The organism is Streptomyces omiyaensis, assembly GCF_014650895.1.
Lineage (GTDB): Bacteria > Actinomycetota > Actinomycetes > Streptomycetales > Streptomycetaceae > Streptomyces > Streptomyces omiyaensis.
In genome coordinates this window covers 1-45,191 of the sequence record NZ_BMVV01000040.1, presented here as the reverse complement: position 1 = coordinate 45,191, position 45,191 = coordinate 1, and the positions used below count along the sequence as shown (strand labels likewise).

40 protein-coding genes and 4 pseudogenes are annotated in these 45,191 nt (G+C 73.3%); 19 read left to right on the top strand and 25 right to left on the bottom strand.

Annotation, left to right across the window (positions count from 1 at the left end; genetic code table 11):
- Positions 1 to 290 (bottom strand): sigma factor (locus IE287_RS35760; protein ID WP_268255016.1); only part of this gene is annotated, 290 nt, incomplete at its 3' end.
- Positions 291 to 957: 667 nt separating this feature from the next.
- Between IE287_RS35760 and IE287_RS35755 the strand changes: the two genes are divergently transcribed.
- Positions 958 to 1,173 (top strand): hypothetical protein, encoded by a 216-nt coding sequence (locus IE287_RS35755; RefSeq protein WP_189853576.1) that lies wholly within the window; start codon positions 958 to 960, stop codon positions 1,171 to 1,173.
- 304 nt (positions 1,174 to 1,477) lie between these two features.
- The gene (locus IE287_RS35750) at positions 1,478 to 2,500 is read left to right on the top strand and encodes a DUF389 domain-containing protein (protein ID WP_229883956.1); all 1,023 of its coding nucleotides are present in this window, start codon (positions 1,478 to 1,480) and stop codon (positions 2,498 to 2,500) included.
- A gap of 305 nt (positions 2,501 to 2,805) precedes the next feature.
- Here the strand turns inward: IE287_RS35750 and IE287_RS35745 are convergent, their stop codons facing one another.
- Positions 2,806 to 2,949, bottom strand: a complete 144-nt coding sequence (locus IE287_RS35745) for a hypothetical protein (protein WP_189853575.1) — start codon at positions 2,947 to 2,949, stop codon at positions 2,806 to 2,808.
- Positions 2,950 to 3,435: 486 nt separating this feature from the next.
- On the opposite strand from IE287_RS35745, the gene IE287_RS35740 reads away from it, so the two are divergent.
- From IE287_RS35740 to IE287_RS35720, 5 genes are all read left to right on the top strand, one after another.
- Positions 3,436 to 4,302, top strand: coding sequence for a GNAT family N-acetyltransferase (locus IE287_RS35740; RefSeq protein ID WP_189853574.1), 867 nt, complete (start codon positions 3,436 to 3,438; stop codon positions 4,300 to 4,302).
- Positions 4,303 to 4,505: 203 nt separating this feature from the next.
- Complete coding sequence (locus IE287_RS35735; protein ID WP_189853573.1) at positions 4,506 to 5,654, top strand: AI-2E family transporter; 1,149 nt, start codon at positions 4,506 to 4,508, stop codon at positions 5,652 to 5,654.
- A 356-nt stretch (positions 5,655 to 6,010) separates the two neighbouring features.
- Positions 6,011 to 6,280 carry a hypothetical protein gene (locus IE287_RS35730; protein WP_189853572.1) on the top strand — a complete coding sequence of 90 codons (270 nt, stop codon included), beginning with the start codon at positions 6,011 to 6,013 and terminating at the stop codon, positions 6,278 to 6,280.
- A gap of 356 nt (positions 6,281 to 6,636) precedes the next feature.
- Positions 6,637 to 7,626 carry a DMT family transporter gene (locus IE287_RS35725; protein WP_229883955.1) on the top strand — a complete coding sequence of 330 codons (990 nt, stop codon included), beginning with the start codon at positions 6,637 to 6,639 and terminating at the stop codon, positions 7,624 to 7,626.
- Between the two features lie 58 nt (positions 7,627 to 7,684).
- The gene (locus tag IE287_RS35720; protein WP_189853571.1) at positions 7,685 to 7,954 is read left to right on the top strand and encodes a barstar family protein; all 270 of its coding nucleotides are present in this window, start codon (positions 7,685 to 7,687) and stop codon (positions 7,952 to 7,954) included.
- Between the two features lie 106 nt (positions 7,955 to 8,060).
- On the opposite strand, the pseudogene IE287_RS35715 reads toward IE287_RS35720, so the two are convergent.
- Positions 8,061 to 9,110 (bottom strand): annotated as a pseudogene (locus tag IE287_RS35715) (IS701 family transposase); the annotation flags it as partial.
- Between the two features lie 181 nt (positions 9,111 to 9,291).
- Between IE287_RS35715 and IE287_RS35710 the strand changes: the two are divergent.
- Both IE287_RS35710 and IE287_RS35705 read left to right on the top strand, forming a co-directional pair.
- Positions 9,292 to 9,885: a hypothetical protein gene (locus IE287_RS35710; protein WP_189853569.1), complete on the top strand. Its 594-nt coding sequence runs from the start codon at positions 9,292 to 9,294 to the stop codon at positions 9,883 to 9,885.
- A 190-nt stretch (positions 9,886 to 10,075) separates the two neighbouring features.
- Positions 10,076 to 11,098 carry a DNA topoisomerase IB gene (locus IE287_RS35705; RefSeq protein ID WP_189853568.1) on the top strand — a complete coding sequence of 341 codons (1,023 nt, stop codon included), beginning with the start codon at positions 10,076 to 10,078 and terminating at the stop codon, positions 11,096 to 11,098.
- Positions 11,099 to 11,384: 286 nt separating this feature from the next.
- Here IE287_RS35705 and IE287_RS35700 read toward each other — a convergent pair whose 3' ends face one another.
- From IE287_RS35700 to IE287_RS35670, 7 genes are all read right to left on the bottom strand, one after another.
- The gene (locus tag IE287_RS35700) at positions 11,385 to 11,798 is read right to left on the bottom strand and encodes a CBS domain-containing protein (RefSeq protein WP_189853567.1); all 414 of its coding nucleotides are present in this window, start codon (positions 11,796 to 11,798) and stop codon (positions 11,385 to 11,387) included.
- 342 nt (positions 11,799 to 12,140) lie between these two features.
- Entirely contained in the window at positions 12,141 to 13,001 is an 861-nt protein-coding gene (locus IE287_RS35695) for an ABC transporter permease (RefSeq protein WP_229883954.1), read from the bottom strand.
- An 11-nt stretch (positions 13,002 to 13,012) separates the two neighbouring features.
- Positions 13,013 to 13,966: an ABC transporter ATP-binding protein gene (locus IE287_RS35690; protein ID WP_189853565.1), complete on the bottom strand. Its 954-nt coding sequence runs from the start codon at positions 13,964 to 13,966 to the stop codon at positions 13,013 to 13,015.
- Positions 13,963 to 14,307, bottom strand: a complete 345-nt coding sequence (locus IE287_RS35685) for a transcriptional regulator (protein WP_189853564.1) — start codon at positions 14,305 to 14,307, stop codon at positions 13,963 to 13,965. The genes IE287_RS35690 and IE287_RS35685 overlap by 4 nt, the downstream gene beginning before the upstream one ends.
- On the bottom strand, positions 14,304 to 14,810 hold the full coding sequence (locus tag IE287_RS35680; protein WP_189853563.1) for a hypothetical protein: 507 nt from the start codon (positions 14,808 to 14,810) through the stop codon (positions 14,304 to 14,306). Before IE287_RS35680 ends, IE287_RS35685 begins: the two co-directional genes overlap by 4 nt.
- A gap of 296 nt (positions 14,811 to 15,106) precedes the next feature.
- The gene (locus tag IE287_RS35675; protein WP_189853562.1) at positions 15,107 to 16,000 is read right to left on the bottom strand and encodes an SDR family oxidoreductase; all 894 of its coding nucleotides are present in this window, start codon (positions 15,998 to 16,000) and stop codon (positions 15,107 to 15,109) included.
- Between the two features lie 37 nt (positions 16,001 to 16,037).
- Complete coding sequence (locus IE287_RS35670) at positions 16,038 to 16,661, bottom strand: flavodoxin family protein (RefSeq protein ID WP_189853561.1); 624 nt, start codon at positions 16,659 to 16,661, stop codon at positions 16,038 to 16,040.
- A gap of 314 nt (positions 16,662 to 16,975) precedes the next feature.
- On the opposite strand from IE287_RS35670, the gene IE287_RS35665 reads away from it, so the two are divergent.
- Together IE287_RS35665 and IE287_RS35660 are read left to right on the top strand one after the other, a co-directional pair.
- Entirely contained in the window at positions 16,976 to 17,410 is a 435-nt protein-coding gene (locus IE287_RS35665) for a hypothetical protein (RefSeq protein WP_189853560.1), read from the top strand.
- Between the two features lie 319 nt (positions 17,411 to 17,729).
- A complete protein-coding gene (locus IE287_RS35660) occupies positions 17,730 to 19,568 on the top strand; it encodes an SMI1/KNR4 family protein (RefSeq protein WP_189853559.1) in 1,839 nt (612 codons plus the stop codon).
- Positions 19,569 to 19,702: 134 nt separating this feature from the next.
- Here IE287_RS35660 and IE287_RS35655 read toward each other — a convergent pair.
- Both IE287_RS35655 and IE287_RS35650 read right to left on the bottom strand, forming a co-directional pair.
- Positions 19,703 to 20,214: pseudogene (locus IE287_RS35655) on the bottom strand (IS5 family transposase); the annotation flags it as partial.
- A gap of 24 nt (positions 20,215 to 20,238) precedes the next feature.
- Positions 20,239 to 20,823, bottom strand: coding sequence for a S1 RNA-binding domain-containing protein (locus tag IE287_RS35650; RefSeq protein ID WP_189853558.1), 585 nt, complete (start codon positions 20,821 to 20,823; stop codon positions 20,239 to 20,241).
- Between the two features lie 161 nt (positions 20,824 to 20,984).
- Between IE287_RS35650 and IE287_RS35645 the strand changes: the two are divergent.
- The 3 genes and pseudogenes from IE287_RS35645 to IE287_RS35635 form a co-directional block, all read left to right on the top strand.
- Positions 20,985 to 21,107 (top strand): annotated as a pseudogene (locus tag IE287_RS35645) (IS5/IS1182 family transposase); the annotation flags it as partial.
- 778 nt (positions 21,108 to 21,885) lie between these two features.
- Positions 21,886 to 22,596 carry a TetR/AcrR family transcriptional regulator gene (locus tag IE287_RS35640; RefSeq protein WP_373307973.1) on the top strand — a complete coding sequence of 237 codons (711 nt, stop codon included), beginning with the start codon at positions 21,886 to 21,888 and terminating at the stop codon, positions 22,594 to 22,596.
- 259 nt (positions 22,597 to 22,855) lie between these two features.
- Positions 22,856 to 24,439, top strand: a complete 1,584-nt coding sequence (locus tag IE287_RS35635) for an MDR family MFS transporter (protein WP_189853580.1) — start codon at positions 22,856 to 22,858, stop codon at positions 24,437 to 24,439.
- A 393-nt stretch (positions 24,440 to 24,832) separates the two neighbouring features.
- Here the strand turns inward: IE287_RS35635 and IE287_RS39570 are convergent.
- Together IE287_RS39570 and IE287_RS35625 are read right to left on the bottom strand one after the other, a co-directional pair.
- A pseudogene (locus IE287_RS39570) lies at positions 24,833 to 25,000 on the bottom strand (transposase); the annotation flags it as partial.
- A 38-nt stretch (positions 25,001 to 25,038) separates the two neighbouring features.
- Positions 25,039 to 26,439, bottom strand: coding sequence for an STM4012 family radical SAM protein (locus tag IE287_RS35625; RefSeq protein ID WP_189853556.1), 1,401 nt, complete (start codon positions 26,437 to 26,439; stop codon positions 25,039 to 25,041).
- A gap of 265 nt (positions 26,440 to 26,704) precedes the next feature.
- On the opposite strand from IE287_RS35625, the gene IE287_RS35620 reads away from it, so the two are divergent.
- A complete protein-coding gene (locus tag IE287_RS35620; RefSeq protein ID WP_189853555.1) occupies positions 26,705 to 27,817 on the top strand; it encodes a DUF1152 domain-containing protein in 1,113 nt (370 codons plus the stop codon).
- Positions 27,818 to 28,201: 384 nt separating this feature from the next.
- Here IE287_RS35620 and IE287_RS35615 read toward each other — a convergent pair whose 3' ends face one another.
- Together IE287_RS35615 and IE287_RS35610 are read right to left on the bottom strand one after the other, a co-directional pair.
- Positions 28,202 to 28,798 carry a phosphatase PAP2 family protein gene (locus IE287_RS35615; protein WP_308436915.1) on the bottom strand — a complete coding sequence of 199 codons (597 nt, stop codon included), beginning with the start codon at positions 28,796 to 28,798 and terminating at the stop codon, positions 28,202 to 28,204.
- 7 nt (positions 28,799 to 28,805) lie between these two features.
- Positions 28,806 to 29,861, bottom strand: coding sequence for a YihY/virulence factor BrkB family protein (locus IE287_RS35610; RefSeq protein ID WP_189853554.1), 1,056 nt, complete (start codon positions 29,859 to 29,861; stop codon positions 28,806 to 28,808).
- A 403-nt stretch (positions 29,862 to 30,264) separates the two neighbouring features.
- Between IE287_RS35610 and IE287_RS35605 the strand changes: the two genes are divergently transcribed.
- Positions 30,265 to 30,588: a hypothetical protein gene (locus IE287_RS35605; protein ID WP_189853553.1), complete on the top strand. Its 324-nt coding sequence runs from the start codon at positions 30,265 to 30,267 to the stop codon at positions 30,586 to 30,588.
- Between the two features lie 120 nt (positions 30,589 to 30,708).
- Here the strand turns inward: IE287_RS35605 and IE287_RS35600 are convergent, their stop codons facing one another.
- The 3 genes from IE287_RS35600 to IE287_RS35590 all read right to left on the bottom strand — a co-directional run bounded on the left by IE287_RS35600 (position 30,709) and on the right by IE287_RS35590 (position 33,852).
- Complete coding sequence (locus IE287_RS35600; protein WP_189853552.1) at positions 30,709 to 31,149, bottom strand: hypothetical protein; 441 nt, start codon at positions 31,147 to 31,149, stop codon at positions 30,709 to 30,711.
- 377 nt (positions 31,150 to 31,526) lie between these two features.
- Complete coding sequence (locus tag IE287_RS35595; RefSeq protein ID WP_229883953.1) at positions 31,527 to 32,021, bottom strand: DUF3237 domain-containing protein; 495 nt, start codon at positions 32,019 to 32,021, stop codon at positions 31,527 to 31,529.
- Positions 32,022 to 32,298: 277 nt separating this feature from the next.
- On the bottom strand, positions 32,299 to 33,852 hold the full coding sequence (locus tag IE287_RS35590) for an alpha/beta hydrolase (protein ID WP_189853551.1): 1,554 nt from the start codon (positions 33,850 to 33,852) through the stop codon (positions 32,299 to 32,301).
- Between the two features lie 1,183 nt (positions 33,853 to 35,035).
- Here IE287_RS35590 and IE287_RS35585 point away from each other — a divergent pair.
- Positions 35,036 to 35,977, top strand: coding sequence for a SigB/SigF/SigG family RNA polymerase sigma factor (locus IE287_RS35585; RefSeq protein ID WP_189853550.1), 942 nt, complete (start codon positions 35,036 to 35,038; stop codon positions 35,975 to 35,977).
- Between the two features lie 115 nt (positions 35,978 to 36,092).
- Here the strand turns inward: IE287_RS35585 and IE287_RS35580 are convergent, their stop codons facing one another.
- The gene (locus IE287_RS35580) at positions 36,093 to 38,507 is read right to left on the bottom strand and encodes a molybdopterin oxidoreductase family protein (RefSeq protein WP_189853549.1); all 2,415 of its coding nucleotides are present in this window, start codon (positions 38,505 to 38,507) and stop codon (positions 36,093 to 36,095) included.
- Between the two features lie 158 nt (positions 38,508 to 38,665).
- Here IE287_RS35580 and IE287_RS35575 point away from each other — a divergent pair, with 158 nt between their 5' ends.
- Entirely contained in the window at positions 38,666 to 39,466 is an 801-nt protein-coding gene (locus IE287_RS35575) for an SDR family NAD(P)-dependent oxidoreductase (protein WP_189853548.1), read from the top strand.
- A gap of 88 nt (positions 39,467 to 39,554) precedes the next feature.
- Here IE287_RS35575 and IE287_RS35570 read toward each other — a convergent pair whose 3' ends face one another.
- Positions 39,555 to 40,835 (bottom strand): cytochrome P450, encoded by a 1,281-nt coding sequence (locus IE287_RS35570; protein WP_189853547.1) that lies wholly within the window; start codon positions 40,833 to 40,835, stop codon positions 39,555 to 39,557.
- A 136-nt stretch (positions 40,836 to 40,971) separates the two neighbouring features.
- Here IE287_RS35570 and IE287_RS35565 point away from each other — a divergent pair, with 136 nt between their 5' ends.
- The gene (locus IE287_RS35565; protein WP_189853546.1) at positions 40,972 to 42,516 is read left to right on the top strand and encodes an FAD-dependent oxidoreductase; all 1,545 of its coding nucleotides are present in this window, start codon (positions 40,972 to 40,974) and stop codon (positions 42,514 to 42,516) included.
- Between the two features lie 102 nt (positions 42,517 to 42,618).
- On the opposite strand, the gene IE287_RS35560 is transcribed toward IE287_RS35565, so the two are convergent.
- The 4 genes from IE287_RS35560 to IE287_RS35545 all read right to left on the bottom strand — a co-directional run.
- Positions 42,619 to 43,173, bottom strand: a complete 555-nt coding sequence (locus IE287_RS35560; RefSeq protein ID WP_189853545.1) for a cysteine hydrolase family protein — start codon at positions 43,171 to 43,173, stop codon at positions 42,619 to 42,621.
- A gap of 320 nt (positions 43,174 to 43,493) precedes the next feature.
- A complete protein-coding gene (locus IE287_RS35555) occupies positions 43,494 to 44,516 on the bottom strand; it encodes an iron-containing redox enzyme family protein (protein ID WP_189853544.1) in 1,023 nt (340 codons plus the stop codon).
- The gene (locus tag IE287_RS35550; RefSeq protein ID WP_229883952.1) at positions 44,516 to 44,761 is read right to left on the bottom strand and encodes a CDGSH iron-sulfur domain-containing protein; all 246 of its coding nucleotides are present in this window, start codon (positions 44,759 to 44,761) and stop codon (positions 44,516 to 44,518) included. The genes IE287_RS35555 and IE287_RS35550 overlap by 1 nt, the downstream gene beginning before the upstream one ends.
- The coding region (locus IE287_RS35545; protein ID WP_189853543.1) for a class I SAM-dependent methyltransferase at positions 44,745 to 45,191 on the bottom strand (447 nt) is incomplete at its 5' end. The genes IE287_RS35550 and IE287_RS35545, both read right to left, overlap by 17 nt.

The following is a 45,191-nucleotide window of genomic DNA, read 5'->3' as shown; positions in this document are numbered from 1 at the left end:
TCCACGGCCCGGCGGTGGGCGACGGTCGCCGCCCACGTCCTGACGGAACCGGCCTCGGGCCGGTAGCGGGCGGCCTGCCGCCACAGGTCGATCATGACCTCCTGGGTGACCTCCTCGGACTGCGCCCGGTCGCGCAGGACCCTGACGACGAGGCCGAAGACCATCGGCGCGAGGGCGTCGTAGAGGGTGGAGAACGCCTGCTGGTCCCCCTGGCCGACCTCGCGCATCACGTCGGCGAGGACGGGGCTCGGCGGCGGGCCGGGGCCGTCGACGGGAACGGGCCGGTTCACCGGGCGGGCTCCGCGGGTGCGGACCAGACGCGGCCGTCCGGGACGGCCGGCCGGGGGCGGGGTCTCCATCGCATGCGGGTCCTCGGTCGGAGAGCGGGGCCGCCGGCCCCGGTGGAGGCGAACTGCGGCCACAGGGCCGGGAGGTGCCCTGTGCAGAGTCTTCGTAACGGACAGGCGTACGGATGGGAGGGGTTTTCGCCGTCCGTTCCGACCTTCGTTCACCCGCAAGGGTGAAATGCGCCCGGGCCTCCCCACCGGGGGAAGAGACGCACCGAACACCAGCCGAGGGAGGCAGACGCCCCTGGCTCCCTCGGCGGCCCCGGGGGAGGGCTCACGGGGCCGCCCCCAGTCCCTCCGCGGCAGCGGTACGACATCCGGTGTCGTACCGCTCCGGCCGCGGAACCGGATCCGGTTCCCTCCTCGGGGACGAGAGGGGGCCGGTGGTCCGCCCGGGACCCGGGCGGCGCGCCAGGGCGGCGCTCGCCGCACGCAGAGCCGCGGTCCCGGGCGGACGGGGCGGGAGGCCCGGCCATCGGACCTCCCGCCCCGTCTCCTGCGGCCCGCACGCAGCCTCCCGGAGCTCGTCCGGACGGGTGTGGCAATCCACCGCCGTACCCGGTCCGCATACGCGACGAGAGCCACCTTCACGAGGGAAGGGGCGTTCGGCATGGTCACTCCGGCACCGATCGGACTGCCGGGCGGGCTGGTCACCGCGGTGTCGCCCTGCGTCCCGCCGGTCCTTCCCGTGGTCTTCCTCGCGGCCGGCCCCGGCGCGGACGCTCCCGCCACGCGTGAGCGTGCCGCCGTCGCCGTGGGCGGCCCGGCCGGCGGCGCACCACCAGCCCGAACCCCGCTCCCGCAGGCCCGCAACCTGCACCCCTGACGCCGTGGCCGCCGGGCCGGTCCTCGCCGCGATCACCGTCGCCGGAGCCCGCAGGGAGATCACCGCCGACGTCGTCGCCCCACCCGTGCCTTCGGCGTCCACGGCACACCGGCCCCGTACCGGCTCGCCGACCACGACGCCCCGCCCGCGAGGCCCGCCCCGAACTCCGTCCGGCACCCGGCCCGCAGGCCTTCGCCCTCACCTTCGGCCGAGCCGGAACCCATCCGCGCGGACAGACCCGCCGCGCCTTCCCCCGCCACCGCGCCCCAGACAGCAGAATCTGGGCAAATAGAGCGAAGGGTGCATGATGGCCGATGTGGACGAGGCGGCGGCCCGCCGGATGGCCGACGCGCTGTTCATCGAGCGGGCGTGGGGAAGTCGCGGTGCCTCGCGGTTCTGGGTGCTGCTGGTGCTGGCGGCGGTCATCGCGAGCGCGGGAGTGGTGGGGGACTCCACCGCCACCGTCATCGGGGCCATGATCGTGGCCCCGCTGATGACGCCGATCCTCGGGACCGCCCTGGCCCTGGTCCTGGCCGACCGGGCGCACGTCGTACGCAGCGCGCTGCTGGTGTTCGGCGGTGCGGTGGTGGTCGTGCTGATCGGCATGCTGCTGGGCTGGATCGCCGCGCCGCCCGACGCGTTCGCGAGCAACAGCCAGGTGTCCTCCCGGATCAGTCCGCGTCTGATCGACCTGCTCGCCGCCCTGGCCACGGGAACGGTCGGCGCTTTCGCCCTGGTCAGGACCGACATCTCCGACACCCTGCCCGGGGTGGCCATCGCCATCTCGCTCGTCCCGCCGCTGGCCGTGACCGGGCTGCTGATCACCGTGCACCGGTATCACGACGCGGGCGAGTCCGCGCTCCTGTTCGCCACCAACGTGGCCGCGATCGTCGCCACCGGCACCCTGGTCTTCCTCGGCTACCGCGTGCGCGACGCGGCCCGGGCGGCCGGGCTCGCCGTGGGCGCGTTCCACGGCCGGACCCTGGTCGCGGTCGCGGCCGTGGTGCTGCTGGTCGCCGTCCCGCTGACCACGGGCACCGTCTCCGTCGCCCGGGACCGCGCCCTGGCCGCCGACGCCCGGCCCGTCGCCGAGCGCTGGGCACGGGCCGGCGCCTGGCAGATCGCCTCCGTCGACGCCCGCAACGGCGTCGTCCTGGTCGGCGTCCTCGGCCTCCCTCCCCAGCCGGCCCCCACCGCCCTGCGCGCCGCGCTCGACCGCGCCGGGATGAGCGACGCCGACCTCCAGCTCCGCCTCGTCGGCGGCCGCACCCACTGGTGCCCCGCGGGCACCGTCACCTGCACCGTGGAACGCTCGCCCGTCGGCTGAACGCAGCGGCGGCAGGATGCGGGAGGTCCGTCGTGGGGGCGGTGCAGCAGGAGGGCCCTCGCCCCTCTCCCGCGCGAGAGGGGCGAGGGTCCCGAGGGCCGGCGCCCCTGGCCCACCCGGCGGGCGGGGGGCACCGCGGCCGCCCGGGCCGCGCGACTCGCCGAGATCGGCGCTGAACCGCCGCGCCTCCGGGCACCCCCGTGACCTCCGGGGCACGGCCGCCGGGAGAAGCGCCACCGCACCCGTCGCCGAAGGCGGGAAGCGGCCGGGGTTCCGTCGCTCCTGGCGGCGTCCCGCCCGGGATGCTAGAGGTCTTCCCTCTTCCAGACGTTCACGTTCGCCTTGGACGGGACGATGACGGTCTTGCCGGAGTAGGCGGTCTTCCGCTTGCACTGGCCGGTGTGGAACGTCTTCTTGGTGACGGAGGCGGACTTCGAGGCGTGGTACAACCGTGCGCGCTGGGTCTTCCCCTTGGGGACGTCCAGGCGGTAGGTCCAGGTGGTCTCCTTGGTCCACGCCTTCGCGTAGGAGCCTTCGCCCTTGACGTTGGTCTCGGCGACGATGATGCCGATGTCGCCCCCGATCCCGGTGGAGCCCGTCCAGGTCGACGTCGCCGACTTGGACTTCGAGTAGGAGATCGCGCCCCGTCACCTGAAGTCTTTCGCTCAACTGCGTTGAGGAACAAAGGAGTTGAGTGTTTCTTGAGGTGCCGGTCGACGGGATGGGACGGGAGCCGGCCGGACACCGCAGTCCCCTTCCGCACCGGCGGCCGACCGGAGGGCACCGAACCGTCCGGTGCCGCCGCCCGCCCGAACCGCCACGCCGCCGTCGCGTGTTCCCGCCCTCTTCCCCGCCCATCGACACGCCCCACGCCTGTGCCGGAACCCCTGAAAATCAGGTGCGTCCGGTCGCCGTGATCGTGTGGGATGCGGGGCATGGCGATCGTTCTGGACAACCCCGGGGTCGATGGGCTGACGGAGGTCGTGGATGCCCTCCGGGCGTGGCAGGACGACCGCACGCCGCTGCAACTCCATCCGGGAGACCTCGGCTGGGCCTGGGCGCTGGGCGCGGAGAGGCTGGCCGCGGCCGTCCGCACCTGGAGCGCGGACGGTCGGATCATCGCCGTGGGGTACCTGGACGACCCCGATCTGCTGCGCCTGACGACCGCGCCGGATCTGAGGCAGGACGGCGATCTGGCGCACCGGCTGCTGGCAGACCTCGGCGATCCGGAGCGCGGGGTCCTGCCGCCCGGAAGGGTCGGCCTCGAAATCCCCAGCGGTGCCCTGCTCTGCGAGGTCCTCCTGGAAGCGGGCTGGAGCCTGGACGAACCGTGGACGCCGCTGCGCCGCGACCTCGCGCAGCCGGTGGAGGACTCCGGCCTGCGGATCGAGGTGGCCGGGCCGGAGACGGCGGGGGTACGGACCGCGGTGCACCGCTCGGCGTTCGGCAGCCCGGCGTTCACCGAAGAGGTCTGGCACGTCCTCGCAGCCGGGCCGGTCCATGCCGACGCCCGCTGTCTGATCGGCTACGACGACCAGGACAACGCGGTGGCCGCGGCGACGGTCTGGTCGGCCGGGCCCGGAAAGCCCGGCCTGCTGGAGCCGGTCGGCGTGCACGCCGACCACCGCGGCCACGGCCACGGCACGGCGATCAGCCTGGCCGCTGCGGCGGCGCTGCGCGACATGGGTGCATCGAGCGCGCTCGTCAGCACCCCGTCCTCGAACGCCGCCGCCGTCGCCGCCTACAAGGCAGCCGGCTACGAGCCGTCGCCCGAACGGCCGGACGTCAGCCGAGCAGCCTGAAAAAGGGTCAGGCGGCGGCATCGGACGGGCTGTTCCACCGACCGACGCACACCGGCCCGAGCCGCGCCTCGGCTCCTCGGTGCGCCCCGTCCCGTCCTCGCGAGGGGCCGGGGCCGTGCCGATCCCCCGATGGCCGTCGCCCCGGTGCGCGGGATCGGGACGCGGGCATGGGGGGCCGTCCGGGCGGCTCTAGGGTGATCGGCATGTCTGCCTCTCTCAGTCCTGCGAGAACTCGTGCCGCGCTGCGCGCCTCGGCACGCATATCGACGGAGTTGCTGCTGGTCCTCTTCGGCACCGCGGTGATGATCTGGCTGCTCGGCCGGATGTGGCCGATCGTGTGGCCGGTCGTCATCGGCCTGCTGATCACTACGCTGACCTGGCCCTTCGCCCGCTTCCTGCGCAACCGCGGCTGGCCGCCCGCGCTCGCCGCCTCGGTGGTCACCGTCCTCTTCCTCGCCGTCACCGCCGGCGCCGTCGCGCTCATCGCCGTCCCGGTCGCCTCGCAGTCCGGCGCATTGACCGACGGGGTCGTCGAGGGCATCCAGCGCCTGCGCGAATGGACTGCCGGTCCCCCGCTCGCCATCGGCGACGACCAGATCACCAGCGCCCTGGACACCGCCACCGACCGCCTTCAGAACAGCGTCGGCTCCATGCTGACGACGCTCGCCACCGGCGTCGGCACGGTCGTCAACGGCGTCGTCACCGCCGTGCTCGCGCTCTTCCTGATGTTCTTCTTCCTCAAGGACGGGCCGCGCTTCCTGCCCTGGCTCGCCCGTCAGCTGCCCGGGCGCCTCGCCACCGACGCCACCACGATCGCCGAGCGCGGCTGGGAAACCCTCGGCGCCTTCGTCCGCTCCCAGGCGGCGGTCGGCCTCCTCGACGCCGTCCTCATCGGCATCGGCCTGTGGATCCTGGACGTCCCCCTCGTCCTGCCGCTCGCCGTGCTCACCTTCGTCAGCGCCTTCGTGCCGATCGTCGGCGCGCTGTTCGCCGGGTTCGTCGCCGTGCTCATCGCCCTGGTCTCCAACGGCCTGACCGACGCCCTGATCGTGCTCGCCATCATCGTGGTGGTGCAACAGCTGGAGGGAAACGTCTTCCAGCCCCTCATCCAGAGCCGTGGACTCGGTCTGCACGCCGCTGTCGTCCTGCTCGCCGTCACCCTCGGCGGCAGCCTGGCCGGCATCGTCGGCAGCCTCCTCGCCGTCCCCGTCGCCGCCCTCGTCGCGGTGGTGTGGGGGTACGTGCGCGAGCAGCTGTCCGAACCGTCGCCCCACGACCCCGACGGTGGTACGGAGCAGGGCCCCGGCGACGGGTCCGAGGCCGTCGCCCCGGCCGTGGCCCCGGCGTCCTGAGCGGACCCGCGCCCGCCGCGCACCGGGTGCCGAGCGGTACGGGTACGGGGCGGGCGGCCTCCGCTCCTCCGGGCGTCGCCCGGATCCCGCTGCTGCCCAGCGGTGAGGAGCAGCCGCCCCGGCAGACCTGGAGGCGGACCGTGGCGCGAGCCTCGTCGCACTCCACGCCGCGGGGGCGTCCGGTGCCGTGGCCGGTCGGCGCCCGAAGGGCCGCCGCCCCCGCTCAGGGAGGAGTGGTGGGCCCCCTCCCCCGCGGACCGTGCCGGACCGCGGTGGTGCCCCCGGGCGCAGGAGTGCGGGCCGCGGAAGAGGGCAGCCGCGAGGAGAGCCCGCGGGAATCGAACAAGGAGGATCCGATGGACAGCACTCCCGAGCCCGAGCTTCCCGACCCCGTCCCGACGACACCGGACGCCGTCACTCCCGACCTGCCCCCGCCGACCCCGGAGGCGCCCGACATCCGGGGCGCCGGAGGCGAAAGCCCGCCGTCCGAGAAGCCCGACGGAGCGGGGGCATCCGAGGACGGGGACGGCACCGGCGGCGAGCCGCACGAGGACGCCGACGCGGGGGACGAGGGCCGCCCGGCCGCCGGTCCGGGAACTCCGGTGCCCCAGGAACAGACCGACTGACCGGGTCGTACGGCGAAGGGGTCCCGGCCGGACACGGCACGCCTTCCGGCCGGCTGCCGACGCGCCCGGCTCGTACGTCGCACCACATCCGCCCCTCGGTGCGGCCGCGCCCCGTGCGGGGGCGCGGCCACCCCTCGGGCCGGGTCGCGTCCCCCGGCCGCCGCTCCAGGGGCGCGGCCTCCTTCGGTTCCCGGCGATCCCCCTGTCCACTCCTCCGCCGTCCCTGACCGGGTTGGTGCGAAGACACGGACGGATCGTCAGAAAACCTCTGCTTGTCGGTCTTTCGGCCACTAGGGCTGCCGGGTTCGCTGCCGATACGTTCGCCGTGTCCGGCAGGCGGCCGAAGGAGCATCTTCGTGGGAGCAGTGGCGTCCGTGCTGACGGCGGCCGTGCTGTGGGGAACGGTCGGTCCCGCACAGCTCTGGGCCGATGCCGGGGTGCATCCCGTGGCTCTGGGAGCCGCGCGCATGCTGCTGGGCGGGGTGGTCCTCAGCCTGGTGACGGTGCGGACGGCGGGACTGCGCTCGCTGCGGCGGCCGTCGGTGGGGCGGTGGCTCGGGTTGAGCGTGCTGGTCACGGCGGCGTTCCAGGTCTGCTTCCTCCAGGCGGTCGAGCGCAGCGGGGCGGCCCTGGCGACGGCCGTGGCGTTCGGGACCGTGCCCGTGGTCAGCGGGATCTGCGCCCGGGTCCTCTCCGGCGAGCGGACCGGCCGCTCCTGGACGGCGGGGACGGCCTGCGCCGTGACCGGCATCGGGTTGTTGCTCCTGCCCGGCAGCGGGGCCCGCGCGGATCTGCCGGGCGTGCTGTTCGGGGTGGCGGCCGGGGCGAGCTTCGGCGTCTACATCGCCGTGACGAAGGAGCTGGGTGCGCTCGGCGCCGATCTCGGTACGGCGGCCCCGGTGAGCGTCCTGCTCGCGGGGCTGCTGGTGTCTCCGTACCTGTGGGTGGCGCCGGAGGGTCTGACCGGGGGGCGCTCCCTCGCGCTCGTCGCCTGGCTCGGGCTGGCGACGACCGCCCTCGGCTATCTGCTGTTCACCCGCGGGGTCGGCAGGCTGAGCGCCGCGACGACGGGAACGCTGAGCCTGACCGAGCCGCTGGTCGCGACGGTGCTCGGCGTGGTGGTCATCGGCGAGCGGCCGGGGCCGCTCGCCGCGGCCGGCGCGGCGCTCCTGCTGCTCGGTCTGCTCGTCGTGTCCGTCCCCGGACGGCGTGGGGCCAAAACCGGCCGGACCCGATCGGGGCGGGCCTTTCCGGTCCGGACCGGAAAGGCCCGGGCCGGCACGGGGCCCGAGCTTCCGGCGCCCCCGGCCGGAGCGAAGGGCGAGCCGGCGCCCCGCGAGCCCTAGGAGTGCTTCGTCAGGTCTGCTGTCCGTGAGGTTGCGAAGGGCGCCTGGGATGCGGGCCATGGTGATCATCGACGTAGCTTCAGTCGCAAGTGAGGACGAGCTGCACCGACTGCTCCAGCGAGAGTTCGACTTTCCGGACTTCCACGGTCGGAACTGGCCTGCCTTCTGGGACGCCGTCAGTGGCCTTGTCCTCATCCCCGAGCATGTGCGTTTCGCGGGTTGGAAGCCGTTGGCGGAACGTGTCCCGGATGGGGCGGTGATGTTGGCCGATAGCCTTGATCGATACCGCGAGCTCCATCGGCCGGATCTTCGGGTGGAGTACCTGTAGCCATGACGAGTACCCGTCCGTACTGACAGATCTCGGCCGCACGTCGCACAGGTGCCGGTCCAGCACCTCAGCAGGTCCTGAAGGGCGTCGAGGACCTGGCAGAGGGTCAGGTCGGCGTGTGGGCTTTGGGGTCGAGCCGCCGCAGGGCGAGGAAGGCCTGGGCGGCGGTGACGAGGGTGGCGTGGTGGTGCCAGCCGCGCCGGGTCCGGCCCTCGAAGTGGTCCAGGCCCAGGCCGTGCTTGAGCTCGCGGTAGTCGTGCTCGATCCGCCACCGCATCTTCACCCAGCGAACCAGGTCGGCGACCGGGACGGTGGCGGGCAGGTTCGATATCCAGTGGCCCGTCGGGGCGTCCTGGCCGTGCGGCCACTCGGCCAGGAGGGTCCGGGCGGGCAGGATGCCGTCCCACCGGTTGCGGCCGCCGCCCGCGGTCTGGGCTGCGGCCAGGGACTGCTTGCCCGCCGGCCGGACCGTCAGGGCCGGCGGTCCGAGCCCGCCATAGGCGGGCCGGTGCGGCTCGGCCTGTCCGGCATGGGCGACTTCCTTGCCGTTCAGCGCCAGGACGTAGGACCGTCCGCGCTCCTCCAGGCCGGTCCGGAAGGGGGTGCTGACGCCGTAGCCCGCGTCGGCGACCACCACCGGCGCCTCCAGTTCCCAGCCGGCGAGCGTGCCCGGCATGCCGAGTGCCAGGCGCCGCTTCTCCCGACGGGCAACGGCTTCGTCCGGCACTCCGGCCCTGCGGCAGCGGTCCGGCTCGTCCGTCCACTCCCTCGGCAGATACAACTGCCAGTCCAACGGACGGGACGCAGCGTCGGTGGCGGCGTGGACACTGACCGCGACCTGGCAGTTCGCCCGTTTCCCGAGGGCTCCGCAGTACCGCCGGGCCACCCCGACCGAAGCGGTGCCGCACTGGGGGAACGACACGTCGTCGTTCACCCACACCTCCGGCGTGATCGCCTCGCTCAGCCGTTCGGCGATCCGCCGCCGCACCGGCAGCGGATCCCACGGCGACTGGTTCACGAACTGTTGCGGGGCCTGCGTGTTCCCGTCCGGCAGCCGCTCGGCCATCGGCCGGACCGACTTCCGCCGGGCGTCCGGCACCAGCCCCCGCAGATAACACCCGCCCCACCGCCGCTGATCCCGCCGCGGCAACGAGGCGGACGAACCCCCTCAGCCCTTCGGCCGTGTGTTCTGCCGTGCCCGGCGGGGGCAAGCGCCGGGCACAGCAGGTGGGCAGAGGTCTCAGCGCGTGCCGGCCTCAGGCGAATCGATCGGAGCCGACATGGAATCCCGGAGCCGTCCGGCGCCCTCTTCGCCCGACCCTCGACGCCTCCTGGCCGTGTACCTCAACGATCACCTCGCGGGCGCCGCCGGTGGTGCCGCACTGGCCCGCCGTGTGAGCCGCAGCCACCGCTCCCGGCCCTCCGGACCGCGCCTGGCAGAACTGGCCACCGAGATCGCGGAGGACCGTGAGAGCCTGCGCGAGGTGATGCGAGCCCTCGACGTGCCGGTGAGGCGGACCAAGACGCTGATCTTCAGGCTCGCCGAGAAGACCGCGCGCATCAAGCCCAACGGCCGGCTGCTGCGGCGCTCACCGCTGAGCGACCTGCTGGAACTGGAGGCACTCCGCCTGAGCGTGGAAGGCAAGCTCGCGTGGTGGCGCACCCTCCACTCCGTGGCACGGACGGACGACCGCGTCGACCAGGACGTCATGCGCCACCTGGTGGGACGCGCGGAACAGCAGATCCGCGTCCTGGAGGGCCTGTGCCACGGCGCGGCGACCACCGCGTTCGCGTCGGACGGAACCGGAGGTCGACACCAGCTGCGGGCAGCGGCGCATCGACCGAAAGGGTGGGGCGTGCGGTTTCGCGCGCATTCGTCGCTCGCCCCTTCCAGGTGTGCGGGCGGGTACGGGGGTAGAGGCCCGGTATGAAACAGACAGAAGAGTGGAAACCTGGTGAGGTCGTGCCGCAAAGCGGCATCTACGCGTGCGACTGCGGGAAGGAGCACCAGTGGAGCAAGAGCACCGACGTGCGCGGGCACCGGTTCCCGCCACTGCCCTACGACTGCCCGGGCCAGTCCTGGACCCTTCGTACCCGGGCTCACCCTGACGAGGACTGACGGTGCGGCTGCGGACCAGCGACCCCAGTCGGCCAGGGTGGCGTCGCGTGCGCCACGGACGGGGGTTCCGCTACCTGGGTACCGACGGACACGCCCTGTCCGCGGCGGACCGCGAGCGGGTCCGCGCCCTCGTGATCCCCCCGGCCTGGCAGGACGTCTGGATATGCCCCCGGCCGAACGGCCACATCCAGGCGGTCGGTACGGACGCCGCCGGGCGGCGCCAGTATCTCTACCACGCCGCCTTCCGGGCCCAGCAGGACGCCGCCAAACACGAGCACGTCCAGCGCGTGGCCCGTGCGCTTCCCCGCCTGCGCAAAGGCGTGGCGCGGGACCTCACCGGACACGGCCTGACCCGCACCCGCGTCCTGGCCTGCCTGATCCGTCTCCTGGATCTCGGTTTCCTGCGCGTCGGCGGCGAGCGCTACGCCCGCGACAACGGGAGCTTCGGGCTCACGACCCTCCTGCGCGAGCACGCCACCTGCCGCAGCGGCGAAATCCGCCTCTGCTTTCCCGCCAAATCAGGCAAAGAGGTAACCCGCTCCCTCGTCGACGAGCAGGCCTACGCGGTCGTCCGGGCACTCCTGCGGCGCAGCGACGACGGGCCGAGGCTGTTCGCGTACTGGGAGCACCGGGCGTGGCACGAGGTCCACGCCGAGGACCTCAACGCCTATCTGCGCGAGCGGTCGGGGCAGGACGTGACGGCCAAGGACTTCAGGACCTGGTACGCGACCGTCCTGGCCGCGGTCGCTCTGGCCGTCTCCGCTCGCACCAGCGACTCCTCCCGCCCCCAACGCGGCAAGGCCGTCGCACGCGCCGTGCGCGAGGTGAGCGAGTACCTGGGGAACACGCCCGCAGTGTGCCGGGCGTCCTACATCGATCCCCGGGTCATCGAGCTGTACGAACAGGGCGAGACCATCGCGGGCGCACTCGACGCGTTGGGCGAGGACGGCGTCCTCGGTCGGCCGGCCACGCACGGAGGTGTCGAACGTGCCGTCCGGCACCTCCTGCACTCGCGTCCCGAGTGACGGCAGTGCCCCTCACACGTGTCGTGGTCACCGGCGAGGAGGTGGCCGACGCACGGACAGCGGCCGCGACCACGCCCCGCAGCCGGGGGCGACAACGGGGCTCGACCGGCTGGGACCGTGCGCCGCGCACGCCCGACGGCCGGATCCCTCCGGGCATCCAGCCGGCCACAACCCCGCGGGTGCGGCCGGCTCGCGTGCACGGCGCTCCGCGCACGCGACGATCCCCGCCGGGCTGCAGCACGTGGCCCACGGGAGAGGTGCCGAGTCGGCGGGCGAGCCGGTGACCTTAGCGGGAAAGGGCTTCGAGGAGTTCGCCGACCTGCGGGTCGGGCAGGGCCCGGGCCACGTCAGCCTGGGCGACGACACCGACGAGGGTGTGGCCGTCGATCACGGGCAGGCGGCGGACCTTGTGCTCGGTCATGGTCCGAAGGATCTCGGCCGCGTCGTCGTCGGCCCCGATGGTGACCGTCTCCCCCTGGGCGAACTCGCCGGCCGTACAGGTGGCGGGGTCCTTCCCGGCGGCGAGGACCTTCACGACGATGTCGCGGTCGGTGAGCATGCCCTTGAGCAGCTGGTCACTCCCGCAGATCGGCAGGGCGCCCACGCCGAGGCTCGCCATCTTCTTCGCCGCGTCCAGGATGCTGTCGGCGGCCCCGATGCACGTGGCGTCCGGCGTCATGATCTCGCGTGCGGTAGTCACGTTGTGCCTCCCGAGCTTCGATCGACCGCGCGGCCGGTCCCGGCGGCCTGCTATCCGTGCGCCTGCCCTCTGCCGGAGACTCCAAGCAGGCCGCGCTCGGCTCCCGCCACGACTGCCCGGCCCCTCACGCCCGTGAGCGGCACCCGCGACCTCCGCCTCGTCCGCAAGAACGCCGAGAAGGCTGCGGACGGGTGTCCGTGACGGCGGACGAACCCCGACCGAACGCCGGACCGTGCCGGACACCGCGAGCACCCGGGGACGAACGGAAGGCGCACCCGGGCGGGACGGGAGCGGTCACTTCTGCGCCGGCGTTGCCCGGTCGGCGGGTGGTCGCGAGGCCGTCTACGCGACCGGTGCGCCGCTCTGTGCTGCCTTGCGTTGGCGGGCGGTCAGTCGTGAGCCGGACTCGCGGCGGGCGGCGCGCCGCAGGAGCGGTACCGCGAGGAGGAAGCCGAGGACCGCCCAGGTGGTGAGGACCAGGACGACCATGGGCAGTTCCCAGGAGCCGGCCGGCTCGGCGGTCTGCGCAGAGTCCGGGAGCAGGGCCGAACGCAGCCCCTGCGCCATCCACTTGAGCGGAAAGAACGACGCCACCTGCTGGACCGGCACGGGCAGCGCGGTGATCGGGAAGACCGCTCCGGAGGTGAGCAGCAGTCCCATCGTCGGCAGCATGATCAGGGCCAGGGCCTCGCGGGGGTTGGGCAGTACGGCGCCTATGGCCGCGCCGAGCGGTACGACGGCGAGCAGCCCGAGTGCGGTGACCCACAGCAGCGTCAGCCAGTCGCCCGGTCCGTGCGGCAGTGGTCCGTCGACCAGCAGTGCTCCGGCGGTCAGGAGCAGGGCCAGGGTGCCGACTGCGAGGACGACCACCAGCAGGCACTTGGCGATGAGGTAGGCGGTGATGCCGCCGGGTGTGGCCCGCAGCCGCAGCAGGGTGCCTTCCTCCCGCTCGGTGACGAGGATCTGCGGGAGGTTGATCAGCCCGACCTGGAACAGCAGGTAGGCGGCGAAGCCCGCCAGCACCAGATGGGTCATCGGGGTCTGGGTGCCGGGCACGTCGTCGCCGAGGTAGGCGGCGACGAGCAGTGCCACGGCGACGTTGGTCAGGTGGCCGGTCACCTCCTTGGCGTTGCCCAGGAGGTGCCGCAGCTCGATTCCGCCGCGTCGAAGCCCGGCTCGCCGGCTGTTCGTCGTGTGCGTCATGGGTGTCCCCCTCATGTGGCCGGTACCTGCTGACCCACGTCATGGCGCGCGTCCGTGTCCATGCCCTCCGCGCCGTCGCCGCCGCCCTCGCCGTCGGCCGGCCGGTGGACCATGTGCAGGTAGGTGTCCTCCAGGGTCGGGCGGCGGACCTCCAGGTCGGCGATCGGGCCGGCCGCGTGCCGGTGGAGTTCCCAGACCAGCTGCGAGGGGGCCGCGGTGCGTTCGCGGCGGGGCGTGCCGTCGTCGGACGTCCAGCGGACCTCGGCCTGGGCGGCGGCCCGCCGCGCCAGCTCCGCAGGCGTGCCGCAGGCCCGGATCCGGCCGCCGACCAGCATCGCGATACGGTCGGCGAGTCGTTCGGCCTCCGCCAGGTCGTGGGTGGTGAGCAGGACGGTGACGCCTTCGTCGCGGGCCAGCCGTTCGACCAGGACGTGGAACTCGTGCCGCGCCTGGGGGTCGAATCCGGTGGTCGGCTCGTCGAGGAAGAGGAGTTCGGGGCGGCCGATGATGCCGAGCGCGACGTCGAGGCGCCGGCGCTGGCCGCCGGACAGCCGGTCCACCTGGTGGCCGGCCTGCTCGGTGAGGCCGACCAGGGAGAGCAGTTCGGCGGGGTCGCGCGGATCCGGGTAGTAGTCCGCGAAATGGGTCAGCAGTTCGACGACCCGCCAACGGCGGTGGTCGCGCCAGGACTGCAGGACCAGGCCGATCCGGGCCCGCCACGCCTCGCCGGCCCGCTCGGGGTCCGTCCCGAGGACGCTCACCTCCCCGCCGGAGCGCTTGCGGAAGCCTTCCAGGATCTCGACGGTGGTGGTCTTCCCCGCACCGTTGGGTCCGAGCAGCGCGAAGACCTCACCGCGGTGGACGTCCAGCTCGACGCCGCGCAGGACGTCGACGTCGCCATACGCCATGGCCAGATCGCGCACCCGGATCACGGGCAGGACCTCGGTGCGGCCGGGCGCCGTCATCGGCCCGCCTCCGTCGGGGTCTGCCGGAGTACCGCCCCGGTCGCGGGTGCGGCGTTGTCGACGATGGCACGGAGCGCCGCCACGTGTCCTTCGAAGGCGGTGCGGCCGCGGTCCGTCAGCCGGACCTTCGTACGTCGATGGCGGCCGCCGCCCTCCTTGCGGATCTCCAGGTATCCGGCGCCCTCCAGGGTGTGGAGCTGTTTGGAAAGCGCGGAGTCGCTGAGCGAGAGGCTGTCGCGGACGAACGCGAAGTCCGCCCACTCGGTGACGGCGAGCAGCGCGACGACGGACAGCCGGGTGGCAGGGTGGATCAGCTCGTCGAAGCCGGCGGGAGTGCTCATCGGCCCGGCTCCTCGCCGGCCTCCGGGCCACCGCCGCTCCGTACCGAGTCGGCGGCCCACCGGTTGGCGGGGCCCAGGGAGAGCAGGTACACGGCTGCTCCGGCGGTGGCCTGGACGAGACCTGCGGAGATCGGTTCGAGCGCCTTGGTGAAATGGTCCGCGAGCACGATCGTGCCCGCGACCAGCCCCGCCATCGCGCCGAACGAGGCCCACATGCGCCCGGGGCAGCGGGTGTGGTGCAGTTGCATCCGCCTTCGGCGGCTGCCGGTCACGATCACCACGCCCAGCAGGCCGACATAACCAGCCGCGAGCAGTCCTACACCCCACCGGGGCAGACCGATGCCTACACCCGCGAGGAACACCCACATCAGTGCGGCGGTGCCGTAGGCCGTACCGCGTCCGCCGGACGCGGAGCGCTCGAACTCGTCGTACACCCGCTCCTGCGGCACCCGAATGCGCTGGAGATCCCTCCACGCCTGCTCGGCATCCACCGACGTGCTCATGCCCACCACGCTCCGTCCCCGATTGCTTTCCTACAGGGAAAGTAACTCGATACTTTCCTACCGGGCAAGTCGGCGGTCTGCCGCGGTCCCCCGGTTCCGTGGCAGCGAGGTGGGAGACGGCGAGGGTGTGCGCGTGGGTGCGGTCCCGCGTCGGCTCGGGGGCCGTGCCGTCACAGACGTGAGGGACCACGGCGATCTCCCTGCCCTGGAGCGGTATTCGCGCAGGTGGCGCACGGGCACGAAGCCGAGAGACCGCAGCCGGCCGTGGCCGCCTCCGGCCGTGCGCGGCTTCCGGGTCAGGGCAGGGGGGTTCCGCCGGTGGCGTTGACGATCTCGCCGGTGATGTAGGTGTTCTGGGGTGAGGCGAGGAAGACGTAGGCGGGAGCCATCTCGGCGGGCTGGGCGGGCCGGCCCAGCGGCGCCTTCTCGCCGAAGTGCGTGGTGTCGGGCATCGTGGCGGGGATCAGCGGCGTCCACACCGGGCCGGGGGCGACGGCGTTGACACGGATGCCGCGCTCGGCGACCATCTGCGCCAGCCCGTGGGTGAAGGAGATGATCGCCGACTTCGTCATCGCGTAGTCCAGCAGATGGGGGCTGGGCTGATACCCCTGGACGGACGCGGTGTTGATGACCGACCCACCCCGCGGGATGTGCGCCAGGGCCTTGCGTGTGAGCCAGAACATTCCGTACAGGTTGGTCTTCATCACCCGGTCGAACTGCTCCGTGGTGATCGCCTCGATCCCGTCGGGCTGGGACATCTGGTAGGCGGCGTTGTTGACGAGAATGTCGACGCGCCCCAGCTCCCCCACCGCCTGGTCGACCAGAGCCTCGCACTGCGCTTCGTCGCGGAGGTCGCAGGCGACGGCGACGGCTTTGCGTCCTGCCTCCCGGATCAGGCGCGTGGTCTCGTCCGCCTCGTCAGCCTCCTCGGGCAGATGGGTGAAGACGACGTCCGCGCCCTCCCGCGCGAAGGCCAGACATACGGCTCGGCCGATCCCGGAGTCACCGCCGGTGACCAGTGCCGCCCGGCCCGCGAGCACGTCGTGGCCCCGGTAGGAGTCCTCCCCGTGGTCGGGCCTCGGATGCATGGCCTCGGTCGCCCCGGGGTGTTCCTGCTCCTGGTCGGGAAGCGGCGGCCGCGGGTGGCGGGTGAGCGGGTCGGGGACGCCGGAAGAGTCGGGGGACGGCATGGTGATTCCTCCTGTCGGGGGATGGCGGACGGGCGCGTCAGCTCGCCGGGTACGGCGCGGCCTTGAGCCGGCGGGCGAGGTGGGCGGTGTTCGCGGCGAGCGTCCTGGTGGTGGCCGCGGTCTTCTCGGGGGTCTCGTCGAGGTCCTGGTAGTCGGTGCCCTGCATGGCCTCGCCGACCCAGTAGGTGACGGCGTTCGGCGCGAGGGAGAAGCCGACGTCGTTCAGGCCCTGGAAGAGGTCGGCGCCGACCTTGTGCGCGCCGTCCTCGTTGCCGACCACGCACACCGCGGCGGCTTTGCCGTAGGTGAGCATGCGGCCCTCGTCGTCGCTCTCACCGAGTTCGGCGTCGAGGCGTTCCAGGACCCGCTGGGCGATGCTGGAGGGATGGCCGAGCCAGATGGGCGTGGACAGGAGGAGGATGTCGCAGCCCAGGATGGCGGCGCGGATCTCCGGCCAGTCGTCCCCTTCGCCCATGTCGGTCTCCACGCCGGGTTTCACGTGGTGGTCGACGACCCGGATGACCTTGCCCGTCACGCCGTGCTCGGCGAGCGCGGCCATGGTCTGCTCGGCCAGCAGCTGCGAACTCGACCGAGCCGGCGACGGGGACAGCGTGCAGACGAGAGCGACCGCACGCAGCGGAGTGTGATTGCTGGGACTCATGTTGAGCGGCTACCCGCCCACCCCACGCCGCTATCACACCGGACGCGATTCCTCCCCGATGGCGCAGTCCGCATGCCGCTTCGGGCGGGCGTCCTCCGAGCACCGGTGCGGATGCGGGGTGATGCGGCCCTCCTCGGGACGGCGCTGCGGCACCGTCGACGAAAGGGTTTCGCCATGCGGCGACGGGGGAGCCGCGCCGCTCGACTCCACGGAGCCGTACCGGGGGCCGGTTGCGCACCGATTTTTTGAGCGTGTTCAAATGGGTTGTGGGGGTGGCGATCCCGCCGCCCGATCCCGGGGGGGGGGAGAAGCGTATGGACACGCGGGGCGACAGGAAGGCGGCACGCGGGACGGGGAGGAGCGGCTTCGCCGCTGCGCTGATCGCGCTGATGACCGTGGCCGTGTCGGGGTGTGGGGGTCTGGGCCCGGTCCACGTCGACCCGAGCGACCTGCCCGGGGTGTACCGCGATGACGACGCGGGTGCGGAGATCCGCTTGGACGCGGACGGCCGGTTCTCCGCCGTCGGCCTCTCCCAGGAAGACGTGGAGATCGATGGGGGCACCACTTCCCTCGGCGACTTCGACGGCACCTGGGATCCCACCCCCTCGAACTTCGTGTACCTGCAACCCGAACCCGACGGGATCAGCGACATCCAGCTCTGGACGGTGAGTTCGAAGAAGGTGTACCTGCAGCCGGACGTGGACGGCGGCCCGATCACCCTGACACTGGCCAAGGTCAAGGACTCCTGATCCCGAAGAACGACCGGCGGCGGAGTGCGGGCCGCACGGGGACGCGGCCGGCCGGACGTGAGGGGGACGGATGAGTGCGCATGGGGGACGGAGAGCCGAGCCGTCCGGCGGACCGCAGGGGCCCCGGGCCGGTCTCGGCTGCCGGCGGACACCGCCCAGACCTCCGAAAGAGCCCGCCCCACGACGAAGGTCACGGCTTACGACTGCCGTGACCGATCCGATGACCCACCGGACAGGGTCCAAGCGATGGGCGGAGCCGAGGGGATGACGGACAGCCCCGGCCGTCCGGGTGTCAGTGCCCGCCCCTAGGGTGCCGGGCATGATCACGTTCACCGTCGAAGAGTCCTGGGACCGCATCGAGAGCTGGCTCGGGCGGCACGCCCCCGTCACCCACGGGCTACTGCGACCGCCGGCCGTCCCGGCGGACATCACGGCGGCCGAACTCCGACTGGGGGTGACCTTTCCGCCCGACCTGAGGAAGTCGCTGCTGCGGCACGACGGTGTGGAGCTCCAGGAGGGAACGCTCCGGCTCGACTACTACGGACCGCCGTCCGGAGTCGGGGAGATCGTCCGAAGCACCGAGTTCCTGCGCGAGGTCGGGAAGGACGTCGCCGAGGAGGAGGACGAGCTCGACGAGGAGGAGCGCGACGCATACGCGTACTGGCCGCACGAACGCCTGCTGATCACCCTGGGCATCGGCTGGCAGTCCTCCGACGGACTGTTCCTGGTCACCCGCCCCGGCCCGCACCACGGGCGGATCGGCCGGTACTTCGACGAGACGGGCTCGTCCTTCACCCCCTGGTCGGGACTGCGGCACGTCCTCTCCGACTTCGCCACGGCCCTGGAGAACGGCCTGCCCTTCGACGGGCGGACACCCCTGGCCCACGAGGGCCGGCTGATCTGGGACGGCGGCGGGACGGTCGTCGCCGACCCGACCTCCGCCCTGGACCTCGCCGCCGGGACCCCCGAGCCACAGCTCCCCGCGGCGGAGCCGGCCCCGCCCGTCCCGCGGCCCGACGGGGCACACGCCGTCATCGCCTTCGGGAGTGGCGGATTCTTCGAACCCGGGCCCGAACCGCCCGTCCAGCCGGACGTCGTGTTCGTGGCGGGCATCGACCCCGGGGAGTTGCTGGAACGGCTGGGCTCGGTGCCCGCGACCGCCAGGCCGCGCAGCCGGGAACAGGCGCGGCTGTCCGCCGGCGCGCTCTGGGCCGCGCACCGCCCGATGGTCCGGGCCGGGTCCTGCGGCGATGGGTGGTCGTACGCCACGCAGGAGGGCGGTGACGCCCAGTTCGGCCGTCCCGAGGTGCTGGGACGGCTGTCCCGCGGAACCCGGGTGGTGCGGCTGGCGAAGCAGGGATGCGAGGTGCGCGTGACCGTCGTGGAGGACGGCGCGGAGCGGCCGGAGGCAGGCCACCGGGTCGAATCGCCGCGCGAGGACTACGTGACCGGACCCGACGGGCAGCCCGTGCTCGGACGCGGCGGACAGCAGTGGCAGCGGATCGGCGTCGATCCCTGGCCCGGCTCGACGGCCGCCTACACCCGGCTGCTGGCAGGCCTGACGGCGGAGCACGGCATCAGCTGGGACCCGGCGGACGACACAGCGGCGCCACTGGCCAGCGCACTGCTGCTGCCGGTCCTCGACGAGGTCCCCGAGGCGCGGCACCCGGTCACCGTCGTACGCGACGTCGACCTCGGTGCCCTCGTGGAGCGGACCCCGCCGGAGCGGTTGCACTCCGCGATGGCGGCGCAGCTCGCCCGGCTGGCGTCGGAGAGCGACATCGACGGCTACCCGGAGATCGCCCGGGCGCTGGAACAGGTCGGCCGGGGCGAGCCGGTGGACCTGACGGCCGACGGGGCCCTCGATCTGCGGATGAGGACCATCCAGGCGGAGGCCCGGGCCGTCCGTGGACTGCTCGACGAGGCCCGCCACCAGCCGGATCTGGCGCCCGTCACCGCGGCCGACCTCGCGGCGTGGCACGGACGGAACGCGGCGGCCGGGGCCCTGCGCCGGTTCCTGCTGCTCCCCCTGCCCGCTGCGGCGGAGACGGTCCTGAGCCTGCGCATGTCCCTGCACTGGCGCGACGAGCTGGCGGCGGACCTGGCCGACTGGGACTTGTCCGGCCGATCGTGTGCGGAGCCAGATCGCGACGGTTGACGCGGTGGCGGTGCCGAGGAAGACGTAACCGCGCTTGTCGTAGCGAGTGGCGACCGCTCGGGACTGTTTCAGGCGGTTGATCGCCCGTTAGACGGTGTTGCGCTTCTCGTAGCGGTCCTCATCGAAGCCGGGCGGCCGTCCGCGCTCAGGTGCAGCTTGCTGGTGAACCCACTGCGCGAGCGGCCCAGGCCCTCGCCTCCAGCACCACCTCCACCAGGCGGGCGTGCAGACTCCGCCACGGCGCTTCGTCCTGATGTTCCGGCTCCTCGGCCCCCTTTGAGCCGGGCGCCGGCGGTGGGTCGGTGCGAGCGCCGGCCGCGTGCTGATGCGCGCGGACGATGGTGGAGTCGACCGAGATGTCCCAGTCGATCTCGCCTGCGGCGTCGGCCGCCGCCTGGACCTGCTGGAGGAGACGTTCCCAGGTGCCGTCGGCCGACCACAGGCGGTGGCGTTCGTAGACGGTCTTCCATGGACCGAACCGTTCGGGCAGGTCACACCACTGCACTCCGGTCCGCACCCGGTGCAGGATCCCGTCGATCACCTGCCGGTGATCCCGCCAGCGGCCACAACGCCCGTTGCTGCTCGGTGGGAAGGGCCGCAGCCGTTCCCACTCGGCATCACTCAGATCACCCCGCCCACGCTCCATTCAACGGCTGGAGCACGCTGGCCGTCACGTGACCGGCACGACACCCTCGCGCTGGGCGTTCCTCGGCCTGGAGAGGCGAACCCGGCGGGTCGGCAGGTCGATTTCCGTGACGACGACGGTGACCTTCTCGCCGACCTCGAAGTCTTCCACCGGACTCACCGCGGGCCGACCGGGGGCTTCCCTGAAGGGGATCAGCCCGGCGATCCCGTCTCCGAGGTCGACGATGACGCCGAAGGGAAGCACCTTCTCCACCGTCCCACGGAGTTCCTGGCCCACCGGCGTGCGGTCGGCGAAAGCCCGCAGGGGGTCGGGCTCCAGTGCCCTCAAGGAGAGTCTGGCCTCCAGGTTGTAGGTGTCGAACTGGAGGAACTCGCACGAGACCCTCTGGCCTACGTGAACGACATCGGTGGGAGCGTAGATGTGCCGCCAGGACAGTTCGGGGATGGCGATGAACCCGACACCGGGGAAGAGCGGGTGGGCAGGCCCGTCGTCCAGGGCCACGAAGACCCCGAACCGCTCGATCGCCACAACGGTGCCGGACAAGATGTCGCCGCGGTGCAAGGTCTCCAAGAACGCCCAGAGTTCCGGGCTCTCCGACTGCCAATCCATGCCGCCACCCTGGCACACGACACCGCGGGCCGACCATGAGCTCGACAGCCCGAAGCCCCGCCGGGCCACAGCAACCGGAACCCTGATCGGCCGGACGAGTCCTAGCTGGAACGTGTCTCTTTGAGCGGTCGGTCAGCCGATCGGACACGCCTGTCCGGTGAGTGGTCACTGATGCGGCGGGGGACCGGATCGAGCCGCTGATACCGGCCGATCCGGTCCGCGGTCGGCGATGGGCCGACCGCCGCCGAACCCGGGAGGCCATCGCGTGGAAATACCGCACCTGCCCGATGAGGCCGTCGGGTACAGGGGTCCCTTCCCGCGCGAGCGGGGAGCAGCCACAGACGCGCCCCGAGATCCCCCGACGCGTCCAGGGGCGCAGACGGGGTCAGGTGCCGGCGGGTGGCTGCGAGGGTGAGTTGGAGGGCGGGGCGAGTGAGGTCGTCGCGGAACACTCCGGTGCTCGCCGTTCCGGCCGGCCTCGGCTCGTAGCAGGTCGGCGCGCACGGTCGGCAGGTCGGCGAGTGCGCGCTGCGGTTCGCTCAGGCTTCGCCGGCCGCGCCGCCGCCCTGGGGGGTAGTCCCCACGTGGACCGTAGGTGGTGTGCACGAGGTCGAGGCCCGGTCGTGAGGCGACATCACCGCCGGCGGAAGGGGGGTGCGCCCGCGGTGACCCGGATCGGTCCGGTACCCCTCACCGTCCTCTCCAGCGGGTCGCACTGCACCTCTGGCAAGTCAGGGGCGCGCGGGAGACGTCTGGCGGTCGTACGGGCCTCGGTGATCCGGTACGTGTACGTGGTGTCTCCTGCGGTGACGCGCACCAGGTCGTCGGTCCTGCCTTCGTAGGGGACGACGTGCAGGTCCGTCACTTCGACCGAAGGGATGTCGGTCCCGGCGGGGCGCGGCTGCGGGGTGGGCGCCGCGGCCACCGGTTCCGGCGGCTCGGTGGTACGGGATGCCGGGGGTGCGCTCGCGGAGGGCGGGTGGCTCGTCGCGTGGCCGGTCGGGCGGCCCGGTGGTCCGTGCAGGGGAATGCATTTTTGCAGGCTCTGCATTTTTGCGTACCATGCACTCCATGCTGGAGGGGACGCCTGCCGAGAGCGGGCTCAGGGAGCGCAAGAAGCGGGCCACGCGGGCCGCGCTCGTCGAGGCGGCCGTACGGCTGGCGGTGGAGCGCGGTGTCGAGAACGTCACCGTGGACGCCATCAGCGCGGCGGCGGGGGTCTCCACGCGTACGTTCTTCAACTACTTCGACTCCCGTGACGAGGTCTTCGTCATGGTCGGCGCCGACGCCGGCCACCGGGTGCGCCGGGCCGTCCTCGCCGCCCCGCCCGAACTCTCACCGCTGGAAGCGCTCCGCGACGCCCTGGCGGCGGAGCTGGAGGAGGTGGAGCAGCAGCAGGAGCTGTGGTGCCTGCACGCCGAAGTACTCCGCAAGGCGCCCCAGCTGCTCGCCCGCAGGATCGGCGCCCACATGGCCGACGAACTCGGCCTCGCCGAGACCCTCGCGGAGCGCATGGGGGCCGGCTCGCCGCTCTTCACCGAGGAGCGCCCGGACTTCGCGTCACCGGAGGAAGAGGAACGGCGGCGCGCCCTGGGGCTGTATCCGCGCCTCTTGGCCGCCGTCGGCGGGACGGCCGTGCGCGTCGCGGTCGAGCACTGGTCCGTCCGGCAGGGGGAAACCGCCTTCGCCGACGTCTTCCGGGAGACGTTCGAGCACCTCACCACGGGCCTTACGCTCCCGCAGCAGTACCCCGTACCTGCCGACGGCGCCTGACGGGACAGCGGCTCCGGCTCCGGCTTCGGAGCGAAGCCGGAGCGGCCCGCTCCCGCAGGGCCTGCGGCACGGCCCGCCCCCTGCCCGACACGCCGCCGCCCGATCCGCCCCTGCGCGGGCCTGCGCCGACTCCGGCAGGCGCCCCTCCGGCCCGTGCCTCCCATGAACCCCACGAACCCCCGCGTTCCACGAAACACTGAGAAGAGAAGCTGTGAAATCACCAGCCACGGCGCCGGCCGAGTCGTCCCCGGCCACCGCGATGTCGGACCGGCAGATACTCCAGGCCATGTCCGGCCTGATGGCGGGCATGTTCGTCTCCATCCTCGCCGGCACGGTGGTCGCCAACGCGCTGCCCCGGATCATGGCGGACCTCCAGGCCACCCAGTCCGCCTACACCTGGGTCGTCACCGCCGAACTGCTCGCCATGACGGCCACGGTGCCGCTGTGGGGCAAGCTCGCCGACCTCTACAACCAGAAGCTCCTCCTCCAGATCTCCCTGGGCCTGTTCGTGGTCGGCTCGCTCCTGGCCGGCTTCTCCCAGGAAGTCGGACTGCTCATCTTCAGCCGTGTCGCCCAGGGCATCGGCGCCGGCGGCCTGACCGCACTCGCGCAGGTCGTGATGGCGGCGATCATCCCGCCGCGCAGGCTCGGCAAGTACGCCGGCATCTTCGGGGCCGTCTTCGCCGTCGGCACCGTCGCCGGACCGCTCATCGGCGGCGTCCTCGTGGACACCTCCTGGCTGGGATGGCGCTGGTGCTTCTTCATCGGCGTCCCCTTCGCCCTCCTCGCCATCGTGCTGCTCCAGCGGACCCTGAAGCTGCCCGACCTGCGCCGCGAGGCGAAGATCGACTACCTGGGCGCCTTCCTGATCGTCGCCGGCGTCAGCGCGCTCCTCATCTGGGTGTCACTGGCCGGCAACAGCTTCGACTGGGCCTCCTGGCAGACCGCCGCCCTGACCGGCGGCGGACTGGTGCTGCTCCTCGCGGCGGTCTTCGTCGAGTCCCGGGTTCCGGAGCCCGTCATCCCGCTCGGCATCTTCCGCAACCGCACCGTCTCGCTCACCACCGTCGCCAGCCTCTTCGTCGGCCTGGCCATGTTCGGCGGCACCGTCTTCCTCTCGCAGTACTTCCAGATCTCGCTCGGGAAGTCCCCGACGATCGCGGGCCTGATGAGCCTGCCGATGATCCTCGGCCTCCTGGTCTCCTCCACGGTCGCCGGACAGATCATCAGCAGGACCGGCCGCTGGAAGGTTTACCTGGTGGCCGGCGGCGTCACGATGACGGCCGGCCTCGGGCTCCTCTCCACGATCGACTCCGAGACCCACTTCGGCCTGACCAGCATCTACATGGCCGTCATGGGCATCGGTGTCGGCATGCTGATGCAGAATCTGGTCCTGGCCGCGCAGAACGACGTGCCGGCCACCGAACTCGGCGCCGCCACCTCCGTCCTGTCCTTCTTCCGCAGCCTCGGAGGCACCATCGGCACCAGCGTGCTCGGCGCCGTCCTGGCCAACCGCGTCGCCACGGAGATGGGCAAGGGGCTCGCGGACGCCGGCGCACCCGCCGGTGAGAGCGCGGCCGGGCACGGCAGCGCGATGCCGGACATGGCGGCCCTCCCGGCACCGATCCGCGAGATCGTCGAGCACGCCTACGGCGTCGCCACCGGCGAACTCTTCCTCATCGCGACCCCCTTCGCCGCACTCGCGCTGCTCTGCGTCCTCTTCGTCAAGGAGAAGCCGCTGAAGACCACCAGCGGCATGCAGCGCCTCGCCGAGGAGGCCGGCGACGCCGACGGGAACGGCACCGGCGGCCCGTCCCGCACGGCAGCCGACGTTCCGGCCTAGGCCGTGCTGAAACCGCGCTGATCCGCCTGTTCGGCCGTCCGGGGAAGTCTCGGGCGGCCATCCAGACGGTGAGGCCACGGGCGATGTCGTTGATGCCGGTCGCCGTGCCTCCGGACCGAGCCGGCCGCGCCGTTTGCGGTTCGCGGGCCGGTCGGAGGGCTGCATGATCACGGTCCGGATCCCGCGCAGGCGGAGAGGGGTTCGTCCGACTCGTCGGCCGGGGCCCCTTGTGACGGGCCCCGGCCGCGTGCTGATGAGCCCGGACGACCGTGGAGCCGACCGAGACGAGCCGGTCGAGGCCGCCTTCGGCGTCTGCCCGGGCGAGCGGGCGGTGAAGACCTTCTTCCAGGTGCCGTCGACGGCCCGCTTCCGCAACCGGTCGTGGGCGCCTTTCCACGAGCCGAAGTGCTCGAGCGGGTCCATCGACGGCGTGCCCGTGCGGTACTCGAACGCGATCGCGTCGATCACCTGGCGGTGATCGCGCCACCGGCCACCCCGTTCCGGGGTGCGATGCGGCAGCCACGGCGCGATCCTCGCCCACGGGGCACCGGTCAACGACACACATCGACCAACGGATCAGACGATCCGAGAGGAACGCCCTAGCGGTCCTGGTAGGCGCTCATGTTCGTGCGTACCCGGTCGGAGAAGAACAGCGGTCCCACGGCGTCGGCCCAGGCCATGCCTTCCGGGGTGAGGGTGAGGACTCCGCCCTTCTCCCGGAGCCAGTTCCGCTCCAGCAGGGCGTCGAGCTGGGGGCCGAAGTCGTCCTCGAAGCGCGTGGCGAACCGCTGCTCGTAGTCGGCGGTGCGCAGGCCCGTGGATTCGAGGAGGTGCTGGAGCGTGTACATCCGGCGCCGCTCCCCCGCGTCCATGACGAACGCCCACTGGGCTCGACGGAACCGTTCCGTCGGGGTGGCGATGTAGTCGTCGATGATGCGCCGCACCTCCGGCACGGCGACCGCGTAGTCGGTGGTGTAGTGCAGGCCGGTCGTGAACGAGCGGGCGCCGACGCCGAGGCCGACCATGCCGGCCTGCTGGTTGTACTCGCTGATGCCGCTGCCGCCGGTGTCCTCGACCGCGGCGGTGCCGACGCGCCGGAAGACGCGCATCGAGGTCTGCTCGTAGCCCGCGGACAGCAGGTGGTCGCGGCCGTAGCGGTACAGCCGCAGGCGCTGGTCGTTCCACTCCTGGAGGGTCTTTGCGTGACGGGAGCTCAGACCGGTGAGCGGGCGGACGTACAGCGGGTAGAGGTAGATCTCCTCCGGCTCCCACGCGAGGGCCGCGTCCAGGGAGACCTTGAAGGTGCGCTCCGTCTGGCCGTCGATGCCGTAGATGAGGTCGATGTTGAGGATGGGGAAGTCGGCCTCCTTGAGGCGGGCGAGTGCCGCTTCGACCTCTTCGCGCTTCTGCGGGCGGACGGCGGCGCGGGCCTCCTCGTCGATGAAGCTCTGCACGCCGATGCTCAGCCTGGTCGCTCCGCGCTCGGCGAGTACGGCGATCCGGTCCTCGGTCGCCGTGGCGGGCGAGGTCTCCACCGACCAGGAGGCGGCCTCGAGGTCGGCGCCCATGATGTGCTCGCTGATGTCGCACAGGCGGGTCAGCTCGTCCGCCGTGAGATACGTGGGGGTGCCGCCGCCGAACGCGGCGAGGCGGAAGCGGATCGGCTCCCCCTTCGCCTCCAATGCCTCGCGGGTGACACGCGCCTGGCGTTCCAGGGTGCCGAGGAAGTCACGGGTGACCTCTTCGGGGGCGCCGGTACGGGTGAAGAGGTTGCAGAAGCCGCAGCGCATCTCGCAGAAGGGGATGTGCACGTAGAGCGAGAGGGCGTCGAGCCTTTCCGCGGCCCACAGTCGGCTGAGCAGGGGGCCGTTCTCCAGGAGGCGGTACGCCTTCTGGTGCGGGTAGGCGTAGACGTACTGCTCGTACGGCGTCTCCGGCTCCGGGCGGGTGGGGGCGACGCGGGGAAGGGCGGGCGTGGGTAACAGGACGGGCTGGGTCATGACGTGGGTCGACTTCCGTTCGGCTGGGTGGGGTGCGACGGGTCCGGGACCGGGGCCGGGCCGACCGCACACAGAACGTGACAACGCGTCACCTTAGGGTCGCGGTGCGCCAATATCTGTAGTGCAATGCGCATAGAACTGACTCCTCCAGATAGAGGTTCATATGCACTTTTCACGGAGGGATGGATTCCGTCCCGGTTCGTGAGGGTTCCCGTCGACGGGAGGGGTCGCGGGCACGCGGGCGGCTGCGGTATCGCTGTCTGCCATGAAGAGACTCCTCATCGCGGCCGGCGGCGGCGGTGACCCGATCACGGCGTCCCTGGTCCATACCGCGCTGCACGGCCCGGACGCCCCCGCGCTGGTCCTGACCTACGCGTGGGAGCGCCTGGTGGTCGATCCCGTGCCGGGCCCCCGTCGCGTCACCGATTTCACGGGCACGGTGCGGGTCGGGCCGGAACTCGCCCTGGTCACGCCCACGACGGCGCCGATCGCCCCGGCCGGCTCGCTCCTGCCGCGGCTCTCCGGGGAACTCGGTCCTCAGTTGGGCCTGCTGGACCCGTACGACGGTGTCGCCGGTCTGGCGCGCCAGATCGCAGCGGCGGCCCGCTGGTGCGGGACGGACCGGATCGAGCTCGTGGACGTGGGGGGCGACATCGTGGCCCGCGGCGACGAACCGACGCTCCGCAGCCCGCTGGGTGACGCACTCGCGGTCGCCGCCTGCGCGGCCACCGGCATCCCCACCACCGTGTACGTCGCGGGGCCCGGCCTGGACAACGAGGTGCCCCTGCCCGACCTTCTGCCCCGGCTGGGGGCGCCGGCGTTCGCCCTCGACGCCGGCCGGACGCGAAGGGTGTCGGGCATTTTCGACTGGCACCCTTCCGAGGCCGGCGCTCTGCTCGTCGCGGCCGCCCGTGGCATACGCGGGGTCTGCGGCACCCGGGACGCGCCCCGCCCCGTGCTGCTGGACGAGTCGGCCCGCAACGTCCACCGGCTGTCGCTCCGGCAGGTCCTCGCGCTCAGTCCGCTCGCGAGGAGGCTCGCGGGCTGCACGGGTCTGGACGAGGCCGAGGCCGTCTCCCGGGCGGTGTGCGGCTTCTCGGAGATCGAGCGGGAGCGTCGCCGCGCCGCGCACGCCCCCACCCCGTCCGCGCCGCGCACGCCCCGGGACGCCCACGCCGTCCTCGCGCGGTACACCGCTTGGGAACGCGCGATGCTCGACGACGGGCTCGCCTATGTCACCACCCGCCGCATCGTCGAGGACCTCGCCCTCACCGCCGCGGAGGCACACGCCCTCCTTGCCACCCTGCGCGCGACGGAGCAGGCACGCCGGGTGCCGCCCTTGTGGCGGCTGGCGACGGAGCCCGCGAGAGCGGCATGAGGGGCTTTCGCCCTGCCGCCGCCGGTGAAGCGCGTACGGAGCCCCCCGAAGTCGCCGAGGAGGCGTCGGGGCCCACCGGGACGCCCCCTGACCGCGCGAGTCCCCGGTCGGCGGCACCCTCCGGGGAGGCGCTGACGGCCGGAAAGGCGACCTCGCACCGGCAGACGCCGGACGGCCTCGCCTTCCGGGCGGAGCCGTCCGACAGCGCGCTGTCCGTGCTCTTCCCGTCCGGTCTGCGCCCCCCACATCGTCCTGTCCGTTCCGAGCGCGAGCCGGCGCCCGCCGTCCCGCTCACCGTCGGGGTGGACGCCCGGCGCCGGATCGCGCCCGGCGCGGACGGCGACGCGACGCAGTCCCGCCGCCGGACGGGCCGTAGCCCCCTGATCATCCGCGGCAGCGAGAGGCCATGCCCGGTGGGAGGCGCCGAGGGGGAGGCACCGCCCGGACCAGGGCGGCCGCGGTGAGGCCGACGGCAGCGCCGGCGGCGACGTCGGAGGGGTAGTGCGCGCCACTGTGGACCCGCTCGATCGCCACCAGGGCCATCGGCACGGCGCACACGGCGCCGGCCCACGGCCAGGAAGGCGCGGTGGCCGCGGTGAAGGCGACGGCGGCGGCGGTGTGGCCGGAAGGGAAGGAGGAGCTGTCGGGCCGGTCCTCATCGTCTCCGTGGGGGATCCACTCCGCGGGCGGGCGGCGCCGCTGGACGAGCTGTTTGGCGACGCCGTTGGACAGCAGCTCCGCCACCGCCATGGCCGTGACCCCTGCGGCAGCGGCCTTCCGGCCCCGCCGGCCCCCGCCCGCCGCCATCGTCAGGGCCGCCGCCCACCACACCTTCGTGTGCTCGGCCGCTCGCTCCACCGGCGGCAGCAGCCGGCGGGCCCAGGCCGAGTCCCATCCGGTCATCCGTCTGGCCAGCCGGCGATCGCCCCTGCGCAGGGGCTCCAGGAGTTCCGCGAGCCGTTGCCCGCCCGCCCGCGCCACGCGGGGCTCATCCCATGCGTCGGCGGTCCTCATCGCTCCACTTCCGGGTGTCCCGGGGCTCGACGTAGGGCTCCTCGTCCTCGGGGTGCCCGCCGGCGATGGCGCGCTGGCGGACCATCTCGGCGTCGAATTCCAGGCCCAGGAGGATCGCCAGATTCGTGATCCACAGCCAGACCAGGAAGATGATGACGCCGGCGAGGGCGCCGTACGTCTTGTTGTACGAGCCGAAATTCGCCACGTAGAACGCGAAACCGGCCGAGGCGATCATCCAGATGACCAGTGCCAGGAAACTCCCCGGGGTGATCCACCTGAATCCGCGGCCCTTGGCGTTCGGGGCAGCCCAGTAGAGGATCGCGATCATGAGCGTCACGAGCACGACGAGGACCGGCCACTTCGCGATCGACCACACCGTCAGCGCGGTGTCACCGATTCCCAGGGCGGTGCCCGCCTCACGGGCCAGCCTGCCGGTGAACACCACGATCAGGGCGCTGACCACGGCGAGGACCATCAGGGTGACGGTCAGGGCCAGGCGCAGGGGCAGCACCTTCCACACGGGGCGGCCCTCCGGCACGTCGTAGACGGCGTTCGAGGTACGGATGAACGCTGCCACGTAGGCCGAGGCGGACCAGACGGCGACCACCAGGCCGACGAGGGCCATGAGGGAGCCGACCCCGCTGTTGCCCTGGAGCTGCTGGACCGCGTTGCTGATCACGTCGCGCACGGAGCCGGGTGTCAGCTTCTGGAGGTTGTCCAGGACCTGCCTGGTCGCGGACTCGCCGGCGATGCCCAACAGCGACACCAGCACCAGGAGGGCCGGGAAGAGCGCCAGCACCCCGTAGTAGGTCAGGGCGGCGGCCCGGTCGGCCAGCTCGTCGTCCTTGAACTCCTTCAGCGTGCCGCGCAGCACCGCTCTCCACGACCGCTTCGGCATCTGCAGGGGCTGGTCCGGGGCCCGGTCCTCGACCCGCTCGTCGGGACCCGCGCTGCCGGACCCGTCCGCGAGGGGCCCCTCCGCGGGAGGCCCGATGTCCTTGCCGTGCTCTGATTTCGGTGCTTCTGTCATGCACGGCGGCTTTCCGCTCACGCCCGGCCCATGCACCCGCCGCGCGGCCGGGCGCCCCGAGCGGGTCTCCTGGAGACCGGGCCGGGCGATGTGGACGCCGGTCCGTCCGCGCGGATCACGCCGGGAATCCAACCGCTCCCCGGCGTGCGAGCGGTGCCGCTCACGGGCCGAGGCTTCCGGACCGGCGCCGGCTGGCATCGCCGGGGCCCGCGGGCCGTCCGGCACGGACGACGGGCGTCGTTCCCGGCGGGCTTCGACGGCCGGGCCCCTCCGGACACGGCGACCGGCACGGAGTGAGGCCCACGGGCACCCGTTCACCTCACGCCGCGTGTCCCCTGCCGTCGCGGGCGCGTTGGGTCTTGGCCGGGGCCGAACGCGCCCCGGTCAAGGAGAGGTGCACCCCATGATCAAGACGCGCCAGGCCTTCCCCCTCGCCGCGCTGCTGCTGACGGCCACCGTCCTGCCCGTCCTGCCCGCGCACGCGGCGACGACGACCGACGCGAGCGCCTTCTGCCCGCACGGCGACGCCGGCTCCCTCGTCGGCAGCCGCGTCGCGGGGACGGGACGGGGCCACACCGACGTCGTCACGCCGGACGGCGAGGCGGTCCGGCTCGTCGGCAACGTCCGCACCGCCCAGGAGGGAGAGATGCTCACCATGGACTACGACGAGTCCCGGCTGACCCTGCTCCACCGGGGCTCCCGCGTCGTGCGGGCCGAATGCACCTGACGAGGCGGCCGCTCCCGCTACCGGACGGCCGGGCCGCCCCGGTGTCGGCGGGGCGGCCCGGTGTCGGCGGGGCGCCCCGGTGTCGGCGGGGCGGCCCGGTGTCGGCGGGGCGGCCCGGTGTCAGGCCGGGCGGCGGTTGCCCTGGTCGTCGCACGGCACCTCGGTGGCCGGGTGGTTGGCCGTGAAGTCGCGCTCGGCCTGCCGCTCGACCTCGGTGATGGCGGTGGGTTCGACGTCGATGATGCCGCCGAAGGGCCGGTCGACGTCCCGGATGATGCACAGCGCGGTCGTCAGCAGGGCGGTGATGACGACGAGGGTGACGATCTGGCCCCGGTTGTTGCGGCGGGGCAGGCAGAAGCCCAGGGCCGCGACGGTGATGACGAGGGTGATGAGCAGGACGAAGGAGAGCAGCAGCACGGTCATCGTCAGCAGCGGCCCGACCAGGTCCTTGACCGCCATGCCCTCGTCGTCGTCGGCGCTGATCAGCCGGGGACGCAGCCAGCGGTTCGCGGCGAGTCCCGCGAGCAGGGCGAGGACGGCGACGATGACGACCAGGAGCACGAGGGCCACCTCCGGAAGGCGTGCGGGTTTCCCGGGGAAGGGCCGGGACGGCGTGATCATCCCGAGGCCGTCGGCGGGGGCGGAAGGACGGAAACGTTCACTCGCCCCCGCACGAGCGACATCTCCTCGGCCATCCGGGCCAGGTTCCCGGTCCCGCCGTTCACGCCGTTCGGATGGCCGCTCGTGACCTGCGGGACGGGGTCGCGTTCGCCGGCCATGCGAAAGATCATCACCTGCGGCCTGCCGGCCGCCCCGCCCCGCCCGATCCGGGCGGGGCGGGGCCGGCGCAGACCACCTGGCGGATCGCGCTCTCCGGCCTGCGGCCCGTCCGTGCGTCCGCCCTCTGCGGGCGGTGCCCGGCGGCGGCGAGGAAACGGTCAGGCCACGGAGTAGAAGCGGATGGCGACTTCGGAGTCGTCGCCGCGGGCGAGGCCGACGAAGACGGTGCGCGCGAGCCAGAGGTGGGCGGGGGCGTCGGTGCGGAAGACCGGTGAGGTCCGGTAGTACACCCCCGCCTCGGACACCTGCAGGGCGCCGTCGTACTGGGCGGGGGCGGTGGGCTCGTCCTCGTGGTAGTAGCCGCGGTTGGTGATGTCGATGACCGCGCCGTCATCGGCTCGAATGAGGTACCGGGCGTCGAGCCGGTAGACCCCGTGGTGCCTGTCGCACCGGTCACCGCCACCGGCCAGGACCGTGCCGCGCAGGCGGGGTCCTTCGACGGTGCCGCCGGTGATGGGGACGTACTCGGTGACTCCGCCGCCGCCGTGCCCGATGTGCAGGGAGGGAGCGAGGAAGGCACGGAGTTCGAAGGCGAAGTCGAGGGCGGGGGCGGAACCAGGCCCGTCGGCGGTCTGCGGTTCTGGGGCGATCACGACACTCCGTGGGCTGCGAGGCGGGGGCGGACTGACGGATCCTAGGCAGGCCGCGGCCGGAACGGTCAATGGTGTTGACGTAACGCGGCCGCACGCCGCCGTGCCGCCTCGGGCCCGAGGCGGCACGGCGGCGGGAGAGCGGGAGCACGGGACCGGTCCGGCACGCGGCAGAGCGGCGACCTCCGGGGACGGCCTCGGGCCGGGGGTGGGCCGGTGCGCCTCCAGGACCCCGCGCACGGCCCGGTGCCCGGCGGGCCTCCGGCGGATCCGTACGGACTCAGGACATGCCGCCCGGGCACACCGTCCCCGCGGCCGGGGTGCGGCCCGTGCGGAGGTAGGTGTCGACCGCCTCCGTGACGCAGCGGTTCCGCGGGTACGTGCCGTGGCCCTCCTCCTCGGCCGTCAGGAGCACGCCGACGCCGTCGCCCAGGGCGCGGGCCATGCGGCGGGCGCCGGGATACGGGGTGGTCGGGTCCCCGGTGCCGCCGACCACCAGGACGGGGGCCGCGCCACCGGCGTCCACCCCGGACCCGGCGCGCTCGCCCTCGAACGGCCAGCCGTAACAGAGGTAGACGCCGGTGGACCAGGCCGCGCCGAAGACGGGTGAGGCGGCCTTGACGCGGGCCTCGTCCCTGGCGAGGCGCTCGGCGCCGGGGCGCAGGCCGGAGTCCGCGCAGGTGATCGCGGTCCGGGCGGCGCGGCTGTCGTCGGGCGGGGCCGCCGCGCGGTCGGCGGCGCCGGTGTCGTCCGCTCCCCTGCTCAGCGGGCCGGCGTCGTCGTGGTCGATCAGTGCGGTGAGGGCCTCGGCGAGCGGCGGCCAGCCGTCGGTGCCGAGGTCGAGATGGTCGCTGACGGCGTACGCCAGGCCGGCGGCGTCGAGTTCGCTTCCGCCGCCGGCCGGGGCGGGCTTCCTCTCCAGGCGGTCGGCCAGGCGTGCCATGCGCCGTGCGGCCTCCTCGGGCCCGTCGCCGGTCGGGCAGCGGCGGATACGGGCCGCGCAGTGCGCGGCGAACCGGTCGAACGCCGCCTGGACCGCCTTGGCCTGCGAGACCTGCCCCTCCACGAGGTCCTCGGTGGGATCGACGGGCGCTTCGAGGACGAGCCGCCCGACGTGCGATGGGTACAGGTGGGCATAGGCCGCGCCGAGCTCCGTTCCGTACGAGACGCCGAAGTAGTACAGCCGCTCGTCGCCGAGGAGGTAGCGCATCAGGTCGAGGTCGCGCGCGGTGCGCGCGGTGCCGACGTACGGCAGGAGCGCCCCGGAGTGCTCGGCGCAGGCGTCGGCCCCTTCGTAGCCGGTGTCGTCCGCGGTCTTCCCGCAGCGCACGGGGAGGGTCGCGCCGACGCCGCGCGGGTCGAAGGAGACCAGGTCGTAGCGGTCGAGGAGCGGTTTGTACTGGTCGAGGTGTGTGGGCAGTCCGCTCACGCCGGACACGCCGGGGCCGCCGAAGTTGAGGACGAGGGAGCCGATGCGCCGGGAGTTCGGGCCGGTGGCCTTGTGGCGGATCAGGGCGACGTCGATCGTCCTGCCGCCCGGTCTGCGGTGGTCGAGGGGGGACTTCATGGTGGCGCATTCGTAGCCCGTGCGGGCGGCGGGCGGCGCGGTGCAGCGGGACCAGCGGAGGTGCTGGCCGGTGGTGAGCGCGGCCGGCAGACCGGCGGGAGGGTTGCCGGCGGTGAACTCCGTACGCGGCTCCGCGCTGCGGCCGGGAGCGTCGCGCTGGAGCCAGGCGACGCCGACCCCGATCGCGAGGAGGACGACCACGGCGACGATCCGCGCACCGACCGAGAGGCCCTGCCCGTGGTTGCTCATCGGATGTGCGTCACTCATCGAAACCCCCGCGCTCCCGCCCCTGGACGCCCGTCCCGTGCCCGCACGCCCCCAGGCCCGTGTGCATGATCGTTCGTTCGCCGAACGAGTGCACAGTACAAGGCGTCTCCGACAGCCCCTCGGGTGCGGGGCGATCGTCCTGCCCGCGCCCGAGGGGGCCGGGGCCGGACGGTCGCGGGACCACGGGCCGACGGCCGCGGCCTGCGAGGGGCCCAGGGACTGTCGCTCCCGTCCCTGGGCCCCTCGCAGGCCGCGGCACCCGCGTGCGCGCCAGGACAGCGCGCGAAGGACGGGAGGTTTCGCCCGGTGGGCCGGGGAGGGGCGGCGTCGGAAGCGAAGCCTTCACCCGCGCTCACCACGACCTGTCGCGGAGGAACCCGCAGACCACGTCCGTGGCCCGCGTCGCCGCCCACGGGGGCTTCGCCCGCTCCGGCCGCTTCGCCGCCGCCTGCCGCGAGGCCTACGGGCCCGGCCCCTCTGGCACCCTGCGCGCCTGATCGCGTGTCTCCGGAGCGCCCGCCGTCGTCTCCCGTGCCGTCGGGGCGCTCACCGTCGTCCGCCCGGTCCGGGCGTGAGGAGAGTGGGCCGCCACCCGGAGGTGAAGGGGAACGGGCAGCGGCGTTCAGCGGCTTTCCCGCCGGCCACCGGATAAACGCGAAGCCGGCGACGGGTCGCTCCGCCCCCGCCCGGACCACCCGGGCGGGACACGAGGCCGGCGGAACGGCGGGCAGGGGGCGCGGGAGTGCGTCTCGGAGCCGCCGCCGGTACCGCCTCTGCTTTTCCGTGAGGGCTTCGGGAGGTACGTGAGGGTCCCGGCGCCGCAGCCGCCGCGGTTCGCCGGCTTCGCACCGGTTGCCCCGAGCGGGGCCGGGCGGGAGCGGGTGGGGGGCCGTCCCGCTCCCCCGTAACCGGCTCCGCGGTCACGCTCCCCGGTCTTCGTGGAGGCGGGGTGCTTTCGTGGCTCCGGTGTCCGCTGCCCTTCCAGGAGTCGGGGTTCGCTCGCTCCTGCGGCCGTCCGGCGAAGCGTGGACGGCGGATGCAGGCCGGGGAACGAACACCTCGTGCTCGTGGTGTGTGCGCGGCACGCACGGGGACAGACTCCCGCGCAGAAGCTCGACGGACAGGCCGCGGGGAAGTCGATTCCCCGCGCGAGGCCTTCCGCCCACACTCTGGGGAGCTCGCCATGACGCACGAAAGCACGATCCTGCGACCGGCTGTCGCCCCGCGGGCGGCTCCGGCAGGAGGTCAGGAGGCCGCCACGCGCAAGCGGGCCCTGGACGGCCTGCCGGAGACGGAGCGCCCGGCAGCGGCGACCACCGATGACGCCCGCACCCTGTCCGTCGCGCTCTTCCGCCGTCTCGGCGAGCTGACCGAGGGCACGGCGGAGTACGCGTACGTCCGCAACACGCTGATCGAGCTGAACCTCAGCCTGGTGAAGTTCGCGGCCCGCAGGTTCCGGGGTCGGCCCGAGCCGGCCGAGGACATCGCCCAGGTCGGCACGATCGGCCTGATCAAGGCGATCGACCGCTTCGACCCCGAGCGGGGCGTCGAGTTCTCCGGCTTCGCCCTGCCGACGATCGTCGGAGAGATGAAGCGCTTCTTCCGCGACACCGGCTGGGCGGTCCGGGTGCCGCGCCGCCTCCAGGAACTGCGCATCGACCTCACCAAGGCCTCGGACGCCATGGAACAGCGCGACGGCCGCCGGCCCGGCCGGGCCGAACTCGCCGAGCACCTGCATCTCACCGAGGAAGGCGTGGCGGAAGGGCAACTCGCCGCGAACGGATACACCGCCCACTCCCTCGACGCCGCCATCGGCGGCGATGACGACGACGAGCGCGCCCTCAGGGGCACCACGGGCAGCCACACCGCCGTCGAGGAACCCGCCTACGAACTGATCGACGACCTGCGTTCGCTGCGCCCCCTGCTGGAACGGCTCAGCGAGCGCGCCCGGAAGATCCTCTGCCTGCGCTTCGGCGAAGAGCTCACCCAGGCCGAGATAGGCCGCCGTCTCGGCCTCTCCCAGATGCACGTCTCCCGCCTGCTCACCCACATCTTCACCACCCTGCGCGACGGCCTGCTCGACGACCCCGCACTCGAAGACGCCTCCGCCGGCTTTGAGCAGTGACGCGCGCGACGGAACGCCTCTGCGGGAGCGTCGGGCCGAAGGTGCCGGACCGCCGTGCCGGGCCTCCGCGCGGCGGGGCGCAACCGGTCGGCGCGGCCCCGGACGAACGGCGGGATCACCTTTGCCGACGCCCCGCCCCGCCCGGCCCGGTGGCAGCGGCGTCGGGCGGATCGCCGCCGCGTGCCACGAGGCTCAGGGCGGCCGCGGCGGTCTTGAACTGCGGCTGCTTGGAGACGGGGTCCCACAGGGTGGGGATCAGCTCGTTCGCGGCCCGCCCCGCTTCTCCGGGGGCGGGGGCACTGCCCGTCGGGGTGTCCCAGTACCCGTAGTGGAAGGGCACGAACAGCACGCCCGGACGGATCGAGCCGATGCGCAGGCGGCCACGCAGAGCACCGCCCCGCGTGGCGACCTCCACGAGGTCGCCCTCCGCCAGCCCCATGCGGGCCGCGTCGGCGGCCGCGACCTGTACCCAGACGTCCGGGGCGGCGGCCGCGAGTCGGGGAGCGCGTCCGGTCTTGGTGCGGGTGTGGAAGTGGTAGAGGGTCCGGCCGGTGGTCAGCTGGAAGGGGTGCTCCTCGTCGGGCCACTCCTTCGGGGGGAGGTACGGAGCGGGCCGGATGAGCGCCTTTCCGTCCGGGTTGACCGACCGGTACCACCGTTCGCCCATCGGCTCGCCGGTCACCAGGTCCTTGCCGTACGTCTCGCACAGATCGGGGTGCGCCCAGGCCGCGCCGTCGCCGTAGAGCCGGTCCGTGCCGCCGGGGGCGCGTTCGGTGCACGGCCACTGGATGCCGCTCGGGCCGCGGAGCTTGTCGTAGCTCAGGGCGCTGTAGTCGCAGGGACGTCCCTCGCTGCACCGCTTCCACTCCTCGAAGGCCTCCTCGGGGGCGCTCCAGCGGACCAGGCGGCCGCCGTCCTTGTCCTCGAAGCCCATCCGGGCCGCGTAGTCGAGGAAGATGTCCAGGTCCGGACGGGCCTCGCCGGGCGGGTCCACGGCCTTCTCGGACAGGTGGACGGTGCGGTCGGCGTTGGTGAAGGTGCCCGTCTTCTCGCCCCACGTCGCCGCGGGCAGCACCACGTCCGCGAATCGGGCGGTCTCGGTCAGGAACAGGTCCTGAACGACGGTGAACAGGCCCTCCCGGGAGAGGACGGAGCGGATGCGTGCCAGGTCGGGCAGGGAAACGGCCGGGTTGGTGGCACTGATCCACAGCATCCGCACCGAGCCCCGCTCCGCCAGCCGGAAGATCTCCATGGCGTGCGTGGGCGGCCCCTCGTGCGGGATGACCGACGGTTCCACGTTCCACAGCCGTGCGAGGTCGGCCACGTGCTCCCGGTTCTGCCAGTTCCTGAAACCCGGGAGGTCCCCGTCGGCTCCGCACTCGCGGGTGTTCTCCGCGGTCGGCTGCCCGTTCATCTGGAGCACTCCCGCCCCGGGCCGGCCGAGCATGCCGCGGATCAGGTGCAGGTTGTTGACCTGCACGGCCGCGGCGGTCGCCTGATGGGCCTGGTAGAACCCCTGCAGCACGGTCGACAGCAGCCGGTCGGCGGTGCCGAGCACCTCGGCGGCCTCCTCGATCGTGCCCGCCGGCACGTCGCAGATGCCCGCGGCCCACCGGGGCGTACAGGGGCGGACCTGTTCCCGCAGCCTGTCGAAGCCGACCGTGTGCCGGGCGATGAAGCCGGGGTCGGTCCAGCCGCGCCGGATGACCTCGTGCAGCAGGGCGTCGAGCAGGGCCACATTGGTGCCGAGCCGGGGGGCGAGGTGCACGGTGGCCCGGCGCGCCACCTCGGTGAGCCGCGGGTCCACGCACAGCAGGCGAGGCGGCTCGCCGCCCTCCAGGCGGTCCAGGATCCTCATCCACTGGACGACCTGCGTCTCGGCGATGTTGTGGCCGAACAGGGCGATCGCGTCGGCGTGGTCGATGTCCTCGTACGAGCCGGGCTGGCCGTCGCTGCCGAAGGACTCCTTCAGCGCCTCCGCCGCCGTCGCCGTGCACAGGCGGGTGTTGCCGTCCAGGTGAGGTGTGCCGATCCCGGCACGGGCCAGGACGGCGAGCGTGTAGTACTCCTCCAGGAAGAGCTGCCCGGAGGTGTAGAACGCGAGCGCCTCCGGACCGTGGGCGTCGAGGAGCTTCCGGGATTCGGACACGATCCGTCCCATCGCCGTGGGCCAGTCGCTCTCGACGAGCCGCCCGCCCTCGCGGACGAGCGGGCGGGTCAGCCGGTCCGGGGAACCGTTCGCCTGCCACGCGTAGAGGTCCTTCGGCTCCAGACGGCCCCGGTTGACCCGGTCACCGCCCCGTCCCCTGACGCCGACGATCCGCCCCTCCCGGACGGCGATGTCCATCGCGTCACCGTCGGAGTGCAGCAGCGAAGCCGCCCGCACCCACGCGTCGACCTCGTCCTCCCCCACTCCCCCGGCCAGGCACGAGTCCACGCGCACGGGCCACGGTCCGCCTCGGGGGTACGGGGTGCGCGCTCCCCACGGGTCGGCGATCGGGTCGGTCCCCCCGTCCGGACGACGCTTCACGGCCGCTCCCTTCCGCCTCACGGCGCCCTCGGGACCGGCGCCTCGCCGGAGCGGCTACCCGCAGCGCACCGCCCGACACGGTCCTCTCCCCCTCGGCGGCCGCGGTCGCTCGTCCTCGGTGCCCGGGTACGGTCCGCCGCCGTGGGTAGCCGCGGTCCATGACTCAGAAGCGAGAACTTGCGGTGGTGACCGGCGCGTCCAGCGGCATCGGGTTCGAGCTCGCCCGGCTGCTGGCCGAGCGGGGATTCGATCTCGTCGTGAACTCGGCCGACGAAACCCGGCTGCGGCCCGCCGCGGAGAAGATCGGACGGGAGACCGGGGCGGACGTGCGGGCCGTACCGGCGGACCTGCGCGACTACGGGGAAGCGGAACGCTTCGTGGAGGCGGTGCTCGCCACCGGACGTCCGGTGGCCGTCGCGGCGCTCAACGCCGGCGTCGGCCGGGGAGGAGCCTTCCTCGACACGGAACTGGAGGACGAGTTCGAGATCGTCGACCTGAACGTGCGCTCCACGGTCCATCTGGCCAAGCGGCTGCTGCGGTCGATGGCCGCGGCGGGCGAGGGGCGCATGCTCATCACCTCCTCCATCGCCTCCACCATGCCGGGCTCCTTCCAGGCCGTGTACAACGCCTCGAAGTCGTTCCTCCAGTCCTTCTCCCAGGCGCTGCAGAACGAACTCAAGGACACGCACCTGACGGTGACCGCCCTGATGCCCGGCCCGACCGACACCGACTTCTTCCGCCGGGCCGGCATGGGCGACACCAAGGTCGGCCGGGGAGAGAAGGACGATCCCGCCCAGGTGGCCGAGCAGGGACTCGACGCCCTCTTCTCCGGCAAGGACAAGGTGGTGGCCGGATCGCTGAAGACCAAGGCGCAGGGTTTGGCCGACAAGGTCCTGCCGGACAGCCTGAAGGCGGAAGGACACCGCCGGATGGCCGAGCCCGGATCCGGCGACCGGTAGGCACCGGGGGCACGGGTCCGGACTCCTGCCGCCGGGCGGCCGGTCGACCGCACGCACCGGTGCCGCACGCGCGGCTCCGGCCGGAGGGTCAGCCGGGGGAGCCCGCGCCGCGCGAGGTGCCGTCGACGGTGAGGACGAAGCCGCTGCGCGGGCGGGTGGGGATCCTGGACAGCGGAATCGACAGGTCCTGCGCGGGGACCTCGTGGTCGAGGTGGGCGAGCTGCCGCACCAGCGTGGCCAGCACCGCCACGGTGACGTCCTCGCCGGGGCAGCGGTGGCCGTGGGCCGGGTCTCCGCCGCCCTGGGGGATGAGCTCGTCGGCGCCCGGTTCGCGTCCGGTGAAGCGCCCCGGATCGAAGCGGTACGGATTGATCCACATCGTGGGGTCGTGGTGGTAGCCGTAGAGGTCCAGGAGGATCAGGGTGTCCTCGGCGACCGGCTCGCCCCGCCAGGTCAGGTCGGTCGCGGCGAGCCCGCCGACGAACGGGGCGAAGGGGTAGAAGCGCCGTACCTCGTGGGCGAACGCTCGCGCGTAGCGCCCGTCCTCGTCCTTCCGGAGCGGTTCGCGGTGCTGCGGCCACCGGTGCAGGGCGTGGGCAGCGAAGGCGGCGAACCACGCGATCGCGACGGTGGGCCGGACGATGTTCAGCAGTTCGACGGCGGCCGTCCGCGGATCGGCGAGTTCGCCGTCGGCGTCGCGGTGCCAGACCACGGCCTCGAAGGCGGTCCCCTTGTCGCTCGTCAGTTCACCGGCCTCGCGGGCGGCACCGACCAGGCCGGCGAGCGCGTCCTCCTGGCGGGTGCGGGCGCGTCGCGCGCGGACGTGCCGAGGGCCCGGTGCGGCGAACCCGTCGACCATGGCCGTGCAGTCGGCGGCCATCCGCCGGACGGCCTCGTCGGAGAGCGGGATCCCCGCCCACGCGCAGACGGCGCGGGCCAGGACCAGCGCCGCCTCGTCGAAGAGCACGACGGGCCGGCCGTCGCGCCACTCCTCCACGCTCTCGGACCAGCACCGGGCCACGTGCTCGGCGAGGGCCTCCACCCCCGCTCCGTCCTTGAGGATCGCCAGGAACACGGCCTTGCGGACCCTGTGGGCCTCGCCGTCCAGGGTGTGGACGGCCCCCCGCCCGAAAAGGGTGTCGAGCACGGGTCCGGGGAGGGCGGACGCGCGCCTGACGTTCCGCTCGTCGTAGAAGAAGCCGATGGCGTCGGGACCGCGCAGGGCGACCGCCGGCCTTCCCAGCAGCCGGGTTCTGACCGGGCCGCCGTTCGTGGCGCGCATGCGGTCGGGCAGCCAGGCGTAGCCACGGGCCAGGAGGGCGAGCGTGCTGTCGCTCCACGGCGCGAGGGCGGTGTCGAGTCGGGGCATGAGGATCCGCTACCCGGCCCGCCCGCCGGCACACCGGGGCTTCGGCCGTTCGGCGGAGCGCCGGTGCGGGCCCTTCCCCCCTGTCCGAAGTCCCCGCCCGGCGCGTCAGCGCGGCGTTCCCGGGCAGGGGCAGCGTATGAACCGACTCTCGGACAGCGAAGGCTCCTACTGGAGGGAGACGGCCGCGTTGCCGTCCTTCCCCTCCCTCACGGAGGCGGCCGCCACGGATGTGGCGGTCATCGGCGCCGGCATCGCCGGTCTCAGCACGGCGTGGGAGCTCGCCCGGGCCGGACTCGACGTCGTCGTGCTGGAGGCGGGCCGGCTCGCGGGAGGGGTCACGGGCCACACGACGGGAAAACTCACCGCTCTCCACCCCCGTGCGTACGACACGCTTCGGACCGAGCACGGGGACGAGGCCGCCGGTCTGTACGCGGCCTCCCAGAGCGCCGCGCTGCGGCGTGTCGTCGAGGTGGCCGAGGAACTCGGCATCGACTGCGCGCTGGAACGGCGCCCGGCGCTCACCTACTGCCGGCGACCCGAGGGCGTCGCCGCCCTGCGCGCCGAGGCGGAGGCGGCACGGGCCGCCGGCCTGGACGCCTCGTTCGTCACGGAGACCGGCCTGCCCTTCCCCGTCGCCGGTGCCGTCAGGGTGGAGGACCAGGCCCAGTTCCACCCGCTCGCGTACCTGCGCGGGCTCGTCGACGACATCGTGGCGCTCGGCGGCCGGATCCACGAGGGGACCCGCGTCGTGGAACTCGACCGGGGGGACCCCTGCCGGCTCGGCACCGACACCGGGGGGTCCGTCTCCGCCCGGCACGTCGTGGTGGCCACCCACCACCCCGTCTTCGACCGCACGCTGCTCGCCACGAGGCTGAGCCAGCACCGCGACCTGGTGATCGCGGGCCCCCTGCCCGCCCCGCGGGACCCGGACGGCATGTACATCACGGAGGAGGACGGCAAGCGCTCCGTCCGCACGGCTCCGCTCCCGGACGGCCGACGGCTCCTGATCGTCACCGGTGAGGCGTTCCGGCCCGGCACCGGGGAGGACACCGAGGCCGGCTACGCCCGTCTCCGGGACTGGACCGAGCGGCACTTCCCCGACGTCACGATCACCCACCGCTGGGCGGCGCAGGACAACAGCTCCACGGACACCCTGCCGCTCATCGGCCGCATGCCCGCCGGCGGCGGGAACGTGCACGTCGCCACCGGCTTCGCCGGCTGGGGGATGACGGGCGGTGTCGTGGCGGGATCGGTCATCGCCGCCCTCGTACGGGGCGAGCGGGAGCCGTGGGCCGGTCTCTACGCTCCGGGCCGCCTCGGTCCGCTCCTCCGTTCCGCGCCGGCGCTCCTCAAGGAGCAGTGGGAGACGGGCAGGCACTTCGTCGGGGACCGGCTGGAGACGTTCGGCGACGGCACCGGCGGGCCCGTCCGGGACCTGCGTCCCGGTGAGGGGACCGTGGTCCGCGGCCGGGGCGGCCCGTGCGCCGTGCACCGCGACGACCGGGGCGGGCTCCACGCCGTGTCCGCCGTCTGCACCCACCTGGGGTGCCTCGTCGCGTTCAACAACGCGGAACGGACCTGGGAATGCCCCTGCCACGGTTCCCGCTTCGACGTCGACGGCGCGGTCCTCCAGGGACCGGCGCTGAGCCCTCTGGAACGCCGGGACCCCGAAGAGTCGTGAGGTCGCGTCCGTTCTCCCCCGGGGCACACGAGGGAGCCGGCACGGGGGCGGAACGGCGAGGTCCGGTCCGCGGACGCCGGCATCGGCGCCCGCGCCCCCGCCTCACCCCGGCTCTCGTGCGCCGAAGGCGACCTCGTCCGCCCGGCAGACGGTCGCGGACATGTTGACCCGCATCATCCTCAAGGCCGCTGCCGCCAGGTCGGGGTCGATGTGCGCGACCGCGTCGGCGGCCACGACCACGTCGAAGTGCCGGATGTGGGCGTCCAGAGCCGAGTACAGCACGCACTGCTCGGTCACCTGTCCGCACAGGACCAGTCGCTCGACCTCCAGCTGGCCCAGCAGGTAGGCCAGCGGCGTCTCGAAGAAGATCGAGTGCCGGGCCTTGACCACGAACAGCGCGTCCTCGTCGGGGACGACCGGCTCCACCAGGTCGCGGTGGCGGCCGCCGAGGGCGGTCGTGACGATCTCGCCGTGCTGCGAGCGCCATTCTCCGAAATTGTCGTTCACGTAGATGACGGGCCCGTCGCCGGCGCGGGCGTTCCGCAGCAGGGCCGTGATCCCGGGAAGCGCCTCGCGGGCGGAGGGCACCAGGGCCTCGGCGTCCTCGTGCGCGTACGGGTTGAGCACGTCGACCACGATGAGTGCCGTACGGGCCACGGAAGCCCTCCTCTCTCGTCCGGTCCCGCCGTCGGTCGGGCCGGGGGTCTGGCGGCGCGTCGCTCCCCGGACGACAGGCCGCCGCGTTCCGCCGGTCGGGCCCGCTGGGGACCTCCGCTCCGCCGGCGGTCCGAGTCTGCGCCATCCCGCGGGGCGGTCCTCGCTGCGACACGGCGTTCGAGCGGCACCCCCGTCCTCCGGGACGGATGCGGTGTGTCGCGGGAGCGCGAGAAGCACGTCTCCTCCTCGCCGTACGGGGGGGCGGGGGGACGCACACCGCTCGGCGCCGGGCAGCCTGCCCCGTGGCCGGTGGGCGACCCTCACCCCAGGGGGCGGCGCAGCGCGCTGTCACCCCGGTCCCAGGCCTCGCGGAGGTGACCGGCGAGGCGGTCCTCCAGCAGGACGGTCGCGGCGGAGCCGAAGGCGATGTCGGCCTCCAGGGCGGGCTCGTCGGCCAGGAGGCCGCCGACGACGCCGTGGCGCACGACCTGTTCGTGGACGGCGTCGGCCTCCACGTGTTCGGCGTAGAAGTGCTCGGCCGCCGCTCCCGCACCGCATCGCCGCATCGCCTCGGCCAGGCGTCTGGATCCGGGCGAGGACGTGATCTCGACGCAGGCGAAGTGTCCGACGAGGGCCCCGCGCAGAGCGCGGTGGAGCCCGAAGAGGGACATCAGGTTCACGGTCGCCAGGAGCGGTGCGGGCGCGTGGTCCGCATACCGGCCGTAGGAGGGATCGAGGCCGAGGTCGTCCATGAGGTTCGCGAAGAGCCTCGCGTGGACGCGGTCGGCGCGGCCGGCGCCGAATTCGTCGTACTCGACGGCGGCCATGGAGGCCTTGGCCCGTCCGGTGAGCCGGGGGATCACCCAGACGTGCGGATCGGCCTCCTTGAGGTGGTAGAGGGAACGCAGGGCCGCGTACTCGCGCAGCTGCCACAGCTCCCCCTCGCTCCGGAGGTGGTGGCTCAGGCTGCCCCCGGGGTCCACGGGTTCCACGAGGAGCGGCGCGAAGGCCTCTTCGACCGTCCGCGGCGCACCGGGCAGTTCGGCGCGCAGGGCGTCGAGGAAGCGGGTTTCCATCTCCCGGCGCAGCCGCAGGAGGTCGGGGTCCCACTCGCGGGCGTCGTCCACTCCCTCGAAGCCCCGGTAGTGCAGTTCGTACAGGACGTAGAGGGCGAGCTGGAGGTCCTCGCCCCACGGGTCGGCGCTCGGCACGGCCCCGGTCCCGTACCGCGGTGCGCCGCCCGAACGGAGGGCCCGGGTCACGGCGCGGGACAGCTCGCCCCGCTCCTCCGCGAGGCGGGGAGCGGTGCGGGGGGCCATCGGGCTCGGACGCGGAGCGGGCATCAGGGCTTCCTTTCCTCGGGCGGGCGGGCGGTCCGCTCGCGGCGGCGGTGGCTGGTGTCGCACCAGGGGTACGTGCGACTGCGCCGGCACGTGCAGATCGCGACGGAGAAGCGGTCGGAACGGGCGACCGTCCCGTCGTCCAGGACGATCTCGACGGGCCCCTCCACGAGGACGGGTCCCCGGGGCTCCAGGAACACCCGGTGGGCGCAGGTCGGGGCCGGGGTGCCGTCAGGGAGTGCGGGCACGGATGACCACCAGTTCCTCCCGCCGCTCGTCCGGGGCCGCCAGGCCCCGCCGTTCCAGCCAGGCCCGCCGCGAACGCAGCACCGGCCCCCACGGGACGAGGGCACGCGCCGTGACCTCGGCGGACAGGCCCTCGCCGGCCAGCCGCTCCACGGTCGCCCGCGCCCCGCACATGCCCGAGTGCACCATCAGCAGCACACCACCGGGCCGCAGCAGACCGGCGGCGGCCGCGCAGACCCGGTCGATCACCAGACGCCCGTCGGGACCCGCGTCCCAGGCCCGCTCCGCACCCCGCGACGGCGGCCCGGCCCCCGGCGCCGGAACGTACGGAGGGTTGGTGACGACCAGGTCGAAGCGCCGCCCCTCCGTCCGCGCGGCGAAGTCGCCGTGCAGGACGCGCAGGGGCACCCGGTGGAGCAGCGCGTTCACCCG

Excerpts from the sequence above, each read along its gene's own strand:
- IE287_RS35690 (WP_189853565.1), bottom strand. The coding sequence starts at position 13,966 with ATGACGGCGCCCGGCCGCACCGAGGTCCTGCCCGTGATCCGGGTGCGC.
- IE287_RS35640 (WP_373307973.1), top strand. The coding sequence starts at position 21,886 with ATGCACTCCATGCTGGAGGGGACGCCTGCCGAGAGCGGGCTCAGGGAG.
- IE287_RS35625 (WP_189853556.1), bottom strand. The coding sequence starts at position 26,439 with ATGACCCAGCCCGTCCTGTTACCCACGCCCGCCCTTCCCCGCGTCGCC.
- IE287_RS35590 (WP_189853551.1), bottom strand. The coding sequence starts at position 33,852 with ATGAGTGACGCACATCCGATGAGCAACCACGGGCAGGGCCTCTCGGTC.
- IE287_RS35675 (WP_189853562.1), bottom strand. The coding sequence starts at position 16,000 with ATGCCGTCCCCCGACTCTTCCGGCGTCCCCGACCCGCTCACCCGCCAC.
- IE287_RS35570 (WP_189853547.1), bottom strand. The coding sequence starts at position 40,835 with ATGCCCCGACTCGACACCGCCCTCGCGCCGTGGAGCGACAGCACGCTC.
- IE287_RS35605 (WP_189853553.1), top strand. The coding sequence starts at position 30,265 with ATGATCAAGACGCGCCAGGCCTTCCCCCTCGCCGCGCTGCTGCTGACG.
- IE287_RS35555 (WP_189853544.1), bottom strand. The coding sequence starts at position 44,516 with ATGCCCGCTCCGCGTCCGAGCCCGATGGCCCCCCGCACCGCTCCCCGC.
- IE287_RS35670 (WP_189853561.1), bottom strand. The coding sequence starts at position 16,661 with ATGAGTCCCAGCAATCACACTCCGCTGCGTGCGGTCGCTCTCGTCTGC.
- IE287_RS35575 (WP_189853548.1), top strand. The coding sequence starts at position 38,666 with ATGACTCAGAAGCGAGAACTTGCGGTGGTGACCGGCGCGTCCAGCGGC.
- IE287_RS35695 (WP_229883954.1), bottom strand. The coding sequence starts at position 13,001 with ATGACGCACACGACGAACAGCCGGCGAGCCGGGCTTCGACGCGGCGGA.
- IE287_RS35650 (WP_189853558.1), bottom strand. The coding sequence starts at position 20,823 with ATGGATTGGCAGTCGGAGAGCCCGGAACTCTGGGCGTTCTTGGAGACC.
- IE287_RS35750 (WP_229883956.1), top strand. The coding sequence starts at position 1,478 with ATGATGGCCGATGTGGACGAGGCGGCGGCCCGCCGGATGGCCGACGCG.
- IE287_RS35660 (WP_189853559.1), top strand. The coding sequence starts at position 17,730 with ATGATCACGTTCACCGTCGAAGAGTCCTGGGACCGCATCGAGAGCTGG.
- IE287_RS35680 (WP_189853563.1), bottom strand. The coding sequence starts at position 14,810 with ATGAGCACGTCGGTGGATGCCGAGCAGGCGTGGAGGGATCTCCAGCGC.
- IE287_RS35755 (WP_189853576.1), top strand. The coding sequence starts at position 958 with ATGGTCACTCCGGCACCGATCGGACTGCCGGGCGGGCTGGTCACCGCG.
- IE287_RS35565 (WP_189853546.1), top strand. The coding sequence starts at position 40,972 with ATGAACCGACTCTCGGACAGCGAAGGCTCCTACTGGAGGGAGACGGCC.
- IE287_RS35720 (WP_189853571.1), top strand. The coding sequence starts at position 7,685 with ATGGTGATCATCGACGTAGCTTCAGTCGCAAGTGAGGACGAGCTGCAC.
- IE287_RS35740 (WP_189853574.1), top strand. The coding sequence starts at position 3,436 with ATGGCGATCGTTCTGGACAACCCCGGGGTCGATGGGCTGACGGAGGTC.
- IE287_RS35585 (WP_189853550.1), top strand. The coding sequence starts at position 35,036 with ATGACGCACGAAAGCACGATCCTGCGACCGGCTGTCGCCCCGCGGGCG.
- IE287_RS35635 (WP_189853580.1), top strand. The coding sequence starts at position 22,856 with ATGTCGGACCGGCAGATACTCCAGGCCATGTCCGGCCTGATGGCGGGC.
- IE287_RS35610 (WP_189853554.1), bottom strand. The coding sequence starts at position 29,861 with ATGACAGAAGCACCGAAATCAGAGCACGGCAAGGACATCGGGCCTCCC.
- IE287_RS35665 (WP_189853560.1), top strand. The coding sequence starts at position 16,976 with ATGGACACGCGGGGCGACAGGAAGGCGGCACGCGGGACGGGGAGGAGC.
- IE287_RS35620 (WP_189853555.1), top strand. The coding sequence starts at position 26,705 with ATGAAGAGACTCCTCATCGCGGCCGGCGGCGGCGGTGACCCGATCACG.
- IE287_RS35730 (WP_189853572.1), top strand. The coding sequence starts at position 6,011 with ATGGACAGCACTCCCGAGCCCGAGCTTCCCGACCCCGTCCCGACGACA.
- IE287_RS35735 (WP_189853573.1), top strand. The coding sequence starts at position 4,506 with ATGTCTGCCTCTCTCAGTCCTGCGAGAACTCGTGCCGCGCTGCGCGCC.
- IE287_RS35685 (WP_189853564.1), bottom strand. The coding sequence starts at position 14,307 with ATGAGCACTCCCGCCGGCTTCGACGAGCTGATCCACCCTGCCACCCGG.